Source organism: Ruminococcus sp., from assembly GCF_024684275.1.
On sequence record NZ_JAIKXF010000091.1, the window covers coordinates 1 to 57,671 of the forward strand.

The window sequence follows — 57,671 nt, forward strand, 5'->3', positions numbered from 1 at the left end:
GCCTCTTATCGGCATGCGCCTTAAACTTAAAAAGGCTTGTAGAGATACTATTTTACATCAATATTCAGTTATTATTTCAGTCCGAAAGCTATTCGGGCTGTTTTTTATTGCAAAAACATGGGTTTGTCAACAGCACCGAAACGTGACACCCTTTGCGGCAAGGGTATCGTGAAGCACTATACCCTTAATGCTCGTAAAGGGTACGGCAAATCTCCGTACCCATTTTCGTACCAAGGGAGCGGCAAACCACCGCTCCCTTCAAAATTATAATAAAGGAGAAATGTAAAATGAACAATTTAATGATCATGATCGTGTTTAGAATAATAAAGAGAGGTGTTAGCTATTGGCAGATATTGAAAAGATGTACGACAAGATGTTTACCGATTATCCCGACGTGGTGAGTGTTCCGCAGCTGATGAAAATGCTGTCGGTAGGTCGCCATGCTGCTTATGAATTAGTAAGCAACGGCGAGATACAGAGCTTCAAGGTCGGTAAGAATATAAGGATACCAAAGATAAAAGTCATTGAATATATACTCGGGACAAGGAGGTGCTGTCTTTGAAAAATGTAACAGGAAGTCTGCAAGCCAAGCGCGGCAAGTACTATGCCGTGCTGAATTTATATGACCATACAGGCAAACGAAAACAGAAGTGGATATCCACTGGATACGAAGTCCGAGGAAATAAGAAAGCTGCGAAAGCCTTCCTCGACGAGCTGCTTGTCGCCTACAACAAGAAACAGCAGGCGGCACTGAAAGTTATCTCAAAGATGAAACACCCCGAGCAGTTTATAAAGGAGCAGAGCCGCATGATGGCTCTGCCCCTGTTTTTATACATCGAAGAATGGATTGACCACGCGTCTGCGAGGCTCCAACCGACTACCATTGACGGTTACAGAAGTCTCTGCAACGGAAGAATAAAAGAGTTCTTCGAAAGCAGAGGCACTACCGTTTATGATCTCACAGGCGAGGACTTGAACGAGTTCTACGCCTATCTTACGAGGCAGGGACTGAAAGGCGTTACTCAGCAGAAGTACCATGCGCTGATACATTCGGCGTACAGCTTTCTTGTGAAGCACCAGTACATTGACAGCAATCCCTGCGACTTCGCCGACCGTCCCAAGGCTGAGAAGTACCGCGGAGCGTACTATACTCAATCAGAGCTGACGAAGCTGTTCCGTGCAGCGAAGGAGAGCGAGATATACATTCCCGTGCTTCTTGCTGCATATTACGGACTTCGCCGCAGCGAGGTCCTCGGTATCAAGTGGAGCAATATCGACTTCGAGAACGGCACTATCCGTATCGCACACAAGGTCGTGGAGCAGCTTGTGGACGGCAAGTATCAGGCGGTAGGTCACGACAAAATGAAAACGGAGTCCAGCAACAGGATACTTCCGCTGATGAAAGAGGTGGCAATGGCTCTGCGGCGGCTGAAGCTCCACCAGGACGAGCAGCGCCGTTTATGCGGAAATTCTTACGTTCACGAATACGATGACTATGTCTGTGTGAATGAGATAGGTCAGCTTCTCAGACCAAACTATGTTACGGCAAAATTCAGTGAGCTGCTGAAATAGAACGGCTTGAAGCACATACGCTATCATGACCTCCGCCACAGCTGTGCGAGCCTGCTTCTCGCCAACGGAGTGCCCATGAAAGAGATACAGGAGTGGCTTGGACACTCGAACTACCGCACAACTGCCGACGTTTATTCTCATCTTGATTTCAGCAGCAAGGAGCATTCGGCGGAGATAATTTCGCAGGTGCTGGCTGTGTGAGTTTATATTGTATCAGTTGACTTTTTCTATCAGCTTATGGTATAATGAGAAAAAGAAGTGAATTGGGTGATTGCATGAGTAAATCAATCAGTGTAGATTTTTGCAGTTCTTTCTGTAAACATCGTCATTCCGAATTAAGAGACGGTTGGCTATCTACCTGTGATGCTTACCCAAATGGCACTTATGGCAATGAGAACTATCTTTTTGAATTCAAGAGAGAATGTGCTAATGGGGTTGGCTTTGAACCAAATGAAAGAGCAAATCCAGCTTGGTTAAAACGGAGAAGAGAACGAAGCCCATGGGTTAAGTGTGTTCGAGATTATTTACAGTTTGGTACTCCAGGGAAATGTGGGCACTGTCATTCCGATACAATTCATGTTTACAGTGATGCGCCTTTAACAACAATTGTTACATTTGTATGTTATGGCTGTGGCAAGAGGATCACTTTTCAATCTGATAAAGAGCAATACTTAAATAAACGACAGTTGAGATACATTGGTAATAATCCTTTATTTCCATTAACATTTGGCAAGATTTACGAGTGTGACTGGATGGAACACGGAATGTATTGGATTACTGATGATAAAAATGAAGAATACTTATACCCCCTTTATGTTTTTGAAATTGTAAATGCAGAATCTGATTGTAATTATAACTTATGAGTATAAACCGGAAAGCTAACCACTTTCCGGTTTGTTTTTTTTACCCGCAAATGTGTCTGAAATCTTAATTCTGAGTCCGAATATTGCTTTTCGGCGGCGGTTGTGGTATACTGTGGTTGCTGAAGCGGATTTCCGAAACAGGAGGTAAAAATGAAAGAAGTAACAGGAAATCTGCAAGTAAAAAACGGCAAGTACTATGTGCTTGTGAATCTGTACGACCGCAGCGGCAAACGCTCGATAAAGTGGGTATCGCTCGGACTTGACAGCAAGGGCAGCAAGAAAGCGGCAAAGGCTCGCATGGCTGAGGTGCTTGAGGAGTACAACCGCAGTCAGCGAAAGCTCATGAGAGCCGTCAGCAAGAAGAAGGCTCCCGAGCAGTTCATTCAGCGGCGCGAAGAGATACAGTCTCAGCTGATAGCGGAGTTTCTCACGGACTGGATAGATTCAGCGTCAAACAGGCTCCAGCCGTCAACGATAGACGGCTACAGGAAAATGGTAAGCGGCAGGATAAGCGAATTCTTCGGGAACAGCGGTATTACGGTCGGCGACCTTACAGGCGAGGACCTGAACGATTTCTACGCCTGCCTTGAAGAAGCAGGACTTTCAGGAACGTCTGCTCTGCGCTATCATGGACTTATCCATGCGGCGTTCAGGTATGCGGTGAAGAAGGAGCTCCTCGACGATAATCCATGCGACCACGCAGACCGTCCGAAGCAGGAACGCTACCGCGCGACATTTTACAGCGAAGCGGAGCTGAAAGACCTGCTGACCGCGGCGAGGGAGACTCCCGTGTACATTCCGATAATGCTTGCGGCGTACTACGGACTAAGGCGGAGCGAAGCTCTCGGGGTAAAATGGAGCAACATCGACTTCCAGAACAAGACTATCTCAATTTCACATAAGGTAGTCGAAGCCAATATAGGCGGTAAGCTCCAGCCTAAAGGCTTTGACAGAATGAAGAATCAGTCAAGCAACAGAACGCTTCCGCTAATCAAAGACGTTGAAGATGAACTGCTATACCACAGACAGCAGCAGAAAATGAATGCGTCCGTTCTGTGGGGAGCATACTGCCACGACTACGATGATTATGTCTGCACCGACGCCACAGGCAAACTGATGCGTCCGAACTTCATAACAGTCCAGTTCGGCAAGCTCATCAAGGAAAACGGCTTCCGACATATACGCTATCATGATTTACGTCACACCTGTGCCAGCTTATTGCTGAAAAGCGGAGTTCCGATGAAGGCGATACAGGACTGGCTCGGGCACTCGACATTTGAGGTAACAGCCAACATTTATGCTCATCTGGACTATTCAAGCAAGGAAAATTCGGCAGCTATGATAGCCCGAGCACTTGCCGTAAATGAATAAAATAAGTCCTGCACAGAACTTTTAACAGCTCCGCGCAGGACACGAACAAATTCAAAGTGTTAGAAAAGTGTTAGAAAAAATCGGCGTTCATAAATGATAAACGCCGTAAATGGCTAATTTACGGCGTTTTTTGGCAGGGGCAGAAGGACTTGAACCCTCGGCACGCGGTTTTGGAGACCGCTGCTCTACCAACTGAGCTATACCCCTAAATATAAAGTTATGAGCTAATCACAACATAAATATTATATCAGAACAGGCAAGCGCTGTCAATAGGTTTTAGAAATTTTTATTTTTTAACTATATTTCACTTGCTATGATATATACAATACATTTTTGGAAGGTAAAACCTTTATTTGCTGTGCAGTAAAAAATTTCCATTATTTTTGATAAAGACTTGACAATCTTGTTATCAATGTGTATAATGTATATATACACTCCTGCGGTAAAACCACAGCATAAAGTTTATTTTTCAAGGAGGATATAATGGAAACACTGAAAGTACAAAACCTTGTAAAAACCTTTGCCATAAGTGAAAAACAGCGCAAATCACTTGGCATAAAGGAAAAGAAAAAAATCGCAGTAAACGGTATCAGCTTCACTGCAAAGTCTGGTGAAGTTTTCGGTCTTATAGGCCCTAACGGTGCAGGCAAAACAACTACCATGCGTATGCTGGCAACTCTGATTGCTCCTGACAGCGGTGACGCTTTCTACAACGAAGTCAGTGTTGTAAAGTCTCCTAAAGAGATACGCTCACAGCTGGCATTCCTGACTACTGATCTAAAGCCTGATATGAAGTCTACCCCCAATATCATGTTCGACTTTTTCGCAGAGCTTTATCATATACCAAAGAACGCTGCTGAAAAGCGCAAAAAGGAGCTCTTTGACGAGTTCGGGATAAACAAGTTTGCAGATACGACTATCTCAAAGCTGTCACAGGGACAGCGACAGAAAGTATCGCTGGTAATATCCGTTATTCATGATCCGAAATTCGTTATCCTTGACGAGCCTACAAACGGACTTGATATTATTGCTGCCCGCGTAGTACGCGAGTTCATACTTGATATGAAAAAAACAGGAAAATGCGTAATAATCTCCACACATCTTTTTGATCTCGTAGAAAAGGTCTGTGACAGAGCCGCCATGATAATGGACGGAAAGATCGTCGCAGACGATACGCTTGAAAACCTCATGCAGGGACGTTCTCTTGAGGACGCATTCTACGATATTTATACAAGCCTTAACGGCGGAAATGATGAGGTGTGACCATGAGAGATATTATTACAGTTGCAAAAAAAGAAATAAAGGCATTTTTCAGCGACAAAGCAATACTGCTCCAGATGTTCGTCCTGCCTTTCATTTTTGTTTTCGGATATTGTATGCTTATGACGTCCATGATGAATGCCCAGGAGGAATCCTCCGAGGAGCTTGAAAAGCCCGTTGTTGCATACAGCATAAACGCTCCTGAGGAATTCAAGGACGCACTTGAAGAGCTGAAAATAACTCCTGCTCCCGATAACGACATCAAAGGCTATCAGGACCAGATCAAGGACAAGAAGCTTGACCTTCTCATGGTATTCCCTGACGGCTTCAAAATGTCAGAGCCGGGTGCAGCTGACCTTTCAAACATCGACATATATTACAACTCACAGAAGAGTAATTCTATGGAGCTGTATTCAAAAACAACGTTTGTATTTACAACGATGCAGCCACGTACATTTACCTTTAACGAGACCGAAAGCAACACATATGATCTGTTTGACAGCGATGCAATGTTCAGAAAGCTTCTTGGCGGAATAATACCTCTTATGGTATTCATGGCAGTATATCTTGTCTGCATGAATCTTGCCGCAAACTCTATCGCAGGCGATAAGGAAAAAGGCTTCCTCAACACACTGCTTATCACACCTATCAAGCGTGGAAGTCTTGCAACCGGAAAATCCCTTTCCATACTTATCGTAGCAATAATAGCAAGCTGCTCTGCATTTATCGGTATGGCTGTTTCACTGCCTAAGCTTGCAAAAGCAATGGATATGGGTGAAGCCGTGACCTACAGTGCAGTTGAATACGTGCTTCTCTTTGGCGCAGTAATCACAGGCTCATTTATGCTTGTTGCTGTACTGCTTATCATTTCAACTATTGCAAAGGACGTAAAACAGGCAACAACGCTTTCGCCTATACTTCTGTTTGTCATTATGATACCGTCAATGCTCAACGCTACAGAAAGTTTCTCGGAAAGTGTAGAAAAGCTGGGAACTACCAATTATCTTATCCCCGTCTGGAACTCAGTAAAGCTCCTTCAGGACGTTATCAGAGTAGAATACAATCTTTCCGATGCACTGATAACCTTTGGAATAAATATAGCAGCTGCTGCACTGGGTATATTTATTGTCGGAAGACTTTTCAACAAGGAAAAGATCGTAAACGGCTGATGAAAAAAGCTCCCCTATGTAAAAGGCGGCGCTGATATAGAAGTTTTTAGCCATAGTATATCTGATGTCAGGTCAGATATACTATGGCGTTTCTATTGACAATGCAGTAACGTGGTGCTATAATAGTTACTAACATAAATCGGAATTTACAGGAGAAATGAACATGAAAGTGAAATCAAAGAAGAAAATCATATTATGCTGTTGTATTTCTTTGATACTGCTGTTGTTGCTGGCGGCTGTCTGTTTTTTACAATTTACGGATTTAGGCTATCGAATGTCAGTTCCGTACCGCAGTTCCTTTGAAAAGGTAGCAGATCATATCTATGCGAATAAAAACTATTCCGGTAATATCAAAGAAGCGATTCAGATCACGGAAGATGCATTAGCACGGGACAGAGCGTTTTTCGGAGAATTACAGTGTACCGATACAACTAAAACGATCGTAATCATCTGTGATGATGATAATCTGCTTTCAAAGCTCGACGGAGATCATGATACGAAAACCTCAATATTTGATCCGAAGAAAAACTACATTTCTGTTTCAGATGAATACCTTAATATTGACATTTTAGCACATGAACTCACTCATGCGGAGCTGCATACCCGCCTGAATACAAATGCTCTGAAAGGGATTCCTACATGGTTTGATGAGGGACTTGCCACGCAAAATGATTATCGGGAGCAATATGGGCTGGATGCATGGATTGAACAGACTGATAACGGAAAAAACGCACTTCCTCTCGAAGATATGGATACAGGTTCTGAATTTTATGCTGGAACGGTAGAAGACAGGCGTTTCCGTTACCTGAATGCGAAACATGAGGTCGGTGTTTGGATGGAGACTCATCAGCAGAAAGGGTTGTTAGAATTATTTGATAAGCTAAACAACGGCGAGGAGTTTGATACCGCTTATTTCAAATAAATTCTGATTTATCTTAGCAAGCGTATAATATACAATGCCCCTGAGTGCTTTGAAACACTCAGGGGCAAAACTTCTATATGGGTATCTTTTAAATCATAGAGGAGCTTTTTTGCTTATTCAGCATTATTTTCAAGATAATTCACAGCCCATTCCAGCTCATAATCCTCTTTATCCCGGAATATCTTCATAGCCGCATCATAGTCAAAAGGAATACGTACCTCCACAGGATCACGGCTTACCTGATCGGCACGGGTATCGATGTCAGGCTCGCCGTTTTCGTCAAGAGTAAGTCCTATAGGGTAATTGACGCTTACTATTGAATCTGAAAGGATACAGCAGCCACCTGTTATCTGACCGCTGCCGTTGGGATCGGTGATACCTGCAAGAGTAACATTGGGCAGCTTTGCCAGATCTCTCGCAGTCACATCTCCAGCACTGATACTTTCAAAATTTGTCAGCACAACTACACTAAGGTCTGCAAATTCTCCGTCTGCACATATCATGTTCTCGGTAAGGCGGATATTCTCTCCTCCCCTTCTGACACCAAGTCCCATAGAGTATCTGTCTTCATTGGTAAACAGAGAGCACAGCTCCACGCCCACAGCGCTGTTTCCGCCCATGTTGTTGCGCATATCTATTATGAGATATTCCATGCCCTGTTCTCTGAGCTTTCTGAGCTTGCTGCGGAACATTCTGCCCTTACTTCTGCTTTTCCCTGCGTAAAAGCATATATTATCGCTCACTACATTTTCAATAGTCTCAGCACTCAGTATAAGATAGCCGCATTTGTCATCAAGCATCTCTGTATGGTAATTTGAAGTTATCAGGTCACTGTAGTTCTCAGGCAGATGCGCAAATCTGTCATACGCATCATCGTAGGTATGCTCATTATCAAGAGCTGAGAGAGTAGTGGTCTGCTCGGTGTCAGCATCATCTATAAAGGATACCTCTACACTTTCTCCGCCCGAGCCTGCAAGCTCAAATAGTGCGAGCCTTTCAGCATTTGACCTCACCGGCTGTCCGCAGCCGGGTATCTTTTCCTCAGCTGCCTGCAAAACAGGCATACCATTCCATTTCGTTATGACAGTGCCGTCCTTTATCCCGAGACTGTGTACTTTTTCATTGGTGCAGACAGCGATCACCTCTCCGCTGTCAAGCTCTGTCATTGAAAGTCCGTAGTCTTTCAGCTCAGACACAGAAGCATACTTTTCCCTGTCATAATTGGTATGCACCGCCACATGACCGTCATGGAGCTCATTGCAGAACATTATCACTGCGTCGGCAAACTTAGCAGGATCACTCTCCTGCTCCGCTTCTCTCACCTGAGGCATATACTTTTCTTCAAGTGCAGAAAAATCTATCTCCTTCCACTCCTTAATAACATAGCTCCTGTCCATTTCCTTTACCAAAGCGCGGAACGACTTAGTATAGCTTTTCCGAGTATAGTTATGTGCCTTAGTTGGTGAGATGAAGAAGCTAACACAAAAAACTACACTTAACACTCCAACAGCCGAAGCAGTTACCCTATAGCCCTTTTTATGCACTGCACATAACACAGGAAGCAGCGCAATAATAGCTGTAAGATACATGGGAGAATAACGCATGAGAAAGCCATCAAATCCAGAAACAAATATGAAATAATGAACCGTAGTTATCCCCAGTGGTATCAGACAAAGCTTTTTCCACAGCTTCATCTCCCTTTCGTAATGCTGCCAGCGATGATGAAGCACCGCAAGTACCAGCATCATAAGCAGTATCGCTCCGAAGCATATTATATGCACTTTATCGGTATTTGCCAGCATAAAGCGCAAAGCGCCCCATAGTTTGTTCATACCTGCTCTCCCCTTTTATATTGTTTACTACAAAAATTATACTCCAACTGATATTTACTGTCAAGCAATACCGTAAACCCACTATCACACTCTATGACAGCGCCTTCAGCATACTTTTCCGCGCTGAGATAATTATCTCCAACTCTTTTTTGCCGCGATTGTTGATTTTTTCAAATTAATATGTTATAATAGTTTTGAAATTCAGAATTGTCTATGAAAGGATAAAAAGCTATGAATATGAACTTCAAGTGTAAGCTCCCCATACCTGCCGAGGTAAAGAGCGAATACCCCGTATCCGAGGAGCTCAGCAAGGTAATTGCTGCAAGAAACGAAGAGATCGCACAGGTCATCAGAGGTGAAAATGACAGAATACTCCTCATCATCGGACCATGCTCAGCTGACATCGAGGACAGCGTTATAGACTACATCACACGTCTCAGAGGCGTTCAGGAAAAGGTAAAAGACAAAATTCTTATCGTACCAAGAATATACACAAACAAGCCCCGCACCACAGGCAAGGGCTATAAGGGAATGCTCCATCAGCCCGATCCAAGCCAGAAGCCCGATATGTACAAGGGCATCGTTGCAATCAGAAGAATGCATCTGCGCGCAATTCAGGAAACAGGCTTTACCTGTGCAGATGAAATGCTCTACCCCGAGAATCACCGCTATATCAATGACCTCTTAGGCTATGTAGCTATAGGAGCACGTTCTGTTGAAAATCAGCAGCACAGACTCACAGCCAGCGGACTCAATGTTCCTGTCGGCATGAAAAACCCCGTAAGCGGAAGTATGCCTGTTCTTATGAATTCCATTGAAGCTGCTCAGTCAGGTCATACCTTCCTCTACAGAGGCTGGGAGGTAGTTACCGAGGGCAATCCCCTTGCTCACGCTATCCTCAGAGGCTATGAGAACCACCACAGCCAAAGTATGCCTAACTATCACTATGAGCATCTCCAGCTCCTCAACGAGTTCTACACGGAAAAAGGCTTCAGCAATCCTGCCTGCATAGTTGACACAAATCACTGCAACTCAGGCAAGCACCACTTAGAGCAGCCCCGTATAGTCAAGGAGGTACTCAGCAGCCGCAGATACAACGACAGTATCCGCAAGCTTGTAAAGGGCTTTATGATAGAGAGCTATATTGAGGACGGAAACCAGAAGGTAGATGAGCACATCTACGGAAAGTCAATTACCGATCCGTGTCTTGGCTGGGAAAAGACCGAAAAAATGATTCTTGAGATTGCTGATAAAGCATAATTTCTCCTTTACGTGCTGAAAACTCATAAACGCATAAAAGCTTCGTTTTACGCATATGCAAAACGAAGCTTTTTTATCTGTATCAGTGACTCTGAATAAGCCTTATAAACTCATTCTTCGGAAGCGGCTTTGAGAAGTAGAAGCCCTGTAAATACTCACAGTCAAGCTCCTTTAGTATCTCTATCTGCGGCTCTGTCTCAACGCCCTCCATAAGGGCTTTTTTCTGCATTTTATGCACCATATCTATAGAGGTTTTCAGCAAAGTCATGCCCAGCTCGCTCTTTTCGGCATTCCAGAGTATGCTCTTATCTATCTTGATAATATCGGCTCCAAGAGAAAACAGCGAGGACATATTTGAATAGCCTGTGCCGTAGTCGTCGATAGAGAACTGAAATCCCTCACGCTTCAGCTGCTCGATAACATCAGCAAGATGAGTGTAGTCCTTTGCGGCAACCGATTCGGTTATCTCAAAGTTTATCATCTTTTTGCGTATTCCCTCAGCCTCAACTACACCGCTGACATATTCCGCAAAGCCCTCCTTCATACATTCCAGCACCGAAAGATTGACATTTATACAGTCCATACCGTATTTCTGAGGAATACCCGTAAATATGAACTTGCATACCTCCTTCAGCACAAATTCGTCGATAACATCAATGATACCGAGCTGTTCGGCAATAGGAATGAATTCATCGGGATAGATCATTCCCATATCCTTATCGTTCATGCGCAGAAGCGCCTCTGCGCCGTGAAGCGTCTTGTCGATATTATATGTAGGCTGATAATAGACCTCAAAGCTGCCCTTGTCCAGACCGTGTGTGACAGCCTTTTCTACAGCAGCGCGCCGTATTATCCAGTCAAGAGACTTCCCCTCGATGATGCGCTCATGCATATGGTCGGGGATAGGACACTCGGCAATATAGATAACTTCCTCAACGTTTTTTGCACGTTCGGGAACATTCACCAGCATTATCCTTGCAGAAACGATTATATCAATGCCGTTTACCGACCAGGGCTTCTGAAAACGCTTATCAATAGCCTCAGCAAGCTCATGGACCTGTTTGTCGGTATGATCGTAAAGAGCAAGAGCAAATCTCCCGTGACCGACGGAATAGATAAAATAGCGAGGTATCACAGTTTCCAGATAATCCGAGACCTCTTTTATGATAAGGTCACGGTTCATTCTTCCGAAAACAACGGTATTTGCAGTCTTATCAAAGCGTATGCTGCGTATTATCAGCACCTTTACGGGAATGTTGTTTTTAAGGTTTGCCCTCAGATCAAGCGCAAACGCCGCCGAATTATAAACATCAAGCTCAACATTCTTGCGGTCGTCCTCATTCTCGATAAAGAGCAGTACCCCCGAGAAGCCTATGGATTCAATAAGTATCTCTACTCTGAGCTGCGGTATAAAGAGCTGTACACACACACCTACTGTCGCCAGCAGAAAACATATGGCAATAGAGCGCTTTCGCCCCTTTGAAAGGATATTCCATGACCTCATGCACATTATGAAAGCAGCAGCGATCCATAAACCTGATATAATATAGATAAATATATATTCGCCCCAGGCTCTGTGGAATATTCTCTCCTCTGTGTAGTACCAGCACCAGTGCATCAGCGGATTCACAGCGATAACAAGCTCAGAAACGATAACTATCGCCCAGGATACTGCAACACGGAGCTTTTCTTTCACCGCTGCGTCAGAGCTGCACCGAAAGCCCACTGTGCGTCCGATAACAAACGAAAGATAGTAGTAAAGCACAGGCGCTATAAGAGAATGTGTCAGGAAATATACATATTTTGACGACCGAGAAATCATAAAAGCCACTTCTGAGCTCATTTCATATTCTCCCATGCGGACGTTGATCATTTCGCAGACAGCGTTGATCGCAAGAAGCATGAGAAGCGACATATAAATGCGATTCTGCGGCTTTCTCGTATGACCATCAAGAATAGTAAACGACAAATTTCCCAAACAGATCAATAAAGCTGATAAAGCAGCACCAAAACAGAAATCGGTATACCTGATCATTTCTGTCCCCCCTTTGGCTATATACAGTTTTGTTTACAGAACAGGACGGGTAGAAGGACTTTTCAGCTTAAATCAAAAGTGCAGTTTTTATGACAGTTTAATATAAATAATCGTAAACAGAGCATATATTTATTATATTATAACATAAATATTGACGAATAGCAATAGTCAAAGCAAAAAATTTCCCGTTCTGCAATACTTTTACGCGAAAAAGGCTGCGGCGGCTCGCCGCTTATAACATATTTATTCCAAAAACACAACAGTTCAGCATCAATAATAATGTAAACTTTCTTCTGAGCCCGCAAGCTCCACAGACAGCAAGCTTTTTCTGTAATTTTTAGTACCAATAAGTACTAAATCCAGCACAACAGCTTCTGTATGTGTTAAAGTCAATAGTACCAAAAGGTTCTAACAGAGGTGATAATGTGCATTTTCAAAGATTAAGAGACCTGCGTGAAGACATGGACCTGTCCCAGACCAGGATAGCCCAGCTCCTGCATACAAGTCAGACCGTTTACTCACGCTATGAAAGAGGCTTCCGAACTATACCTGTTGAGCACTTGCTGATACTTGCGGACTTCTATGGCGTTTCCGTGGATTATATCCTCGGCAGAACAAACGTCAGGGAGCTCAGCAAGAATAATAAACAATGACAGCAGCTATTATCAAGGAGTAAAATATATGAACGACAAAAACTCTCACGCAGGACACAGAAGCCGCATGAGACAGCGCTTTCTTTCCTCGGGACAGGACGGTCTCTTTGAACATGAGCTCTTAGAGCTGATACTGTTCTACGCACGTCCCGTAGTGAATACCAACGGTATCGCACACGACCTGACCGACCGATTCGGCAGTCTCAGCAAAGTGCTTTCAGCCGACGAGGAAAAGCTCCGCAGCGTCAAAGGTGTAGGCGAAGGCGGCGCCGCATTCCTGAAGCTCATTAATGACTTCGGAATCAGCTATATGCGCAGCTCTCACAGCAGCGAGACTCTGTCAGACCGCAAACAGCTCTGCGACTGCATAGCCCAGCAGTTCAAGGGGATAAACGCCAGAATATGCAATATTCTCTGTCTTTCCACACGCTCTGAGCTAATGCGCACCATAACTCTGCCAATAGACGACCTTCTGACCGCAAACATTACACCTAAAGAGCTTGCGGCGATGATTCTGAAAAGCGGAGCAGCCGCAGTATGCATTGGCATAAACCATGTAAAAGACCTTGCCATACCCAAAGACGAGGACTATCGTATCGCAAGCATTTTCGGAGAGCTTCTTTCCGCAATAGGCATAGGCTTTTCTGACCTTGTCATCTTCGGCAGCGGCAGATGCTTCTCAATGCGCGGCAGCGGCGCATTTGCGTTCTGATCATGGCTGACAAAAATAAAAAGCTGCGCAGGGAGCAGCTTCTGGAAAAATATCATAAAATCGGATTTGACGGACTTACAGAGCACGAAAGGCTCGAACTTCTTCTGACCTATGCACAGGTCGATGAGCCTGCTGTGCTGACTGCTGAGCTACTCGGCGAATACGGCAGTGTGAACGCCCTTGCCGACGCCGATACTGCCCTGCTGATGAAGGATAAGCGTATCAACGAGCAGACCGCTGTACTGCTGCGGCTTATCCCATGTATCAGCCGTTCTCTGTATTCAGAGCGCTTTACCATCAAGACTCTCAGCAGCTCTAAATCAGCAATCGATTACTTTTCAAGCCATTTTATCGGAGCAGTAGGCGAAAAGCTGATAATAACAGCCGTCAGCAGCCGTTTCCGCATATGCTCAACTAAGCTGCTTGCATTTGGCACAGCCTCCCGAGTTTCGTCATCATACCGGGATATCGCAGAATTTGCCATAAAGAGCGACTGTGACATATTCTTCATTGCGCACAATCATCCGCACGGTGAAGCTAAGCCCTCTGACAGCGATATGCTGTTTACACGCAACGTAATAAAAGCTCTTTCCGCGTTGGGAGCAGTCCTTGCCGATCACATAATCATCGGCGCAGAGGAAGGCTTTTCCATACGCGGCAGCGGAATTCTTACCGAAATGAAGCCTGACGGCGTAAAGGGCTATAAGTGCGGTAAATGACAAAAGCCGCCTGTACGAGACAGGCGGCAGATGAGATTTCAGCGCTCAAATGGCTTATTGAAGGAACCTATCTCAATAAGATTCCCCTCGGGATCGGCGATATAGCAGGTACGCTGTCCCCACGGCTCGGTGGCGGGCTCCAATACCAACTCTGCCCCCATTCCGATGACTCTTTCATACTCCCTGTCGACATCCTCAAAGGTATCGACATAGAGCGCAATTTCCGAGTGACCGTTCAAACCCTTGATATATTCATACTTTCGGCTGGTCATCTTCTCAAAGTCACTGCGCCCGTAGAGCAGAAACAGAGTACCGTCCTTGATAAGGAAAACATTGGAGGTATTCTCGTCCTCTTTTATCTCAAAACCAAGAACATCTCTGTAAAACCTTATCATTTTGCCCATGTCCTCAACAAATAGTCCAAAACCGTCTAATCTCATAATAACCTCCGTTATTTCAATTTTTCGGAAATAAATTCTCCCGATACATGGGAATTATAGCACAGCAAAATATAAAAGTCAACAACAAGCAAAAAGCCCGAAGTCAGATAACCGACTTCGGGCAATATTTATATCTTATTACTTGAGAGCAGCCTTGAGAGCGTCAACTCTGTCAGTCTTTTCCCATGCAACGCCGAGCTCCTCACGTCCCATATGACCGTAAGCAGCGAGCTGTCTGTACTGTGGCTTCCTGAGGTCGAGCATTTCGATGATAGCTGTAGGACGAAGGTCGAATACCTTTGAAACAGCTTCTGAGAGCTTATCCTCGTCAACCTTGCCTGTGCCGAATGTATCAACAAGGATAGAGATCGGCTTAGCAACGCCGATAGCGTATGAGAGCTGGACCTCACACTTGTCAGCAAGACCTGCTGCAACGATGTTCTTAGCGATATAACGTGAAGCATATGCAGCGCTTCTGTCAACCTTTGTCGGGTCCTTGCCGCTGAAGGCTCCGCCGCCGTGACGTGAATATCCGCCGTATGTATCAACGATGATCTTGCGTCCTGTGAGACCGCTGTCGCCCTGAGGACCGCCTACAACGAAACGTCCTGTTGGGTTGATGAAGAACTTTGTATTCTCGTCCATAAGTTCAGCAGGGATAACAGCCTTGATAACGTATTCCTCAATGTCCTTGCGGAGCTGCTTGAGAGAAACATCAGCAGAATGCTGTGAAGATACAACAACTGCATCAACTCTTACAGGCTTTCCGTTATCGTACTCAACTGTTACCTGTGACTTTCCGTCGGGACGGAGATAACGGAGAGTGCCGTCCTTGCGGACCTCTGTAAGCTTTAGAGCAAGCTTGTGAGCCAGTGAGATTGGAAGCGGCATAAGCTCAGGAGTCTCATTGCAGGCAAAGCCGAACATGATACCCTGATCGCCTGCGCCGTTTGAAAGTCCGTCTGACTTGCCGTTCTCCTCTCTGTACTCGAAAGCCTCATTAACTCCCATAGCAATGTCGGGAGACTGCTCGTCGATAGAAGTAAGGATAGAGCAGGTATGACCGTCGAAGCCATATTTAGCTCTGTCATAGCCGATGTCGATAATGACCTGACGAGCTATCTTAGGGATATCTATATCAGCTGAGGTAGTTATCTCACCCATACAGAGCACCATACCTGTTGTAACGCAGGTCTCGCAGGCAACTCTGCCCAGCTTATCCTGTTCAAGGATCGCATCAAGAACAGCGTCAGAGATCTGATCGCAGATCTTATCGGGATGTCCCTCAGTAACTGATTCAGATGTGAAAAAGCATTTACTCATAAAAAAACCTCCTGAAATATAAAAAGACTTCTCGATCCGAAGAGAAGCCACAGTTCACCAATGTCCTCATCTTTCGGATAAAACCGCAGGAATTAGCACCTTCGACTCATTACGTTCGGGTTGCTGCGGCTTCACAGGTCCTGTACCTCCGCCGCTCTTGATAAGGTTTCGAATGTATTATACACTATTGTCGGAAATTTGTCAATAGGTTATTTCCCAAATGCAACAATTTTTTTCCGCAAAACAAATGAGCCTCCTTTTAAGGAAGCTCATCTGCCATGATATAGGGATTATTGGGGATTTAATAATTTAATGTTGGGGTAAACATTAAACTACCATGAAAATCAGCTTCGGGATATTCTCCCTCAGCAAATATATTATAGCATACTATTATGTACTTTTTGTGAAATTGGCAAATATGCCGTGAAGAAAAATATCAACAACATTTTTATAAAATTATGCATAATAAACAACGCATATTTCTTGAAGCTGCCCGATTTATACCAGACGTACAAAAACATCGCTGAATTAATCCCAGTTATTACATATTCTGTCTAAGTGAAACTCTTTACAGGCTCAAAAGAACCCTGTTCATTTCTTTATATCACTTATCTTGAACCAGAATGTAGAGCCCTTTCCGAGGGTACTGCGGACGCCGTAGTCATAGTTATGCATTTTCAGCACAGCCTTGACGATAGATAGTCCAAGACCTGTGCCCACAACCTCTCGCTTGTGATTTTCAGAGCGGTAGTACTTATCGAAGATGAGCTTTATCTTGTCCTCCTCGATACCGTCACCTGTATCCTCCACCTCGACAAGAACGCCGTCGGTCTGATTTATCTGACGGACAAATACCTGCTTGTCCTCGCCTGTATAGTTTATTGCATTGTTTATAAGATTGTATATTACCTGCTCGATCTTCACAACGTCGCAGCACACCATACGCTCTTCATCGGGAGTAAAGTGTATCTGATAGCCGGTTTTCTCAGAAAGCCCCTTGAAACGATCCATAATCTCGGTCAGCTTTGCTCTTATGCCGAATTCCGAAGGATTCAACTTCTGCTTGCCGCTTTCCAGCTTTGAAAGATCAAGCATATCGTTTACGAGCAGCGCCAGTCTGTCGGTCTCGCTGATGATGATTTCAAGGTGCTCATTACGCTTGACGGGATTATCTCCCGAGAGATCACGTATCATCTCTGCGTAGGCTTTGAGCATTGTCAGCGGAGTACGCAGGTCGTGAGATACATTTGCAATAAGGTCTCTCTGCATGGTATCCACCTTTGAGAGCTCCTTTTCCGCGTAGGTAAGGGTATCCGCCAGCTTTTTTGCTTCGAGGTATCCCCTTCCGTCGAATTTTGTATTGAAATCACCCTTAGCCAGTATCTCCGCAGACTTTGTTATCCTGTCGATAGGCGCAGATATCCTCTTTGAAAGATAGAGGGATATAACAAAAGCAAGTATTATCAATATGACAGTAATAGTCATCAGCTGACTCTTGATTATCTTTACAGTAGCTCCCACAGGTACGAGAGCCGCATTAATGAGCAGATACCCGTCAGGAGCCTTAGGATCGCCGAGGGCACACCCGTATATCAGCATATAGTTGCCGCTTCTCGGGTGCTTTTTCTTCCACCTTACGACACCGTTGCCGCTGTCTATGCTGTCCAGCACCCATTTTCCGTTGATGTCCCTGTCATGTATGAGACATTCGCCCATAACGTGCTTTTTGATTATTTCGCGTCCGTACTGATCAAGGACCTCTATGCACAGGTCCTCATCATCGCCCACATCAGAAACAACAGTATAGAGCTGTTCCTTCTCTTCATCATCTGACAGTATCTCAAGAGCTGACTCATAGCGGTTTTTTCTGTCAGCACTGTTATAGACCTCAGCTATAGCATTCATGCTTGACGCTGTTGACTGTATCCTCATCTTTTCGTAGAATTTCTCAAAGAAGAATATCTGAAATACCCAGATAAGGGCAAATACCGCAACGGTAAACAGCACAAAATACAGCCATATGGTAAAACGGAGAGGTATCCTGCTGCCAACGCGCCTGAACTGCTTAATCGGCTTCAAATTTATACCCCATTCCTCTCAGCGTAACTATATATTTACGGTACTCTCCGAGGCTGTTGCGCAGCATTTTTATATGCGTATCAACAGTTCTGTCATCACCGAAGAAATCATAGCCCCATACCTCCTCAAGGAGCCTGTCCCTTGAAAGAGCGATATTCTTGTTTTTGACAAGATAAAAGAGCAGGTCATACTCCTTAGGTGTCATGGAAGCCTTCTTGCCGTTTACATAGACCTCACGTCCTGCAATGTCCACCTCAAGTCCCTCAAATTCAAACTTATCGGGAACAACCTCTTCTTCCTTGACGGCAGTATTTCTCTTCAGAACGACCTTTACCCTTGCCATAAGCTCCTTCGGAGAGAAGGGCTTGACCACATAATCGTCAATGCCTATCTCAAAGCCAAAGAGCTTGTCGTACTCCTCGCCTCTTGCAGAAAGCATTATAACAGGGATATTCTTTGTTTTATGTATCTCCTTGCAGGCTGAATAGCCGTCAAGTCTCGGCATCATAACGTCCATAATGATAAGGTCATAGTCGTTGTCATGGCAGAGATTGACAGCCTCCATGCCGTTTTCTGCTTCTGTTACCTCATAGCCCTCGAATTCGGCATATTCACGCACGACCTTTCTTATATTTATTTCGTCATCAACAATTAATATATGTGCCATGTTTTTCCCTCCGTGTATTTGAATTTAACTATTCTGTCTAAAACATACAACGAACAGCTTTTCGCTGTCTTACGTTTATATTATAACATTATATCCGATAAAAGTGTATATAAAGTGAAATTTTAATGAGTTTTTCCGTCAATTTTATCAAATTTGTTAGAGTCTGTAAATTTACAATTGACATTTTCAGTAATTTTTGCTATAATGTATTTGGATAATTGTAAATGAAGGGAGGCGGTGCCTATGAATAACAAAGCTAAGCAGAACCCCAGAAGCAGAACGCTCACAAGAAGCTTCAATTCCCTTGCAGCCGCTCTTGTCATTGTTGCTGCAAGCGCTATCGTGATAGGCTACTGCATAAATGTTCCCGAAAATGCCAGAATGGCGCTTATCATATACGTATGCACAATGGTATGCGCTACTCTAATACTTGCAATTTCGGGTTGGATATATAAGAATAAAAAGACCTCTGTTGACGAAAAGGACATAATCAAGATAACCGAAAACCTCAATACCGAGATGATAATCTGGTCGGACGACTTTGAATATGTCTACATAAATAAAAAGCTCCGTGACCTTCTGGGCATAACTGCGGATTACTCAGACAAAAAGGAGGGCGTATGGACAGCCTTCGGCATAAATACTCCCGATCCCACTGCTCTTAACAAGATAGTGGGAAGCAATTCCTACGAATCCACATTCCGAAACCCCAGCGGTGCCTTCGTATCTATCGCATGGAGCACCTCACAGGTCAAGAAGTACAAAAAACGTGCAGTATACCTCAGCACAGGCTTCAACCTCACCGAGCTGAAGAAAATGCGTGTGAACCTTGCAAACGCCAATGATTTCTTCCACTCGGCTATGGAGCTTGCAGAGATAGGTCTTGTTATGAGCACCGACAAAAAGGTGTTCAGAGTCTCACCCGAAATGGTAAATATGCTCGGACTAAAGAGCGGAACCGTCAACATCAACGAATACCGCGCTCTGATACACCCAAATGACAGGATACAGTTTGACGGTGCAGTCAGAAGCCGCGACATCTCTGACATCAAAAATATCGAGATAAGGCTGAGAAGCGCCGATGGCAACTACCGCTGGTTCTCACACCGCTTCAAGTCCATAACGGGCACAGGCAACAGCCTGCCGCTGTTCGGCGGAGCTGTTATCGACGTCACCGAGGAGCATGAAAAGGATATCCTCATCGAGCGCCTTGCGTATATGGATGAAGTGACAGAGATAGCAAACCGGAACAAGCTCGTTGTAACAGGACAGGAAATATACGATTCCTGCAAGGTACTTGATTATTCCTTCTGGATAATCGTACTGGATATTGACCGTTTCCACATCATAAACGATACCTGCGGCTACTCAAACGGCAACTATATCCTTAAAAACTTTGCTCATATACTCTATAAATTCGTCACCCCGGGCGGTCTTGTTGCCAGAATAAGCGGCGATAACTTCGCACTTCTGCTGAGAGATTACGGCGATAACGAAATGCCCTACAGAACCGTAAAATCCATACAGGAAGAGTTCGCAAAGCTTGCTGTTGACGAGTTTGCTTCCATAAGCCTTACCTGCTCGGCAGGCTTCTCCAAAATGCCCGAGGACGGCAGATCCTTCCTTGAGGTCATGGAACACGCCGAATTCGCTCTTAAATCCAACGACGGTACACAGAGCAGCATCTGCGGCTATGTGCCAAGTATGCACGACTCTATTATCGGCGATACAGAGCTTGAAAAGGCTCTTGCACTTGCTATCGAGAACAATGAGCTCCAGCTCTACTACCAGCCTAAGGTAGACCTCAATACAGGCAGGATAATGGGCGTAGAGGCTCTTATCCGCTGGATAAAGCCCGACGGCACTATAATCCCTCCGGACGCCTTCGTGCCTATTGCCGAGAGCTCTCACCTTATCGGAAAGATAAGCGAATTTGTGCTTAACGAGGGCTGCCGCCAGAACAAGCTGTGGCAGAAAATGGGCTATCCGCCTATCGTTATGTCCATAAACTTCACATCATCAGACTTCTATCAGACCGACCTCAAAGACAAGGTCTACGAAGCTCTTGCCCGCTCGGCTCTGCCGCCTCAGTGGCTTGAGGTAGAGCTCACCGAGTCTCTTGCACTCAAGGATATCGACTTTGCCATAGATCAGATGAACCGTCTCCGCGAGCTCGGCGTAAAGCTTGCAATGGACGACTTCGGCACAGGCTATTCTTCACTGAGGTATCTCCAGATACTGCCCATCACTCTGCTGAAGCTCGACCGCTCGTTCATAATCGACATCGAACACGACAATATCTCATTTGAAATAGTCGCAGCGGTAATACGTATCGCAAAATCCAAGAAGATAGAGACTATAGCAGAGGGAATCGAAAACAACGGTCAGCAGAGCATCCTGCGCTCGGCAGGCTGTGACTACGGACAGGGCTACCTATACGGAAAGCCTATGCCCCCTGAAAAGATACAGGAGCTGTTTGAACAGAACGTAAGGCGCGAAATCGACACAAAAAGATAGCGCTTTAGAATTATCACGTTATCACGGAGGTCATAATTATGAAAAGACGTATCGGAATCCTCACAAGCGGCGGTGACTGCCCCGGACTCAATGCAACTATCCGCGGCGTAGCAAAGGCTTGCTACGAGCGCTTCGGTGAGGAAAATGTTGAGATAGTCGGCATTTCCAACGGCTATTACGGACTTATCAACAATCTCTGCAAGGAGATGTCCCCTTCTTCCTTCTCGGGAATACTCACACAGGGCGGAACTATCTTCGGTACAAAGCGTCAGCCCTTCAAGATGATGCAGGTCATCGGCGAGGACAACATTGACAAGGTCAAGAATATGAAGGAGACCTATAAGAAGCAGAAGCTTGACTGCCTGCTCACACTGGGCGGCAACGGCACTCATAAGACCTCCAAGCTCCTTTCGGATGAGGGGCTCAACGTTATCGGTCTGCCAAAGACTATTGACAATGACATCTACGGCACAGATGTTACCTTCGGCTTCCATACCGCAGTTGACATCGCTACAGATGTTCTTGACAGGCTCCATACAACAGCTGCGAGCCACTCCCGTGTACTTCTCTGTGAGATAATGGGAAATAAGGCTGGCTGGCTCACACTTAATGCAGGTATCGCAGGAGGTGCCGACGTCATCATAATCCCTGAGATACCATACGATATCGACAAGATATGCGACGCTGTAATGGCAAGAAGTGCCAGCGGCAAGACCTTCTCTATCGTCGCTGTTGCAGAGGGTGCTTTCGATATCAACGAGGCTCAGATGAAAAAGAAGGAACGTGCAAAAAAACGTGCAGAGGCAGGAATACTCACAGCCACAAACCGTATTGCAGCCCAGATACAGCATAATACAGGTCTTGAGGCGCGTGTATGCGTTCCGGGCCATATGCTCAGAGGCGGAGCGCCAAGCGCCTATGACCGCGTACTATCCACACAGTTCGGAGTTCACGCAGCATATCTCATAGCTAAGGAGCGCTATGGCAGAACAGTTGCTAAAATAGGCAACAAGATAACCTCAAATAAACTTGATGACATTGCAGGAAAGACAAAATTCGTCGATACAGAGAATCATCTGGTCATCGCAGCCCGCGATATCGGCGTATCTTTCGGTGATTAAGACACTTTGGCAGCTCATTCGGGCTGCCATTTTCGCGTATACAAGTAGTATTATATACAATTAAAAATACTAATATTTAAATTTGATATAATACTGCAAAACCTTGATTTTTAGCCATACAACCGAGTTTATGAACTGATTAAATCAAAAAAATATGGTATTTTTTGAAAAAAGCTATTCCCAAAGCTGTTATTATGTGCTATAATAATCATATATCTGTTCAGGAGGTATTATAATGTCAGAAATGGAACTTTATAGCCTTTGGTGTGAAAACGCAAAGGAAGATCCCGACTTAAAGGCTGAGCTCGAGGGGATAAAGGGCGACAGCGAGGCAATCAACGACAGATTCTACCGTGATCTCGAATTCGGCACGGGCGGTCTGAGAGGCGTTATCGGCGCAGGAACCAATCGAATGAATATATATACTGTAAGACGCGCTACACAGGGCTTTGCAGACTATCTCAACCAGGAGTACAAAAACCCAAGTGTCGCTATCTCCTATGACAGCCGTATCAAGAGCGACGTGTTCTCAAAGGCTGCCGCAGAGGTCCTTGCAGCAAACGGCATAAAGGTACATATCTATAAGCAGCTGATGCCTACACCTTGCCTTTCATGGGCAGTACGCGCACTTAAATGCCAGGGCGGTATCATGGTAACTGCCAGCCACAACCCTGCCAAGTACAACGGATATAAGGTATACGGCGAGGACGGCTGTCAGATCACTCTCAGAGGCGCTGAGATAATCCTTGAAAAGATCAATTCTCTTGATATGTTCAGCGGCGTTAAGCACTCAGATTTTGATAAAGAGTTAGCCGCAGGCAACATTTCTTATATAGACGACAGCATTATCGAGGAATTCTACCAGAGAGTCCTTGCAGAGGGCATAAACACCGAACTCTGCGCTTCAAGCGGACTCAAGGTCGTATACACTCCTCTCAACGGCACAGGAAACAAGCCTGTCCGCGAGATATTAAAACGTATCGGCATCACTGACGTTACAGTAGTTAAGGAACAGGAGGAGCCCGACGGCAACTTCACTACCTGCCCGTATCCAAACCCTGAGATACGCGAGGCATTACAGGTAGGTCTCAGCTACTGCGACAAGGTCAAGCCCGATCTTCTCCTTGCTACCGATCCTGACTGTGACCGTGTTGGTATCGCAGTTCCCGACGGCAAGGGCGGATACGCTCTCTTCTCGGGCAACGAGGTCGGAGCTATGCTTCTGGAGTATATCTGCTCACAGCGCATAAAGAAGGGCACAATGCCTGAGAATCCGGTAACAGTAAAAACTATCGTTACTACAGATATCGTAAACCTCATCGCTAAAGAGTACGGTGTAGAGGTAATAGACGTCCTCACAGGCTTCAAGTTCATCGGCGAACAGATAGGCTTCCTTGAAGCTAAGGGTGAGGAGAACCGCTATGTATTCGGTTTTGAGGAGAGCTACGGCTATCTCTCCGGCGGCTATGTAAGAGACAAGGACGCAGTCGACGCTTCGATGCTTATCTGCGAAATGGCTGCATACTACCGCACACAGGGCATTACTCTTATGCAGGCAAGAGATAATATGTACAAGAAGTACGGTATGTTCCTCCAGACTCTCTACAGCTTCGAGTTTGAGGGTGAGAGCGGCATGAAGCACATGGAAGAAATAATGACAGGTCTCCGCAATAACCATCCCACAGCTATCGGCGGTTTAAAGGTAGAGCGCTTTGAGGACTACAAGGCAAGCGTCTCCAAGAATATCGCTACTGGCGAGGTCAAGGAGCTCACACTTCCTAAGTCAAACGTTCTTGCATTCTATCTTGAGAACGGCTGCAAGGCTATAGTTCGTCCTTCAGGCACAGAGCCAAAGATAAAAACATATATCACAGCAAAGGCACCTACAAAGGCAGAAGCCGAGGCTATCGAGAAGAAGATATATGCTGATTTCACACAGAGCATGAAATAATACAATGGCGGACGAAAGTCCGCCTTTTGCTGTACAGCAGACTTATAAGTTAAATTATAAAAAAATATCTCCATACCCTTGACACACACGGCACAGTGTGATATAATTTATTACTGTAATGTATATTCGGCACTACTGTCTAAGGGAAATGATGGGCTGCACGATCTACAAATTAATGTAAAGAGGTGAAAATCGTGAAAGAGGGAATCCATCCTGAGTTTAAGAAGACCACAATTACCTGCCACTGCGGCAATGTGATCGAGACTATGTCTACAAAGGAAAACATCAAGGTTGAAATCTGCTCAAAGTGCCATCCTTTCTATACTGGTAAGCAGAAGCTTGTTGATACAGGCGGACGTGTTGACAGATTCAAGAAGCGTTTCAATATGGACAAGTAATCCCACAAGCCCCGTCACTGACGGGGCTTTTCGTACATAGGTAAGTATTATGAACTATCTGACAATTTCCGAAAATGCCACGGCTTCGTTCATAGAAAAGCGCTCGGAGTTCATCGGCTATATCTCCCCTGTTAAGACCAACGACGAGGCGGTAGCCTTTATTAATTCCATAAAAGCCGAGCACCGCAAGGCTAAGCACAACGTTTACGCCTATATTCTCCGTGAGGACAATATTTCCCGTTATTCCGATGACGGAGAGCCTCAGGGCACCGCTGGAGTCCCTGTACTTGACGTACTGAAAAAGCGAGGTCTCACCGATGTCTGCGTGGTAATCACCCGTTACTTCGGCGGAATACTTCTTGGCGGCGGCGGTCTTGTAAGAGCTTATTCCCATGCTGCTTCACTTGCCTGCGACTCGGCTCATATCATGGATATGTGCCTTTGTCACCGCCTGAAAATAACCGCAGACTACGGTATGTACGGCAAAATTTCCTATCTTCTGCCTGATTACGAAACTATCACCGTGAATTCAGATTTCGCGAGCGACGTTTCTCTTGAGATACTTGTGCTCTCCGAAAGACTCGATGCTCTGAAAAAAGAGCTCACCGAGGTGACGAACGGAACTGCTGAAATAGAAGATATGGGCGAGCTTTTTGAAGATTTTTCCTCTGTGAAAAAATTTTCCTTATAAAAATAAAGGGTTTTTTGTCCCGTTTTAGTATAAGTATATGTAGGCACTTTTTCGGCGGAATCTTATCCGCTTCAATTTTTCTGCAGTCAGGGGGAATTTGTATGACAGTACGCGAACAGATTGAGATAAGCGAAGCAGGTATGCTCAGCAAATACGCCTGCGCAAGCATTGACGAGGTCGGCACAAAGCGCGAGCGCTATGAGGACAAGTGCCCCTACCGCACAGAGTTCCAGCGTGACCGCGACCGCATACTCCACTGCAACTCATTCCGCAGACTAAAGCGTAAAACTCAGGTTTTCCTGTCCCCTGTGGGAGACCACTACAGAACACGCCTTACCCATACACTTGAGGTATCCCAGATAGCAAGGACTATTTCCCGCGGTATGCGTCTCAACGAAGACCTTACAGAGGCTATTGCCCTCGGTCACGATTTAGGGCACTCCCCTTTCGGACACTGCGGTGAGCGTACTCTCAACGAAATATGTCCTCACGGCTTCAAGCATTATGAACAGAGCGTCCGTGTAGTTGAGGCACTTGAGAAAAAAGGCAAAGGACTCAACCTAACTCATGCCGTAAGAAACGGCATACTCTGCCATACAAACATGGTGGCGGATACAAAAGAGGGCAATATAGTCCGTCTTGCAGACACTATAGCCTACATAAACCACGATATTGAGGACTCTATCCGCGCCGGCATACTCTCACCGAATGACCTGCCAAGAAGCTGTGTTATAGCCCTCGGAAATACAAAAACCAAGAGAATAACTACTCTCATAGCCTCCGTTATCGGACACGGAGCTGTGGATATAGATTTTGCGCCCGATATACGAAAGGCTCACGACGAGCTCAAAAAGTTCATGTTCGATAAGGTCTACACAAATCCTTCCGCAAAGCAGGAGGAGGGCAAGGCTGAACAGCTTGTGCGCAAACTCTATGCTTATTTTATCGAGCACACGGACAAGCTCCCCGAGGAATACCGCAATATAATCAAAATTTCCGATCCCGACAGGGCTGTCTGCGACTACATATCGGGAATGAGCGACGAGTACGCCGTTGACCTTTATACCGAGCTTTTCGTACCGAAATTCTGGAAGTGAGGGAGAATATGCCTCAGAACGATGAATTTCTCTATAATCTGCGAAACGCAAACCCTATCGAGACAGTTATGGGCGGATACGTCAATGTCATAAGGCGAGGACGTAATTACGTCTGCTCCTGTCCTTTTCATTCCGAAAAAACTCCCTCCTGCACCATTTTCACCGACACCCAGAACTTCTACTGCTTCGGCTGCGGCGCAGGCGGCGATGTCATCACCTTCATTATGAAGATAGAGAACCTGACCTTTCCCGAGGCTGTAAAGCTTCTTGCACAGAGGGCAGGTATGGAAGTCCCTGCATACGGCAGCAAGGACAGCGGCTATGCAAAGCGCAAGACACGTATTTACGAGATGAACCGCATTGCCGCCAATTTCTACTACACAAACCTTTTCAAGGGCAAGGACAAAACAGGGCTGCAATATTTCGCAAACCGAAAGCTTACTCCCCAGACTATAAAGAAATACGGTCTCGGCTACGCCTCAGATTCATGGAACGAGCTGACCGATGTACTGCACTCAAAAGGCTATTCCGACGACGAAATGGCTGACGCATGGCTGGTGGGCATGAAAAACGGTCGAACCTTTGATATGTTCCGAAAGCGCGTGATGTTCCCCATAGTTGACCTGAGAGGCAATATAATAGGCTTTGGCGGACGAGTCCTTGACGACTCGCAGCCCAAGTACCTTAACACGGGAAAAACACCAGTGTTCGACAAGGGCTCAAACCTTTTCTCCATGAACTTTGCAAAGAATTCAAACGCCAAGAGACTGATACTCTGCGAGGGGTATATGGACGTCATAGCTGTAAATCAGGCAGGCTTTGAGAACGTTGTGGCTACACTGGGAACTGCTATCACACCCGATCAGGCGCGGCTCATAAGTCATTACGCCGAGGAGGTCGTGATCGCCTATGACAGCGACGGCGCAGGACAAAAGGCTACACAAAAAGCCATAAACCACTTCGCGGACGTTGGTCTGCGCACCAAGATACTCCACATGGAGGATGCTAAGGACCCCGACGAGTACATAAAAAAATTCGGGCGCGACCGCTTCCGAATGCTCATCGACAGCTCAAATGACGCAAACGATTTCATGCTGGATAAATGCGAGAACGGTCTTGACCTTACCACAGAGATAGGACGAGTGGAGCTTCTCAAACGGACATCAAAGGTGCTTGCAGGCATAGAATCGCCCCTTGAACGTGAGGTCTATATCTCACGTACCTCCAAGAAGTGCGATATTCCGGTACAGGTGCTAAAGACACACATCGACGCTATGCTGCAAAAGAACAGCAGAAGCGCCAAAAACAACGAGTGGCGGGCAATAAAGGCTCAGACCTCGTACATTCGCGATGATATCAACCCCGACGCGGTCTCAAACAAAAAGGAAGCCCGTGCCGAGGAGACTATAATCAGCTACCTGCTGAAGCGTCCGCAGGAATATGAGGACGTGGAAAAGCTTGTGCCCCCAGAGTGCTTCGTGACCGCATTCAATAAAAAGGTCTACAAGGCACTTCTGGAGCGAATGAAAAATTCCGATAAATTCTCAATGTCACTTCTCTCTGATGAATTTTCTACAGAGGAAATGGGAAGAATAAGCGGAATAGCAGCTAAAAAACGCGAAGTCGCAGTAACGCGTGACGTTGTTGCGGACTGCGCACAGGTACTGAAAAGCAGTATTCCAAAAGCGGACGGAGACCTCAGCAACGATGAGCTGCTGAAGCTTTTCCGCTCTAAAAACAAGTAGGAGGATATAAAATATGGAAAAGAAAAACACCATCGAAGCCCTTATGGAACAGGGCAAAACTAACGGTAAGCTCACCACAAAGGAAATAACCGACGCACTGGAGGAGCTTGACTTTGACGTTGACCAGATAAATACCTTCTATGACAACTGTGAAAACCTCAATATCGAGATAGTAGAGGATATGAACCTTGACGCTGACCTGAAGATAGGTCTGGATTCAACACTGACAGACGACCTCGAAATGGCTCTCTCAACTGAGGGTATCGCTATCGACGATCCTGTAAAGATATACCTCAAGGAGATAGGAAGAGTTCCCCTTCTCACTACCGAGGAGGAGATCGAGCTTGCCCAGAGAATGGCTAAGGGCGATCCCTATGCTAAGAAGAGACTTTCCGAGGCTAACCTGAGACTCGTTGTTTCTATCGCAAAGAAGTATGTCGGCAGAGGTATGCAGTTCCTCGACCTTATCCAGGAAGGCAACCTCGGTCTTATCAAGGCTGTTGAAAAGTTCGACTACACTAAGGGCTTCAAGTTCTCAACATACGCTACATGGTGGATAAGGCAGGCTATCACCCGTGCTATAGCCGATCAGGCAAGAACTATCCGTATCCCCGTTCATATGGTGGAGACTATCACAAAAGTAAAGAAGGTATCCAGCCAGCTTCTCCACGAGAACGGTCACGATCCAAGCCCCGAAGAGATTGCGGACAAGCTCAATATGCCGGTGGACAAGGTACGCGAGATAATGCGTGTGGCTCAGGATCCTGTATCCCTTGAAACCCCTATAGGCGAGGAGGAGGACAGCCACCTCGGTGACTTTATCCCTGATGACGACGCTCCTGCACCTGCTGAGGCAGCTTCACATACTCTCCTTAAAGAGCAGCTCAATGAGGTCCTTAATACACTTACTGACCGTGAGGCTAAGGTGCTCAAGCTCCGCTTCGGTCTTGAGGACGGCAAATCACGCACCCTTGAGGAGGTAGGACAGCGCTTTGACGTTACCCGTGAACGTATCCGCCAGATAGAGGCAAAGGCGCTGAGAAAGCTCCGTCACCCAAGCAGAAGCAAAAAGGTCAAGGACTTCCTTGACTGATACATATGTCAGTATTTCCCGAGCCGCCAGAAATGGCGGCTTTTTCAGTTTAGAGCTGAGAGTTTAGAGTTGAGATTTAATGTGCTCACTTTGCTCACACTATTTAGATTTTTGTCGCCAACAGGCGACACCGCAACTTTCAACTCTCAACTCTCAATTCTCAACTTTCTTAGTTCTTAGCTCTTAGCTCTAAGTTCTGACAATGGCTTCTGACCGCAAAAAATTTACATTATAGTTTTGGGTACGAGTATTGCTATTTCCAAATAAATGTGGTATAATGAAAATGTATAAAATGTACGTTATCACGGTCGCCTGTTCACCGTCAGAAGTCAGGCACGCAGCGGAAAAACTATATCCGCAAGCAAAAAGGAGTGAGTATGAGTATATTTGATTTTAGCCAGACTCCGCCCGTGTTAAGCCATGATTGGCAGGTATTCCAGCAGTTTGTCGGCAATATTGGTGCATTTACATATATTGCAAAGGACAAGGCTGCTTATCTGGATTCATCAGCCTGTCATATGCTCGGCTGCCCGAGTGAAAAGATCAACGAATTTGAATTCTTCAACCTTCTCGAAAAGATCTCAAAATGTCCTGTAGAGGGACAAAAGCATATTTATAAGTTTGCTGACGGAAATACCACACGTTTCATAAAAATGAATATCTATGAGAGCAGCGACGAATGGCTGGGCTTCATTCAGGACTTTACGCGCCAGATGACAGAGCTGAGCGACAAAAAGGCTTTCGTGGAATACGATCCTATCACAAGACTGCCCTCTTTCCCTTCGTTCTCACAGAAGATAAAACAGATACTCCCCGATGTTCAGCACGGCTGCCTTGCCACTATCTATATAAACGGCATAGACAAACTGGGCTCATACCTCACTGTTGACAATACCAACAGCTGCATAACATCTGTGGCAGAGGCGCTCAAGGGCTTTGCCAGCGATACTCTCATAATAGGCTCAAAGTCAAACTATGAGATATGCGTTTTCTTCCGCGACAGCGACAAGATGAGCATTTACAATATCCTCAACAGCATGGACGAGGCTGTTCAGAATTGTATTCTCACAGACGATTTCGGCGAGATAATCGATATATCCGACAAGAGCAGGATAAGCCTGTCTATCGGCTGTGCTTCATACCCTGAGGAAGCTTCTGACTTCAATATGCTGGTGAATTACTCAGAGTTTGCACTTTTTGAAGCTAAGACTGCAAAACGTGCGGTTATCAACTGGTTCTCTGAGGAAAATTACGTCCACGAAAAGGACTCATACCGCAATGCACAGACCTTCTCGCGCATAGTGCAGGAGAATCTACTGACCTATCATCTCCAGCCTATCGTCGAAACTCAGAAGGGCGAGATCGTGGGCTATGAGGCTCTTATGCGTACTGTCGGAGATATAAAGATGACTCCGAACCAGATACTAAAAATAGCTGCGGCACAGAATGACCTCTATGCTATCGAAAAACTGACCTTCTTCAATGTTATGAAGCTTCTCAGTGATAATCAGCAGGTATTCGAAAACCGCAAGCTCTTTATAAACTGCCTTTCAAACAATCTCCTTACTGATGAGGACTTCAACGAGCTGTACCTGACCTATGGCGAGCTCCTTGAAAAGACGGTTATTGAAATCGTCGAGGAATCTGCGGCTACGGCAGAGAGCATCGAGACATTAAAGAAGCGCTGCGGCTTTGCGCACACTACCCTTGCTATCGACGACTACGGAACAGGCTATTCCAATTCATCGAATCTGCTGCACTATTCCCCTGATTACATAAAGATAGACCGTTCACTTATAAGCGATATCCAGAACGACCTGAAAAAGCAGCAGCTGGTAACATCTGTTATCGAGTTCTGCCATGAAAATCAGCTCAAATCACTTGCCGAGGGCGTTGAGACCGTTCAGGAGCTCAAAACCGTTATCCGCCTCGGAGTTGACCTTGTACAGGGCTATTATACTTCAAAGCCTAAGCCCCTGCTCCTCAACAGTATCTCAGCAGATATCAAGGACGAGATAATCAAGACCAATCTTGAAACACGTCCTGACGGCGCAAAGAAGATATACGCAGCACAGAATGATACTGAGCTTGACCTCTTAAAGCTTGCACTTGAAAAATATACCGATATCCACGTCTATCAGAGCAAACTCACTATCGTCGGCGATCCTGACAAGCCCGTGAAGATGAATATTTCCATTATGGACAATCACAGCTGTGAGCTGACACTGAAAAACGTAAATATGATAAGCGGCAACAGCAAACCTACTATCTCTGTAGGCGAGTACGCCCGCCTTGAGCTCAATGTTGTAAGGAGCAATAAGCTGAGCTACTCTGGTATCTACGTGCCTATGGGTTCGCAGTTCGTTCTCGGCGGCAAGGGCGACCTCACTATCGACTGCTACGCCTCTGAGGGCATCGGCATCGGCAACGATTACGACCACGGCTACGGCGATATTACCGTTGATTTCAGCGGTAACTTAGAGATAATCTCAAACAGCGTCGAATCAATGTGCATAGGCGGAGGTCATAACGATGACGACTCAGACATCGACCTGCGCTCAGGAAATATAAAAATATTCATGTACTCCCATAACGGACTTGCCATAGGCAGCTTCAACGGCGACGCAAATATCAGTATCGGCGAGAACTGTAAGCTTGACATTACTATATCGGGTATCAAGGTAACAGGTATCGGAAGCTGCAAGGGTATCTCTACCATAAGCTCGGGCGCTGATATAACCATGTCATGCACCGGTGCTCAGGCAGTAGGTATCGGCGTTCTCGAAGAGGGCGAGGGCAGTATATACATAAAACAGGGTACTATCAATATGAAAATGCGCTCAGGCAAGCACTCCTGTATCGGTGCTATGAAGGGCAGCGTTAATACTAAGATAAAGAATGCGGAGATCACGATCGACTCAGAGGGCGACGAGGTAACAGGCATCGGCGACGCTTTAGGCGCAGGAAACCTCACTATTATCGACTCTAAGGTTTCCATGACGGTCAACGCAGGAAATCCTAAGGACATCGGCACAAGCAGCGGCGATGTACAGATACAGAACTCTACTGTAAGCGCCCTTGTGAACAACAAGAGGATAACTTACGCAAGCACTTAATGTTTAATCTTCCCCGCCTTTAGCTATGATGCTAATACAGGAACTTATAATCACTTATCGGGGGAACCCTTTCTGAAGAAAGGTTCTCCCCCGAACCCCTTTCCAAAGACTTTTATCTGGTTTTTTCTCAGATAGGGCGCTTTATAAATGGAAAAACCCTGCAAAATGCAGGTGCGCCCTATCCGAGAAAAAACAAAACGAAAGTTTTAGGGAGAGAGTTTGAGAGAAGCCCCTTTTTCAAAAGGGGTTCTCTCAATGAGCAGATATAAAATCCTGTATAAACATCATAGTCAAAGCGGGGAAACATATGATAAGAAAGGTAAGAATCAAATATGAAACTTGGTATGGTCGGTTTGCCTAATGTAGGCAAAAGCACACTTTTTAACGCACTCACCAACGCAGGCGCTGAATCTGCGAACTACCCATTCTGTACTATCGAGAAGAACGTAGGTATTGTATCAGTTCCCGATGAGAGACTGGACAAGCTTGCAGAGATGTATGAGCCTGATAAGTTCACTCCTGCAACACTGGAATTCGTTGACATCGCAGGTCTTGTAAAGGGTGCATCAAAGGGCGAAGGTCTTGGAAACAAATTCCTTGCTGATATACGCGAGGTGGACGCTATCGTTCACGTTGTACGCTGCTTTGAGGATCCAAATATCATTCACGTTGACGGAAGCATAAATCCTCTCCGCGACATCGAAACTATCAATCTTGAGCTCATCTTCTCCGACATCGAAATGGTGGAAAGACGTATCGACAGAGCTAAGAAGGCTGCAAAGGGCGATAAGAAGTACCTTGCAGAGGCTGAGTTCCTTGAAAGATTAAAGGCTCACCTTGAAAACGGAAAGTCCGCAAGAGGCTTCGATTTCACTGACGAGGAGAGAGAGCTTATCAAGTCAACTCCCCTGCTCTCTGCTAAGCCTGTTATCTATACGGCCAACCTCAGTGAGGACGACTTCACAAACAATATCGAAAACAACGAAAACTATAAGGCTGTATGCGCTCTTGCAGCTGAGGAGCACTCTGCTGTACTTCCTATCTGTGCACAGATAGAGGCTGAGATATCCGACATGGGCGACGAGGACAAGGCTATGTTCCTCAGTGAGCTTGGTCTTGAGGTATCAGGTCTCAACCGTATCATCAAGGAGGGCTATTCTCTCCTCGGTCTTATCTCATATCTCACCGCAGGCAAGCAGGAGGTACGTGCATGGACTATTACTAAGGGCACTAAGGCTCCGCAGGCAGCCGGTAAGATACACACTGACTTCGAGAAAGGCTTTATCCGCGCAGAGGTCATCTCCTACGAAGACCTTATGGCTTGCGGAAGCATGGCTGCCGCTAAGGAAAAGGGACTTGTGCGTCTTGAGGGCAAAGAGTACGTTATGCAGGACGGAGATATAGTTCTGTTCCGCTTCAATGTGTGATCTGAGTTATTAGTTTTAGTGCGGATAGTATCCGCACTATATATCATATCGAATGGAGAAAAAAATGCTTACTCATAACGGTACAGATACTATTACAACAGACAGGCTCATTCTCAGGAGATTTGAATACTCAGACGATGATTCAATGCTGAGGAACTGGATAGCCGACGAGAAAATACAGTCCATGTATTCAGAGCCTGTATATTCTACAAAAGAGGAAGTTAAAGAACTGCTGGACAAATACATCGGCTCATACGAAAGACCTGACTATTATCGCTGGGCTGTAATTGAAAAAGCTTCTGGCGAGTGCATCGGGCAGATAGCGTATTTCCTTGTGGACAGCAAGAACCATTTCGCCGAGATAGAATACTGTATCGGCGCTGAGTTCCAGTGCAGAGGATATGCTACCGAAGCTACAAAGGCTGTTATCGCTTTCGGCTTTGACAGGATAAATCTGCACAAGGTCCAGATATGCACAAAGACTATCAACAAGCCTTCAAGGCGTGTTATAGAGAAATGCGGCTTTACATATGAGGGTACTCTGCGCGACTATTTCTTTATGAACGGCGAATACGTGGGCAGACACTACTTCTCCATACTCAGAGAAGAATATGAGGATAAAAAATAAAGCCTTTCATATATACCTCGGAAAGTTTTTTGCGGTATTACAATTATTTTTTTTAAATCGGGCGGATAATACCGCCCCTACATAGTCTTAGCTCTTAGTTCTTAATTCTAACAGCTAAATAATAAACTGGAGGTCTTTCAATGAGCTTTTCTCCTAAAGAGATACTGAAATTCGTTGAAGAGAATGACGTTAAATTTATAAGACTTACTTTCTGCGATATGTTCGGCAATCTCAAAAATGTGGCTATAATGCCGAATGAGCTGCCGAGAGCATTTGAATACGGCATACCCTTTGACGCTTCATGTATAGCCGAGGGCTGCTCCGACCTGCTTCTCGTGCCCGATATATCAACTCTCTCCGTTCTCCCGTGGAGACCTAAGTCGGGACGGGTCGTCCGTTTCTTCTGCGCTCTGAAAAATACCGATGGAAGCGACTACGTGGGCGATATGCGTACAGCGCTCACAAACTACATCAATCAGCTCAGACTGGACGGATATTCCTGCGAAATGGGTACAAAGTGCGAATTCTATCTCTTTGAGCTTGACGAGCGCGGCGAGCCTACTAAGATACCTCATGACAAGGGCGGCTACCTTGACGTTGCTCCCCTTGACAAGTGCGAGAATGCAAGGCGTGAGATATGCCTCTCTCTGGAGGAAATGGGAATGAGCCCAAAAAGCTCATGTCACAAGCACGGTCCTGCTCAGAATGAGATAGAGTTCCGTGAAAGCGAGCCTATTACCGCTGCCGACAATATGGTACACTATAAGACAGTGGTCAAATCAATTGCGGCGCAGAACGGTCTTTTCGCTTCGTTCATGCCAAAGCCCCTCCCGGAAGAACATGGCAGCGCTATCAGCATTTCCATAAGCATCAAAAAAGGCGGAGAGAATATCATCGGCAACGACATCGACGCTATGCCCTTTGAGGGCAGATGCTTCATATCGGGCATACTTGGCAGAATGCGCGAGATAACCGCTTTTCTCAACAGCACTACCAATTCGTATAAGCGCTTTGGCATCGGATATGCACCTAAGTATATCAACTGGTCATCGGAAAACTGCGCGCAGCTTATAAGAGTTCCAAAGCCTGTGGGCATTACTCCGCGGATAGAGCTTCGTTCCGCAGACGCCTGCTGTAACCCGTACATCACCTTCAAGCTCATTCTTGCCGCCGGTATCGAGGGTATACGCTCGGGGAACTGCGACCTCTTTGAAAGCGCTATGCACAGCGGTGAGAAAAGCGATATTTTCCAGAAGCTCCCCTCATCTCTTGAGGAAGCCGCCGCTATCGCAAAGGACAGTGATTTCGTTAAGCATACTCTCTCAGCGGAAATCAGAAGCAGCATTTTCGCACAGCTTGACAGACAGATCAGTGATTACGCTGCTGCTTCCGATAAGGATAAATTTGAAGAAGAATCCTACTTCAAATTCGTATGAGGTGACCTATGAACAGAGCGCTTATAGTATCAGCAAGGCAGGAGATCTCAGAGCTTTCCGAGCAGCTGCTGCGTATAGAGGGCTGCGGCAGAATAGCTGTAGCAGTCAGCGGAAGTGAAGCGCGGAGACTTGTGAAAAACGAGAGCGAGCCAGAGCTGGTCATAATAAATACGCCCCTGCCTGATGAATTCGGACAGGAGCTTGCGGAAATGATCGCTGATACCACATCGGCAGGTATTATCCTGATATGCGGCGGAGACATTGCCGACGAAATAGCCGACAGAGCCTCTGACAGCGGAGTAAACGTCATTGCCAGACCTTATACCCGTGAGATATTGCAGCGCACCATAAGACTCGTGCTTTCCGCTCGTGCCCGAATGGCAGGAGTCAAAAAGGAAAGCGCAGATATTCTAAGCCGTATTGAGGAAATGAGAACTATCAACCGCGCTAAAACTACTCTTATGAAGTACCTTAAATTCACCGAACCACAGGCTCACAAATACATCGAAAAACAGGCAATGAACAACCGCCAGACTCGTCTTGAGGTGGCTCAGCGTATTCTTGCCCAATATGAATGATATTATGAAGATAGAACACATTGCAATGTACGTCAGCGACCTTGAAGCCGCAAGGGACTTCTTTGTGAAGTACCTCGGTGCGTCATCAAACAGCGGCTATCATAATAAAACTACGGATTTCCGCTCGTATTTCCTCAGCTTCGATGACGGTGCGAGACTTGAGATAATGACTCGTCCAGCCCTTGAAAGCTGCGAAAATGCTGTGGCAAGGACGGGATATATCCACATCGCATTCAGTCTCGGCAGCAAGGAAAAAGTCGATGAGCTGACAGCGCGTCTGAAAGCCGACGGATATAAAGTCCTCAGCGGTCCGCGTACCACAGGCGACGGCTATTATGAAAGCTGCATCATCGGCATTGAAGGAAATCAGATAGAACTTACTATATAAAAAGCGCGAGAGATTTGAACTCCCGCGCTTTTATTTATTTCATTTCTCCGAATATCAGGCGCATGAGCCAATAATCCGTCGAGCCTATGCCCTTTACTTCCTGCCAAACAAGAACGGCAAATAAAGCTCCCGAAGCTATGATAGCTATGATACATATAGCCACAGGTATCTTTATAAGATATTTCTCACGCAGCTTTATGGAAGCTATAATAACTCCCACAGCAAGGAGTATACTTTCCGCAGCAAACCCGAAAAAGCCTATACCAAAGGATACTACAGCAAGCAGTATCAGCGGCAAATTAAATCTTCTCTCAGTCATTTTTATCACGCTCCCATATAATATGCTTCTCATTGTCGCCTCTGTCAAAGTAGAATACATTATCGTATTCGGGATGCTCATTTAAATTAAAAAGCAGCTCTCTTCCCTCCGGATTTCTTTTGTAAATTAATGGACTTGTAAATATATTGATCCTGCGCTGCTTGAATGTTACACCATAACTGTTTTTATTCTCTTTATCAAAACTTGCTTCACCAAATACTTTTCCATTTTTATCTGCAACCGAAACAAAAACTCTGTCAACTGATATTCCACTGTAATAAAGCCAAAGATTTTTATTGTCATCAGTTTCCAAAGCAATATGGCTTTCAAGTTTAGCTCTATCATAATCAATGTCAGCTAACGTATTTGCTAAAAACATTATAACTGAAAAAGCAGTTCCAAGCACCGTCAAAAACACTATAAGTCCAACTACAGCATTTTCGATACGCAGACGCTTCTTGATACGCTTTAGCACATCTGCGTCCTTTTGCGGACTTACAGTCACGTTCTTACAGAGCTTTTCGAGCTCCGCTTTACACTCGGGACAATTTTTTATATGCTCCTCGACTGCTTTTCTGCTCTCCTCGCTGCACACATCGTCGGCATACAGGGGCAGCAGGTCCTTTATCATATCACAATTCTTGCTCATTTCTGTACCTCCAGTTCTTCTATTATCTTCAGCTTTGCACGGTGGAAGGACACTCGTGCCCAGCTTTCGGTCTTGCCGAATATCTCGCCTATCTGACGGAAGCTCAGCTCTCCGAACACTCTCAGGGTAAAGACTTCCTTATATGGCTCGCTCAGGGTATGCAGAACACGATGTATGTCCATAGTCTGCTGAGTATCGGCAAGCCTGTCCTCTACGGATACTGCGCTGTCAGGAACGGTCTCGGGAATATCCTCTCCCGTGAACCGCTTGCTCTTTTTGCTGTGTGTAAACAGCAGATTTTTCGCTATCTGACACAGCCATACCCTTATATCACAGTCTCCGCGGAAGCTGTCAACGGACTTCATCGCCTTGAAAAAAGTCTCCTGCGTAATGTCCTCGGCAAGATGTTCGTCCGCGGACAGTGAACGTATATACAGGTATACATCATGGAAATAATCGTTATAGAGCTCTTCGACTTTGTCCAAACTTCTCACCGCCTTCAACTATAAGACTACGTTCGTACAGAAACGTTACAGAAATTTCTAAAAAAATTTTTCTGCGAAAAAAATACCATAGGCTTGCAGCATTGTCAAACCTATGGCAAGAAAACGCCCCGCCCATTATTACGGGCGGGGGGCTGAAATTAAACCGCTATTGATTTGTTTTCGTGGTACAGCGAATGTCTTATCTGCTGCCACTTGTTGTTGTCAAGCTCACCATTTATCACGAATTCATATAATCTGTCATCGTGAATCACCTTTACCGATGAAAGATCGCTGCACCCTGCAAAGGCGTGCTGACCTATCTCCTGCAAAGATGAGGGAATGGTGAGATCAGTAAGATGATGACAGCCACGGAATGCATACCAACCAAGCCTGATAGTGCTTTCAGGAAGGTTGATAGATCTGAGGTTTTCACAGCCGCTGAACGCTGTATCCGAAATGACCTGTACAGTCTCGGGTACAAGTATCCTTACAAGGTTAGTACAGCCGCTGAATGCGCCCTCATCGATAATTCCGACATTATCGGGAATAAAGATCTCGGTAACGCCTTTTTCGTCTTTGTACCTTTTGAGTACGCCTCTTCTGATCTTGTAATTCATTCAGTTTTCTCCTTATCGATCACATCGATACAATCCCCAGAGCCTACTATTGGCTCAACCATATTATACCACAAATATACCAAAATGTCAATTAGAGCTATGATTTATCACGCATATTCATGACCTTGCACAAAAAATCACACCCCATTTTGAATGAGGTGTGAATTTCAATATTGGATTTAAGCTACTCAATGGATTTAAGTGATTCAGCCATATTGATACGCTCCAGCTTTATCACCATGAACAGGTCAACGATGAAGTTGAAAAGGAACGTGAGCAGAGTGCTGAAAAGGAAGCTTTTCGGCAATATACGGACGCTGAAGTCCACTAAGTCAACTCGTATCTGAGCCATTACAAAGGCGTGAAGCAGTATCCCTACGCCAAGTCCGACTACCGTTCCGAATGCAGTAAGAGCCAGATTTTCACGGAGCACATAAGACGAGGTCTCATGTCTGAAAAAGCCCAGCACTTTGATCGTAGCTATTTCGCGGGCACGTTCGGTTATATTTATATTGGTCAGGCTGTAAAGCACGATAAAGGCAAGTCCTGCGGCACAGATGATAACAATGAGCACGATGTAATCAAGGCTGCTCATCATTTTGCTCAGACGCTCCTTCAGGTCATCAAAGACCATAACAGCTGTAATATTACTGTTTTTTGACAATGCAGCCGTAGTTTTGTAGGTGTCAGCTCCCTCCTTGAAGTTGAGGAAGGCATAATTTACTGGAACAGACTCGCCAAGCTGTTTTTCCATAGTCTCTCTGCCAAGAAATACCACGTTGTAGACGTGATTCTCAAAAACTCCAGTGACCTTGACATTGAGCTCACGCATATTCTCGTCGCGGAGCTTCATCATGCTGCCCTTTTTTATGCCATAGCGCTCTGCAATGCTGTGGCTGACTATGGCTTCTCCCTCAGCAGGTGGAGCTATTTTACTGCCCTTGACACTGTGGAGGTCGAAATACTTCTCCATATCGTCAAACGAATCAGCAGCGTTGACGGTCACGCTCTTTACCTTTTTTCCGTAGAGCAGGTCCCATGCTCCCGTGTAAAGCAGAGTGTAGTCATCGGTATTTTCGGTGAGGACCTCAGAAAGCCCGTCAGGAAGCTCATCTCCCACATTTCTCAGGTTAGCAGAGGCATCAGCCACCTGTATCTCGCTGTACTGCGTGTCTGCAAAGCCTGCAATAGAGTCTTTAAGACCAAAACCCGTCACCAGCAGGGCTGTACAGCCGCCTATGCCTAATATCATCATAAACAGACGCTTTTTGTAGCGGAAAATGTTTCGTATCGAGACTTTTTGCAGGAATTTCAATCTTTTCCACACGGGAGTTACATATTCAAGAAGTACTCTCTTTCCTGCCTTTGGTGCTTTTGGACGCATCAGGCTTGCTGCGGTCTCTGATAGCTCCACCCTACAGCTGAACCATGTCACACCTACCGAGCAGATAAGAGATACTGCCAGTGCAATAAGCGCCAGCTCTCTGTCAAAGAGGTAATCCATAGGCAGCTCTATGTACATAAGGGTATAGGTCTTCCAGATTATCTTTGGGAAGATATAGGTTCCAAGACTATATCCAAGCACACAGCCTATGATAGCCGCAAGTCCCGAATAGAATATGAACTTGCCCATAACGGTGCCCTCTGAGTAGCCAAGCGCCTTGAAAACGCCTATCTGGGTGCGCTGCTCCTCAACCATGCGGCTCATGATAGTCATACACACAAGAGCTGCCACAAGAATAAAGAATACGGGGAAAACACGGGCAACCTGTGCAACTATCTCAGAGTCGCTCTCAAAGCAGGCGTAACCAATGTTAGTATTTCTGTCAAGGACGTATATATCGGGCTTTTTCAGCGAGCTCAGGTCGTTCTCGCCCTTCTTCAGCTCCGCCTCGGCATCAGATATCTGCTTGTCAAAGTCAGCCTTTGAGCTCTCGTAGTCTGCAAGCCCCTTTTCATAATCAGCATAGGCGGCATTGTACTGCTCCATGCCTGCGGAATACTGCTGAGGAGCTATATCCTTTATCTGCTCCAGCTGCGCAAGCTGCTCATCAAGCTGAGCCTTTCCGCTGTCAAGGTCTGATTTAGCCTTATCCAGCTTCTCCTGACCGTCTGCGCGGTTCTTTTCAAGCTCCTGTCTGCCTTCGCTGAGCTTGTCCTCGGCTTCACTGTATAGCTCATTATAGCGCATATCGGCACGTTCACGGCAAAAGCTCTCCCACTGCTTGTCTCTGCCGTCCATAAAGCTCTCATACTCGTCGGAGTATATCTCCATATCCTGCTGAAAACGCACATATACCTCAGTATAGACGTCAAGATCAAAGGCTTCCTTAGGAAGATATACAAATGCGGATATTTCACCGTTTCCGACTGATGTAGTTCCGCGCTCGAAATTAATGTACAAAGAAGAATCCGCCGAGCCTACTATAGTAAATGTGTGACTTTTCAGAGCGTTTTTAACGCTGTCAGAGTTATCCTCGGAAAGAGTGATAGTGCCGCCGAGCTTAAATTTTCCGTCCTCAATGATACACTCGCTCTCATTCTGAGGAAGTCTGCCCTCAGTAAGGCGGATACCATTGAGATTATCGGTAAGTGAATGAGCTCTCAGAACGTACTCCCGTGAGCCAGCCGTGAGTATATCAAGAGTATATGAGCCCTCAGCATAGCGAACCTCGGGGCGGCTACTGAAGTCCTCAACGTCCTCTTCCTCCCAGCCCATAGACGAGAGAAGCCTGTAGTCGTATAACTGATTCTCTTCAAGGAACTTATCCACAGTATTCACCATAGCAGGGGTAACTATCCTTACGCCCGAAAAAAAGCCGACTCCAAGTGCAATGATAGCCATAATTGCAAAAAATCTGCCAAATGTGCCCCGAATTTCACGGAGCGTGTTTTTTCTTACTGCCGAACCCATAGCTTCACCACTCAATATCGGCAATATCCACGATATTGTCATTCATTTTAACACTTGATACAGTTCCGCTGCTGACTGTAATTATACGGTCAGCCATTGGGGTAAGAGCCTGATTATGAGTTATAACAACTACTGTCATGCCATTTTTTCGGCAGGTATCCTGCAAAAGCTGCAATACCTGCTTTCCTGTAGCGTAGTCCAGAGCACCTGTAGGCTCGTCGCAGAGAAGAAGCTTGGGATTCTTTGCAAGGGCACGGGCTATAGCAACTCGCTGCTGCTCGCCGCCGGAAAGCTGAGCAGGAAAATTCCTTGTACGCTCAGCAAGTCCAACCTGCTCAAGGACCTTTGCAGCATCAAGAGGCTCACGGCATATCTGTGCCGCAAGCTCAACGTTTTCCAGAGCAGTAAGATTCTGAACAAGATTATAGAACTGAAATACAAATCCCACATCATAGCGCCTGTAGGCAGTCAGCTTCTTCTTGCTGAGAGCAGATATCTCAGTACCGTCAAGAAACACGCTGCCCGAGGTAAGGGTGTCCATACCGCCAAGTATATTGAGGATAGTGGTCTTTCCTGCACCGGATGCTCCCACTATAACGCAGAATTCCCCTTTGTTTATCTCAAAGTTTACTTCGTTAAGAGCGTGTACCTCTACTTCGCCCGACTTGTATGTCTTTTTTACATTCTTAAACTCAACGTAAGCACTCATATTTTTCCTTTCATGCAGTAGTATTATGTTCACGAAGCAGTTAAGCCGTGCAGGGACGCCTGCGTCCGACGGTTTCGCTGCCGAATTTATGCTGTCGAATTATATATTGATGTGCGAAACCGTCAGGCGGAGCTCTGCTCCGCCTCTGCACGGCGCCGACACTGCAATTCTGATTATAACATATAAGCTTCGGAATAGCAAGCTGCGCGGCGTAAAATTACCTGTTATGCAATACTTTTACGCGAAAAAGGCTGCGGCGGCTTGCTGCTTATAACATATTATTGCGAAAAAAATAACATTCGCTGCTAAAAGCTATATCTGCTATTTATCTCAGCGCGAACGGGCAGCCGTCGCTCATCGCTTATAACATATTGTGTATAATATATATTATTTATGCTGTATTAGAAAAATCATATCATATAATTCTCAATTATTGCGGTTTTTTATTTACTTTTTCCAAATGTTGCGGTATAATATAATTAGAATTTGTATCCGCGGACGGAAATATATTATAAAGGAGATTAGGGAAATGAAAATTATACGCAAGATATGTTCAGCTGCCGCTGCAATGGCAGTCCTGACATCTATGACCTCGGCACTGCCTGCATTTGAAGCGAATGCTGCAACTAACATCAGCCTTTCACCTTACGACGTTTACGACATAAACGGCGGTAAATTCGAGGGCTGGGGCACCTCTCTGTGCTGGTGGGCAAACCGTGTAGGCTATTCTGACAGCCTCGCACAAAAAGCCGCCGACACATTCTACGGCGACAACGGTCTGCGGCTTAATATCGCCCGCTTCAACATCGGCGGCGGCGATGATCCGTCACATGACCATATCACCCGTACCGACTCTAATATGCCGGGTTACACAAAATACAACAACGGCGTTGTCACATACGACTGGAACGCAGATGCTAACCAGCGAAATGTGCTCCGCAAGTGTATCGAAGCCGCCGGGGACGACATGATAGTTGAAATGTTCTCCAACTCGCCCCCGTATTATATGACACAGAGCGGCTGCAGCTCGGGAAACAAGGATTCCGGAAAAAACAACCTCCGCGACGATAAGTACACAGATTTTGCTGAGTACCTTGCTGAAGTAACTGCACACTACGAAAATGACTGGGGTATCCACGTTCAGAGTATCACTCCAATGAACGAGCCATATACCAACTACTGGGGCGCATACAGCGCAAAGCAGGAGGGCTGTCACTTCGACCAGGGCGCTTCAATGGACAAGATATATCAGGAGCTTGCAAAGTCACTGAAAAAACGCAATCTCAACGATATTATCATAAGCGCAAACGACGAATCAATCATTGATACGCAGATAACCTCATGGAACAAAATGTCCAGTACAACAAAGGCTCTTATCGGGCGTATCGACACTCATACCTACGGCGGAAGCCAGCGCACACAGCTGAAAAATACTGCCATCAACGCAGGCAGGAACCTCTGGATGAGCGAGGTAGACGGCAACGGCACATCAGGTCAGAACGCTGGTGCTATGGCTCCGGGACTCTGGCTGTCAGAGCGTATCACAGCAGACTGCAACGGACTCAATTCCTCAGCGTGGATACTCTGGCAGGTAATTGACAAGCACGTAAGCTCTAAGGGCTACAACGGCAAAAAGGACTCCGGCATGGTGGACATGACAAAGGGCTTCTGGGGTACTGCTGTAGCAGACCACGACAAAAACGAGATAGTTCTCTCAAAGAAGTACTACTGCTTCGGTCAATATACACGCTATATCCGTCCGGGTATGACAATGCTGAAGTCATCCGGCAACACTATGGCTGCCTTTGATGAGAAAAACGGACAGCTGGTCATCGTTTCATACAACACCTCTGCAAACAAGTCCGATATGGTATATGATCTCTCGCAGTTCAGCCAGTGCGGAACAAGCGCAAAGGTGATCCGTACAAGCAATTCTGAGAACTGGGGCGACGCAGGTACTGTAAATATAAGCGGCGGCGCACTCAAAGCTTCTCTTGCTGCTAATTCAGTAACTACATTCATCATTGAGGGTGTCAAGGGCGGCGAGACACTCACAGACAAGATCGACATTACTTCGGGTATGATAAGCGGCTCAGACTCATGGAAGAGCGATGCTTCAACAAGCTATGCCAAGGCATTTGACGGCAGCACTGCTACTTACTTCGACGGCGTTTCAGACGGCTGGGTACAGGTGGACTTAGGCGAGCTCTATGACATCACAGCCATCGGCTATGCTCCAAGAGGCGGCTATGAATACCGCATGACAGACGGAATGTTCAAGGCTTCTGCTGACGGCTCTAACTGGACTACACTTTATACCGTAAAAAGCAAACCATCTTCGGGTATGCATTATGCGACTGCACTTTCAGGGGATACGCAGGCTCGTTACATACGGTATGAGGTGCCCTCAGGAGCTCCGAATAGCAGTGACAATCCTGACAGCTCATACTGTGCTAATATCGCAGAAATAGCTCTCTATGGAACTAAGGCATCACAGAGCACACGTCCAAAGTACGACAAGCTCACACCTGTTGCCGCTGCGGGCAGCAATTCATGGAAGGACACAGCCTCTGTAAGCTACGAAAAGGCTTACGACGGCGAACTCGACACTTATTTCGACGGTCTTGAGGGCGGATACGTACAGCTCGACTTCGGAAGTGTATGCAAGATCAGCAACATCGGCTTCTGTCCGCGAAACGGCTACGAAGCAAGAATGATCGGCGGTTTCATAAGCGTATCAAACGACGGCGAAAACTGGACAAAGGTATACACAGTTGACAGCAAGCCTGCTTACAGAATGAACTATACCGAGGAATTCGAGAATATCAATGCTCGTTATGTTCGCTATGAGGTGCCAACAGGCGCTCCCACAAGTCCTCTCAGCACTGATGATGTTTATCTCTGCAATATAGCTGAGATAGCAGTATACGGTGAAAAAGGCAAGGAAGTCATTGGCGACGTAAACGGCGACGGCGAAGTAAAGGTTGCAGACCTTGTAATGCTCCAGAAGTATATGATCGGCGCCGGAAAGCTTACAACACCTGATATGGGCGATGTAAACGGCGACGGAAATATTGACATTTTCGACCTCGTTGCACTAAGAAAGCTGCTTGTAAAAGGCGCTTAAAGTAATATAGGGACGCCCTCTCTTGCAAGGCGTCCCTCTTAAAAAAACAGTCCACCGGACTGTTTTTTTATTCACCCTTGCGGAGCGCTTCGTAACTGCGGGGCTTTGCCCCAGGCTAACCGCCTCAGCCCCTCTGTCGCTTTGCGACATCTCCCCACACTGTGGGGAGTCACCCCACCAGAGGCGCTGCCTCTGGACTCCGCCAAAGGAACACAGTCCCTTTGGAATCCCGTTCATGGATTCAGCATACAAACAAAAACTCCCGAAAGCGTATTGCTCTCGGGAGCTTTTTTATCATGTTGCAGTCAGCTTTCCGTTTGCATCAAGGTCAATGTCGATAACGTCCCCTGCTGAGAGATTACCGCCGATGATACGCTTTGCCGCTAAGGTCTCCACATTTCGCTGTATAAACCTTCTCAGCGGTCTTGCACCGAAGTTGGGATCATAGCCGCAGTCAACGATGTAATTCTTTGCTTCCTCGCTGACATTTATGCGGATATGCTTATCTTCAAGACGCTTCTGCAGATCAGCCAGCATAAGGTCAACTATCTTGATTATCTCGGTCTTGGCAAGCGGCTTATAGAAGATTATCTCGTCGAGACGATTGAGGAACTCAGGTCTGAACTGCGTTTTCAGCAGTCCCTCCACCTGTGCTCTTGCCTCGTCGGTTATCTCGCCGTTTTCGCCGATACCGTCAAGGATATACGGTGAACCCAGATTAGAAGTCAGTATAATGATAGTGTTCTTGAAGTCCACTGTTCTGCCCTGTGAATCGGTGATACGGCCGTCGTCAAGGACTTGCAGCAGTATATTGAACACATCGGGGTGTGCCTTTTCTATCTCGTCAAAGAGAACTACAGAATATGGCTTTCTGCGGACTGCTTCTGTGAGCTGACCGCCCTCGTCATAGCCAACATAACCGGGAGGCGCTCCGATAAGACGGCTTACGCTGAATTTCTCCATATACTCGCTCATATCGATACGGATAATATTTCTCTCATCATCGAAAAGTATCTCCGACAGAGCCTTTGCAAGCTCGGTCTTGCCGACACCTGTAGGTCCGAGGAAAAGGAACGAACCGATTGGTCTGTCGGGAGCCTGTATGCCTGCACGTGAACGCAGGATAGCCTCGCTGACCTTTGTTACAGCCTCGTCCTGACCGATAACTCTCTTATGAAGCAAGCCTTCGAGACCGAGTATCTTCTCCTTTTCGCCCTCCATGAGCTTTGATACAGGGATACCTGTCCAGCGGCATACTATCTTTGCTATCTCGTCCTCAGTTACCTTGTCACGGAGCAGTCTGCCGTTTTCAACATCGTGTTCAGCCTGTTTTTCCAGCTCCTCCAGCTCTTTCTGGAGCTGTGGCAGCTTGCCGTATTTAAGCTCTGCTGCCTTGTTAAGGTCGTACTCTCGTTCAGCCTTGTCTATCTCACCGCCTGTGCGCTCTATCTCCTCACGGAGCTTCTGAACAGCGGAAATGTCGTTCTTTTCGTTCTCCCATTTAGCTTTCATGCCCTTGAACTTTTCACGGAGCTCAGCAAGCTCCTTCTGTATCTCCTCAAGATGCTCCTGTGAGATATTGTCGCTTTCCTTTTTGAGGGCGGCTTCTTCAATTTCAAGCTGAACTATCTTACGTGAGATAACATCAAGCTCAGTAGGCATGGAGTCCATTTCGGTACGTATAGTAGCGCAGGCTTCGTCTATAAGGTCGATAGCCTTATCAGGAAGGAATCTGTCGGTGATATATCTGTTAGAGAGCACTGCCGCAGAAATAAGGGCATTATCGCTTATCTTTACGCCGTGGAATACCTCATAGCGTTCTTTCAGACCACGGAGGATAGAAATAGTATCCTCAACGCTTGGTTCATCGACCATAACAGGCTGGAAACGTCTTTCGAGAGCAGGGTCCTTTTCGATGTACTGGCGGTACTCGTTAAGGGTAGTTGCGCCGATACAGTGGAGCTCTCCCCTTGCAAGCATAGGCTTCAGGAGATTTCCTGCGTCCATAGCGCCGTCGGTCTTTCCTGCACCCACAATTGTGTGGAGCTCATCTATAAACAGGAGGATCTGTCCGTTGCTGTTCTTTATCTCATTGAGGACAGCTTTCAGACGCTCCTCGAACTCGCCGCGGTACTTTGCGCCTGCGACGAGAGCTCCCATATCAAGTGAGAAGACCTTGCGTTCTTTAAGGCTGTCGGGAACGTCCCCTGCCACGATACGAAGGGCAAGTCCCTCTGCAATGGCAGTTTTTCCGACGCCCGGCTCACCAATGAGCACAGGGTTGTTTTTCGTCTTTCTTGAGAGTATACGGATAACATTTCGTATCTCGCTGTCACGTCCGATAACGGGATCGAGCTTGTTTCTGCGGGCAAGTCCGACAAGCTCCTGTCCGTATTTGGTGAGGACGTCATATGTGTCCTCGGGATTCTCATTGGTAACTCTGGTATTTCCTCTGACAGACATAAGTGCGCCGAGAAAGGAATCCTTAGTTATATTAAATGTTGCGAAGAGCTGTGAAACGTCCCTGTCCTTGCTGTCAATAAGAGAGAGCATAAGGTGCTCGACGGAAACGTACTCGTCCTTCATATTTGAAGCGATACTCTCGGCGGCTGTGAGTACACGGTCACATTCCGCAGAGATACCGATATTGCTGCTTCTGCCGCTGCCTGTTACCTTTGGAAGGCCGCTTATCTTCTTCTCGATCTCACTGTCGAAAATATCCTCATCTATATTCATTTTTTTCAAAAGCTGAGGTATAAGGCCGTTCTCCTGCCGAACAAGTCCCGCAAGAAGATGAATAGGCTCAATGACGGAATTTGACATCATCACAGCTATACTCTGTGCCTTCCTGACAGCGTCTACAGATTTCTGAGTTAATTTCTCTGCATTCATAATTATTCTCCTTTCGATCTTAACATCTGAATAAAAACAAGTTCAGGACTAAATAATATATTTCTCCAGCATAGCGCGGTAACTCTTTTCAAGGACAGACGCACTGTCTCTGAACTCATTAGGTGAAGCAAAATAAGTTTTTACAGCTCGGTCAAGGTCCTTTATATACTCGCCTATAGCTGCTCCTGCCTGCTCGGGATCAAGGGTATGGGTATTAATAAGCTTTCTTGCAAAGCTCCCTTCGCCTATCTCGCAGCTGTAGCCGTCAATGCCCATACGGGACAGGTAAGCGTTCTCGAGCTTTGCCCTGTAGGCAAAAAAGCTATGGAACATATCAATAAGCGCCGCACTCTGAGTACGGATACTCACTCTGAGAGTACCGAGATACTCCGCAGGAGCACGTTCAAGCTCTACCTTATAATTAATAGTAGGTCGGTATTTGTATTCCAGAGCCGTCCTCACTGTCATAAGCGACGGTGAGCGCTGTTCCTGCACACGGAAGCTGCTGCTGACCAGCTCAGCCACCTGTCCGAATATCTCTCTCATACGCATTTCGGGAGTTACACAGGACAAATGCTCTGCAAGTATCTGATTAATAAGGTTAGACCGGCTTGTTCCCATTCGGTAAGCCTGCTGATCCACGGCTTTTATCACATCGTCCATAAGGACGAGGCTGTAAACGCTTTTTTTCACTGGCACATCACTTCCCTTCAATTCTTATATAGATAATAACACGGATTATAGAATTTGTCAAGCGGATTATATAATTTTTCACGCAAATTTCACAGAGTAAAAAAAGTCCGCTCACAAGGAGCGGAGAATTCGACCCAAACGATTTTCATCGCTTAGCACTGTAGGTCGAGCCATAGATTAATAAGTTAAAAAAAGTTATTGAGAATAGAAAACATGAAAAAATTACAAATGAAAGGGGTTAGTTTTATTACTTGACAAAACTATTTCTATGGCGTGCAAGTGAACTAATACACAATATCAAGCACATGAGAGGGGAGGGTACTTGATATTGAATACCAATAATCTTCATTTGCTGATATTATTATATTGCAAATCAGCGTTATTTACAATATAGAAAAGTACACTAAAATATACTTTAGTGTACTTTTGCTTGAATTTTCGTGTTTTTTATAGTTAATTTTTTATGAATATGTTTTGAAATATTACATATTTACATTTAATTTGCATTTTATCTTTTCTGCTTCTGTACCGACGTCCATTGAGCTGTCTTTACAAAGCCAATGTTACAGCCTTATTTATTGTAATGAGAATTGATTTCCGCCGTCTGAAACAGTGAAATCCTGACTTCTGTTTCCGTTCACTGAAACGGCAAAGCTGCTGCCGCCGCTTACCTCCGGAGCAAGCATCATCACACATCGGAAATCGTTGTGTGGATTCATGGTTATCATACTATTTCCATTCAGGAAAAGCTCCACTGAGCTGCCTGCGCCAACTGTTTCACCAAGATCAGCAACTATGTAAGGGAAATCGCTGTGTGTAGGCACAGAGACCTTGCTGCCTGCTGCATATACGCAGCCGCCTTTGAAGCTGAAGCTGCTTGCGGCATATATCGAGCTCTTTTCTTCTTTGGTTCCGCCCGAAAGCACCGTAAATCCGCCGTTGATATTCAGAGTTCCCTTAGACTTGATGCCGTTTGTTCCGCCGTTTACAATGATATTTCCGTCGTTTATTGTAATATCGTCATTGGCAATGATGCCCGACTTTCTAGACTCGATATTGTATGTTCCGCTTTCGATGATAACGTCGTCATCACTGTTGATGCCATGTGAGGCATTAGCCGTTATATTGAGTCCGCCGTTGCCCTTTAGTCTTATAGTATCATTGGAGAATATAGCTCCTGTTTCTGTGTTGCCCTTCTTTTCAACTCCGCTGGTGATATAGTTCACAGAACCTTCCTTAGGCTTTATGGTACAGCGCTTTGCTTCCTCTATAAAAATTGCAGGAGCTGACGAATTGGTAATATCCACGCCGTTGAGTACCACAGTTACCTTGTCCTCGGAAGCACCTGTATTCACACGTATCTGTCCTTCGGTCAGCCCGCCTGTGAATATATAGTCACCGCCTGCTGTTATTGTAATAACCGAGCCGTCTACCGTGACATTGCTTCCATTGACCTTTGGAGCACCTCCGCTGCCCAGATCAATTTCTGCGGCATACTCCTTCACAGCCTCGGCTGGAGCGCCTCCTTCGCTTGCAGAGCCGCCCTGTGAGGTATTATTGTTATTTGAAGAACCGCCCCCTGATGAGCTCTCACTCTTTGGCGCACCGTCCTTCTTAGCAGTGGTTGTCGTATCCGACTTCTTCTCACCTGCCTTAGTGGTGGTCGTCTTTTTGTCGGATTTTTCTTCCTTTTTGGCAGTAGTAGTTGTTGTAGTGTCCTTGTTGTCGGTTTCCGAAGATACCTGTTTCTTTTTGTCATTCTTTGTTGTAGTCTCAGTGCTGTCGGAAACAGTGCTGTCTGTGACTGATGAAGCTTTCATGTTGTCTTTTCCGCAAGAATAACCGCTGAAGATCATTGTGATTGCAGCCGCTGCTGCCCAAAGTCTTGAATACTTCATAATTATTTCTCCTTTTCCCCTTTAGAAACACCCTGATATAAAATTTGCCAGACTCAATAAAGCTTATTAAGTCTGGCAAACGTTGGAGAGGGTTTTCTATAGTATTTAGTCTATTGATCAGTTTTCATATATCTTGTCGTCGTACTTGAAGAAAACAAGATTTATAGTCATATTGCCGTTGAGTGCGCGAAGCTCATCAACGAATTTCTTCTGGTCGATGTTATCGAGAACATCAACGCTGTAGATAAGCTCAAAGAGAGTACCGAAGTTTGTTGTCTTAACTCTTCTGAGCTTGTGGAAAGTAGTATATCTTGCGAGTACAGGCTCAAAAACGCCCTGATAATCGAGGTTCTCAGGTATAGCTATCTTGAGAGTCATATGTCTCTTCTTGCAGCCGCCGAAGTCTGTCTCGCTGAGTATGAACATTACAATGCCGAGGATAATAAAGAATACGATAGCAAATCCGATATATCCGATACCGCAGGCAACACCGGCTGCCATTGCAAAGAATATGTAGGCTATGTCCTTCGGATCACCTGCAACGCTTCGGAACCTTACCAGTGTAAAGGCACCTGCAAGGCTGAGAGCACCTGCTGTGGTATTGATAAGAAGAAGGATAAGCGATACTATAGTCGGGAGCATGATCATTGTCAGAACATAGCTCTGAGAATAGCCTTCCTTTCTATGAGTAACGATATAGATAAGACTGATAAGGAATCCTATCAAAAGTGCCGCACCAACGCAAAGGAAGAATTCTCCGGGCTTGATAGTGCCAAGAGCCGAATCGCTGCTGTTGATTATCGAATCAGACTCATAGTACTTTGAAAGTACATTTCCAAAAAAACCGTGTTCAAACATAAAAATCATACGCTCCTGTTCATCAAAACATTATTTTTTATCATAGAAATACCTGAAATGTAAATATGTCTGCGACCGTCGGTCTGCTGAGCGTCCTCAAGCTGACTCTTTACAAAATTCTGGTATGCCCTGCCGTACTTTGAGAAACTTGTCTTGTATATCTGAAGCTCCGAAAGCTTCTTTACAAGCCAATCAGGAATCGCATTTGAGACCTTTACTTCCATAAGTCTCTGGTCAGCGCCTATTATGTAATTGCCGTAGCTTTCGTAGTTAAGGCCGAGGTCATAGCGGCGCTCGGTTATCTTTCTGTCAAATGTAAGTCGGAAATCGTGATCGTCCTTACCGAAGAATGCTTCTCTCTGATAGCTGATGTACTGCTTTGGAGCTATAGGATAGCTGTCAAGGAAGACATCGAGCTCTCTGAATACCTGCTCAGTAATATATTTAGTAAATTCAGGCTTTGAGCGGTCACGGAAATACGCATCGGATTCCTCAAGTGTCATTGAGACTCTTCTCTTGGTAACGATGCCGCCTATCTTCTTTTTGATCTCAAGAAAGACCGTATCATCAGGCGCAGCAGGTGAATAATAACTGCGCAGCCTTATTTTTTCCTTATAATAAGGCTTGGAGAGTGATTCTCTGATGAGGTAATCGTCTGGTGTATCGTAGTAAATATTATAGATTCCGTATTCCTTGCCGCCGACACAGAACTTGTCAGGATTCATATATTGTGAGATGACTTCCATAAGTCCGTGATACTGATCCATATTAAGGAGAAACTTTATCTCTTTGCGAGCGAATGTATTAATAGCCATAATCGCCTCCGCAGCAGTACCTAACTGCTCGGAGCTCACACTCCTTTCGTATCTTTTGATTATATTATAGGACCCTTTTCTTAAAATAGTCTTAATTTTTCCAAAAAATAACCATTTTTTGATTTATTACTAAATTAAATATTATAACTTCTATATTCGGCTATATTGCGCCGTTTTCCAGAAACAAGAGCAAAACAGCTCTAAAAAGTTGCACAAAATCATATGTGGAAAATATCTGAAAAACCGTTCACTTGTCTATCACATCTTAAACTTTATGAATTTAGTATTAATAAACAACCTTAAAAAAGCGCAAATCGAGCAATAATTGAACAGTGTAAGCAATAAATGAAAAATATTATCCGATTATGCCTGTTTTCTGTACTTAGTAGGAGTTATTCCTACTACCTTTTTGAATTGCCGCATAAAATGCTCCTCGTTGTCATAGCCGCACATGGCAGCTACCTGAGAAACAGTACAGCCTGTCTCGCTGAGTATTTCCTTAGCTTTTTCTATCTTGCCGCTTATCACATCGGCGATACATGAAACGCCGAAGGTCTCGCGGTAAAGGTGCTGGAAATATGAACGTGACATATTCACATATGCCGCCATTGCGTCCACATTCCATTTCATCTGTGGATTGCGGTATATCTTCTCACGCAGCTCAACCAGAAGCCCATAATGGGGTTCGGCAGTCTGTACAGGTGCCTCTCTGCGCACCGTGGTCTCTCCCACCTTTACAAGAAGTATCCTCATGAGGCTGTCCAGCATTTTGAGTCTGCGCGACTCAAGTGAATAGAACTCATTGGCTACATTTCTTATAAGCTGAGAAACAAACTCTGTGTCCACAGCGTTAAGAGGGCGGTTGTACATAAGCTCCAGCGAATCCATGAATTCCTGCTCGTCATCAGCGTCGAAGCATACCCAATCGCAAACGAGCGGGCTTTCATCGGCGGAGTACACCACAGGATATCTACCGTCCAGTACAATAAGGGTGTCTGCGGGCGTTCTCATAGTAAGCCCGTTTATGTCAAACCTACAGCGGCTGTGCATAAGCATGAGCATATACTCATTAGCCGCGGCTCTGCGAAATACAGAGCTGCTGTCATAAATCGAATTACAGCCTATACAGCGTATATTCACAGTATCAACTCCCCGTCGTCTATAAACCGCCACTCTATATCTTTCCAGTACTCTCCTGCGTAATCTATGCCTACACGCGGAGCAGTCCTGATCTTCGGGCGGTATCCGTCGTCCTCAAACCATATCTTCTCATTATTCTTGAGGGAAATTCCGTTGAGGCTTCCGTCGACCTTCATATTTTTTGTTAGCTTGGCAGGTCCGTTATATCTTTTGCCTGCCCGAATAAGTAATCCCTGAGGCTGGTCAATTTCGCCTGTAATGACATTCATCAGCCAGTGCATACCATAGCACAGGTATACATAAATAACGCCGCTCTCTCCGTAGAGGAGCTCTGTGCGCTTTGTTCTGCCCTTTGCAGCGTGGCAGCCCTTGTCCTCCTCGCCTCTGTAGGCTTCTGTCTCTGCGATGCGTTCGCGGAGCTCAGTACCGTCGGGAAGCTTATGGACAAGTATCTTTCCCACAAGGTCAGGTGCCGCCTCCAGCACGTCCCTGTGAAAAAATTCCGCGTCGAGCCTTGTGTTCATATCACACTCTCAGCCTCTGTTCAAGCTCGGTATCGGGCTTTACAAATATGGTCTTATAGTTTGTGAATATGACCTTTCCCGGCTTTGCGCCAACGGGCTTCTTTACGTATCTTGCAAGGCAGTGGTCAACGGGTACGAGTCCCGAATCCCTTCCCTTGCTGTTCACAGCTGCAATGACAGCCGCCTCTTCTATAGTTCTTTCGGGCGGTGTCTCGCCGTCTGTGAGTATCAGAACGTGAGAGCCTGTTATTAGCTGAGTATGGAGCCATATATCTGTTTTTTCGGCAAATTTCAGACTCAGCTGGTCGTTTTGCTTGTTGTTTCTGCCAACCAGTATGGAAAAACCGTCGCTTGACTTGTATTCCATAGGAGGCAGCGCCTTCGGAGGCTTAGCCTTTCCGCCTGCATAGCGGATATAGCCCTGCTCCTTCAGCTCCAGTCGGAGCTGTATTATGTCGTTCTCTGAGGAAGCTCTTGTCAGTGCATCAAATACGCTTTCAAGATATTGCAGCTCTTCCTCGCCTTTCTGTATCTGTTCTGAAAGCTTTTCCTCTGCGGTAACAGATTTCTTGTACTCGCTGTAGTAATGCTGGGCATTCTGTGCAGGTGTTTTTCTCACGTCCAGAGAAATAGTTACCTGCGGACAGTCGTCCTCGTAGAAGTTCTCTACAGTGACAGAGCTGTCGCCCTTCTGAATACGGTACATATTAGCCGAGATAAGGTCTCCGCACAGCTTCGCGTGTTCCTTGTCAGCGCAGGCTGTCAGCTCGTCACGCTGTGCAGCAATACGTCTTGAAGTACGGTCTGTGAGGTTCATAAGCAGCTTGAACAGGTCATTGGCGCGCTGTTTTGTACGGGCTGCGCGGTCACGCTCGGAATAGAAATAATCCAGAAGCTCCGAGGCGCTGCTAAGCTCCTTAGTGTACATGAGTGTGCCGAACTGCGAAAGCCGAATGAATGAAAAGTCCTTTAGCTGTCCTTCCTTGTCGCTGACCGCTGAGAAACAGCACTCGCCGCTCATTAGCTGTTCACGTGTGCGTTTTACAGCAAAGAGTAGCCTGTCCAGCTGGTCATCGGTTATGGTGTCAGTTTCGATGTGCGCTCCCCTGCCTGCAAAAAACGCCCATTCTCTTGCAAGTATGGGGGAGATTCCCTCGAAAATGCGTATCAGAGCCTTTGAAAGCTCCTTTGGCTCAGTGTTTTTAAGTCTTAAAACAATATCCTCGGGCTCAGCAGTGAGGAAATTCAGTCTGTCATCTCTCGGTGGAAGTGTATACTTCATACCCGGGAGCACCAGTCGCTCACGGGACATATCCTCGTCAACGCGCTTTATGCTGTCGATGACCTTTCCCTCGCTGCTTATGATAATGAGGTTTGAACAGCGTCCCATTATCTCACAGGCAAGGGTTATGATAACGATGTCGCCAAGCTCATTTACGCACTCAAAGTCAAGAAAGAGTATTCGCTCCAAGCCGTCCTGCCTGATGTCGATGAGCTTGCCGCTGCCAAGTCTTTTTCGCAGCAGCATACAGAACATAGGCGGCGTCTGGGGATTATCCACATTATTCTCTGTTATGTGGACTCTTGCACTGCCTGCATTTGCCGAGATATAAAGCTTTTTGCTGCCGCCTCGGGTACGTATGGAGATGATGACCTCCTCCCGTGAGGGCTGATGTATCTTCTCCACCCTGCCGCCGATGAGGGGCATGAGCTCGCTTTTTACAGCATATAAGAAAGCTCCGTCCAGAGCCATAGAATCATTCCTTTACATAAAAATGAACGCAGAGGCCTGAGCATCGCTGCGTTCTTATTGCTCCGCACTAAAGCTGTTCATATATATTATAGCTTTTCGTGCGAAAATTTGCTAATCAAAATTTGCGGTAAACAAGCAGCTCAAAATCAGCCGATGCAGTGAGTTTGTCAAGCTGTGCAAGCCGCGCCTGCTGTTCCCTGCCCGTTCTGTAATAGTAGGGAGTCATCGAGAACAGTGCGTTTATATCCTCCTGTGAATCAAGCTCTATATCATATTTGATGTGCTGCCTGTCAATGAGCTCAAAACCATCCAGCTCATAGGGCTTCACCTCGTTTTTGTAGGGAGTATCATATATCGCCTTTTTAAACTCCCACAGGTGATCTGCGGAGGGTATAACCATTATCATTATACCGTCTTTTTGCAGTACTCGAAGGAACTCCTCACCGCAGTAGGGTGCAAAAAGAGTTATAAGCATATCGCAGGAGCCTTCAGCCACAGGTATGTGAAATACGCTTGCAACAGCAAGCTCAGCAGACCTGCATCGCTTCGCAGAATACTCAACAGCAGCCTTTGAAATATCAATCCCACAGACCTGAACTGCCTTTTTTTCGGTCTCAAGCTTGCCAATTATTGCGGAGGTATAATACCCCTCGCCACAGCCTGCGTCAAGAATCGTCTTTCCATTAATGTTGGAAATGACTGCTTCGCACAGTGCATCACACAAAGGCGCATAGTAGCCCTTGTCAAGGAAGCGTCTTCTCGCCTGCACCATAAGCTTGTTGTCACCGTGAACAGTCTTGCCCATATGCTTTGAAAGAAGCAGGTTCACATAGCCGCTCTTAGCTCTGTCAAAGCTGTGTCCCTTAGGGCACAGGTATGTATTTCCCGTTATTTCAAGCCTTTCGCCGCACACGGGACATATGAATATACTCATTCCTTCACCTCAGACATACTCACAGGGATCGACAGAGCTCTCAGCTATCTCAATATCAAGCCTCGGGAATCTCTCCTCCAGTACACGGCGGAGCTCCCGGAGCACAAGGTTCTCTGTGTGGAAGTGACCGCAGTCAAGAACTGCTATACCCAGATTATTCGCATCTATCCATACATCATGCTTTACGTCGCCTGTTATCAGGGCATCGCAGCACTTTTCAGACGCCAGTCCCAGCATTGAGCCGCCGGAGCCTGAGCAGAAGGCTATCCTTGATATGCTCT

Annotated in this window: 47 protein-coding genes, 1 tRNA gene, 1 pseudogene and 1 riboswitch (1 of these 50 running past the window's edge); of the genes and pseudogenes, 26 read left to right on the forward strand and 23 right to left on the reverse strand. The window is 45.9% G+C overall.

What is annotated here, in order from left to right:
• Window positions 1-343: 343 nt before the first annotated feature.
• From K5677_RS09920 to K5677_RS09935, 4 genes and pseudogenes are all read left to right on the forward strand, one after another.
• Window positions 344-562 carry a helix-turn-helix domain-containing protein gene (locus K5677_RS09920; protein ID WP_296727465.1) on the forward strand — a complete coding sequence of 73 codons (219 nt, stop codon included), beginning with the start codon at window positions 344-346 and terminating at the stop codon, window positions 560-562.
• A gap of 248 nt (window positions 563-810) precedes the next feature.
• Window positions 811-1,773 (forward strand): annotated as a pseudogene (locus K5677_RS09925) (tyrosine-type recombinase/integrase).
• 74 nt (window positions 1,774-1,847) lie between these two features.
• Window positions 1,848-2,435, forward strand: coding sequence for a hypothetical protein (locus K5677_RS09930; RefSeq protein ID WP_296727468.1), 588 nt, complete (start codon window positions 1,848-1,850; stop codon window positions 2,433-2,435).
• A 150-nt stretch (window positions 2,436-2,585) separates the two neighbouring features.
• The gene (locus tag K5677_RS09935; RefSeq protein ID WP_296727470.1) at window positions 2,586-3,806 is read left to right on the forward strand and encodes a tyrosine-type recombinase/integrase; all 1,221 of its coding nucleotides are present in this window, start codon (window positions 2,586-2,588) and stop codon (window positions 3,804-3,806) included.
• A gap of 131 nt (window positions 3,807-3,937) precedes the next feature.
• Here K5677_RS09935 and K5677_RS09940 read toward each other — a convergent pair.
• A tRNA-Trp gene (locus tag K5677_RS09940) sits at window positions 3,938-4,013 on the reverse strand.
• 276 nt (window positions 4,014-4,289) lie between these two features.
• On the opposite strand from K5677_RS09940, the gene K5677_RS09945 reads away from it, so the two are divergent.
• From K5677_RS09945 to K5677_RS09955, 3 genes are all read left to right on the forward strand, one after another.
• Window positions 4,290-5,069, forward strand: a complete 780-nt coding sequence (locus K5677_RS09945) for an ABC transporter ATP-binding protein (RefSeq protein WP_296727472.1) — start codon at window positions 4,290-4,292, stop codon at window positions 5,067-5,069.
• Window positions 5,070-5,071: 2 nt separating this feature from the next.
• Window positions 5,072-6,235 carry an ABC transporter permease gene (locus K5677_RS09950; RefSeq protein ID WP_296727473.1) on the forward strand — a complete coding sequence of 388 codons (1,164 nt, stop codon included), beginning with the start codon at window positions 5,072-5,074 and terminating at the stop codon, window positions 6,233-6,235.
• Between the two features lie 163 nt (window positions 6,236-6,398).
• Window positions 6,399-7,157, forward strand: a complete 759-nt coding sequence (locus K5677_RS09955; protein ID WP_296727477.1) for a hypothetical protein — start codon at window positions 6,399-6,401, stop codon at window positions 7,155-7,157.
• Window positions 7,158-7,270: 113 nt separating this feature from the next.
• On the opposite strand, the gene K5677_RS09960 is transcribed toward K5677_RS09955, so the two are convergent.
• Window positions 7,271-8,989, reverse strand: coding sequence for a S41 family peptidase (locus K5677_RS09960; RefSeq protein WP_296727478.1), 1,719 nt, complete (start codon window positions 8,987-8,989; stop codon window positions 7,271-7,273).
• A gap of 231 nt (window positions 8,990-9,220) precedes the next feature.
• On the opposite strand from K5677_RS09960, the gene K5677_RS09965 reads away from it, so the two are divergent.
• Complete coding sequence (locus K5677_RS09965) at window positions 9,221-10,249, forward strand: 3-deoxy-7-phosphoheptulonate synthase (protein WP_296727480.1); 1,029 nt, start codon at window positions 9,221-9,223, stop codon at window positions 10,247-10,249.
• An 82-nt stretch (window positions 10,250-10,331) separates the two neighbouring features.
• On the opposite strand, the gene K5677_RS09970 is transcribed toward K5677_RS09965, so the two are convergent.
• The gene (locus tag K5677_RS09970) at window positions 10,332-12,284 is read right to left on the reverse strand and encodes a GGDEF domain-containing phosphodiesterase (RefSeq protein WP_296727482.1); all 1,953 of its coding nucleotides are present in this window, start codon (window positions 12,282-12,284) and stop codon (window positions 10,332-10,334) included.
• Between the two features lie 425 nt (window positions 12,285-12,709).
• Here K5677_RS09970 and K5677_RS09975 point away from each other — a divergent pair, with 425 nt between their 5' ends.
• From K5677_RS09975 to K5677_RS09985, 3 genes are read left to right on the forward strand one after another with little or no spacing between them, the layout of a single operon-like run.
• On the forward strand, window positions 12,710-12,937 hold the full coding sequence (locus K5677_RS09975) for a helix-turn-helix transcriptional regulator (protein ID WP_296727485.1): 228 nt from the start codon (window positions 12,710-12,712) through the stop codon (window positions 12,935-12,937).
• Window positions 12,938-12,965: 28 nt separating this feature from the next.
• Complete coding sequence (locus K5677_RS09980; RefSeq protein ID WP_296727488.1) at window positions 12,966-13,649, forward strand: JAB domain-containing protein; 684 nt, start codon at window positions 12,966-12,968, stop codon at window positions 13,647-13,649.
• A gap of 2 nt (window positions 13,650-13,651) precedes the next feature.
• Window positions 13,652-14,368, forward strand: coding sequence for a JAB domain-containing protein (locus K5677_RS09985; RefSeq protein WP_296727489.1), 717 nt, complete (start codon window positions 13,652-13,654; stop codon window positions 14,366-14,368).
• A 38-nt stretch (window positions 14,369-14,406) separates the two neighbouring features.
• Here the strand turns inward: K5677_RS09985 and K5677_RS09990 are convergent, their stop codons facing one another.
• From K5677_RS09990 to K5677_RS10005, 4 genes are all read right to left on the reverse strand, one after another.
• Entirely contained in the window at window positions 14,407-14,808 is a 402-nt protein-coding gene (locus K5677_RS09990; RefSeq protein ID WP_296727492.1) for a VOC family protein, read from the reverse strand.
• A 138-nt stretch (window positions 14,809-14,946) separates the two neighbouring features.
• Complete coding sequence (gene metK, locus K5677_RS09995) at window positions 14,947-16,131, reverse strand: methionine adenosyltransferase (RefSeq protein WP_296727496.1); 1,185 nt, start codon at window positions 16,129-16,131, stop codon at window positions 14,947-14,949.
• A 63-nt stretch (window positions 16,132-16,194) separates the two neighbouring features.
• Window positions 16,195-16,298, reverse strand: a riboswitch (SAM riboswitch).
• A gap of 424 nt (window positions 16,299-16,722) precedes the next feature.
• Window positions 16,723-18,210 carry a HAMP domain-containing sensor histidine kinase gene (locus K5677_RS10000; RefSeq protein WP_296727498.1) on the reverse strand — a complete coding sequence of 496 codons (1,488 nt, stop codon included), beginning with the start codon at window positions 18,208-18,210 and terminating at the stop codon, window positions 16,723-16,725.
• Window positions 18,197-18,877 (reverse strand): response regulator transcription factor, encoded by a 681-nt coding sequence (locus K5677_RS10005; protein WP_296727500.1) that lies wholly within the window; start codon window positions 18,875-18,877, stop codon window positions 18,197-18,199. The genes K5677_RS10000 and K5677_RS10005 overlap by 14 nt, the downstream gene beginning before the upstream one ends.
• A 243-nt stretch (window positions 18,878-19,120) precedes the next feature.
• Between K5677_RS10005 and K5677_RS10010 the strand changes: the two genes are divergently transcribed.
• The 14 genes from K5677_RS10010 (at window position 19,121) to K5677_RS10075 (ending at window position 37,063) form a co-directional block, all read left to right on the forward strand.
• Complete coding sequence (locus tag K5677_RS10010) at window positions 19,121-21,394, forward strand: EAL domain-containing protein (protein ID WP_296727502.1); 2,274 nt, start codon at window positions 19,121-19,123, stop codon at window positions 21,392-21,394.
• 38 nt (window positions 21,395-21,432) lie between these two features.
• Window positions 21,433-22,515 (forward strand): ATP-dependent 6-phosphofructokinase, encoded by a 1,083-nt coding sequence (locus tag K5677_RS10015; RefSeq protein WP_296727505.1) that lies wholly within the window; start codon window positions 21,433-21,435, stop codon window positions 22,513-22,515.
• Window positions 22,516-22,750: 235 nt separating this feature from the next.
• On the forward strand, window positions 22,751-24,466 hold the full coding sequence (locus K5677_RS10020) for a phospho-sugar mutase (RefSeq protein ID WP_296727506.1): 1,716 nt from the start codon (window positions 22,751-22,753) through the stop codon (window positions 24,464-24,466).
• Between the two features lie 194 nt (window positions 24,467-24,660).
• Window positions 24,661-24,864, forward strand: a complete 204-nt coding sequence (gene rpmE / locus K5677_RS10025; protein WP_019678077.1) for a 50S ribosomal protein L31 — start codon at window positions 24,661-24,663, stop codon at window positions 24,862-24,864.
• Window positions 24,865-24,913: 49 nt separating this feature from the next.
• Window positions 24,914-25,555, forward strand: a complete 642-nt coding sequence (locus K5677_RS10030; RefSeq protein ID WP_296727509.1) for a YigZ family protein — start codon at window positions 24,914-24,916, stop codon at window positions 25,553-25,555.
• Window positions 25,556-25,656: 101 nt separating this feature from the next.
• Window positions 25,657-26,652: a deoxyguanosinetriphosphate triphosphohydrolase gene (locus K5677_RS10035; RefSeq protein ID WP_296727512.1), complete on the forward strand. Its 996-nt coding sequence runs from the start codon at window positions 25,657-25,659 to the stop codon at window positions 26,650-26,652.
• Window positions 26,653-26,660: 8 nt separating this feature from the next.
• Window positions 26,661-28,397: a DNA primase gene (gene dnaG / locus K5677_RS10040; protein ID WP_296727515.1), complete on the forward strand. Its 1,737-nt coding sequence runs from the start codon at window positions 26,661-26,663 to the stop codon at window positions 28,395-28,397.
• Window positions 28,398-28,410: 13 nt separating this feature from the next.
• Window positions 28,411-29,490, forward strand: coding sequence for an RNA polymerase sigma factor RpoD (gene rpoD, locus K5677_RS10045; protein WP_296727517.1), 1,080 nt, complete (start codon window positions 28,411-28,413; stop codon window positions 29,488-29,490).
• Between the two features lie 377 nt (window positions 29,491-29,867).
• Window positions 29,868-32,606, forward strand: coding sequence for a GGDEF domain-containing phosphodiesterase (locus K5677_RS10050; protein WP_296727518.1), 2,739 nt, complete (start codon window positions 29,868-29,870; stop codon window positions 32,604-32,606).
• Between the two features lie 332 nt (window positions 32,607-32,938).
• The gene (gene ychF, locus K5677_RS10055; RefSeq protein WP_296727521.1) at window positions 32,939-34,033 is read left to right on the forward strand and encodes a redox-regulated ATPase YchF; all 1,095 of its coding nucleotides are present in this window, start codon (window positions 32,939-32,941) and stop codon (window positions 34,031-34,033) included.
• Between the two features lie 64 nt (window positions 34,034-34,097).
• Window positions 34,098-34,661, forward strand: coding sequence for a GNAT family protein (locus K5677_RS10060; RefSeq protein ID WP_294411399.1), 564 nt, complete (start codon window positions 34,098-34,100; stop codon window positions 34,659-34,661).
• Between the two features lie 140 nt (window positions 34,662-34,801).
• Window positions 34,802-36,097: a glutamine synthetase family protein gene (locus K5677_RS10065; RefSeq protein WP_296727525.1), complete on the forward strand. Its 1,296-nt coding sequence runs from the start codon at window positions 34,802-34,804 to the stop codon at window positions 36,095-36,097.
• Between the two features lie 8 nt (window positions 36,098-36,105).
• Window positions 36,106-36,675: an ANTAR domain-containing protein gene (locus K5677_RS10070; protein ID WP_296727527.1), complete on the forward strand. Its 570-nt coding sequence runs from the start codon at window positions 36,106-36,108 to the stop codon at window positions 36,673-36,675.
• Window positions 36,676-36,679: 4 nt separating this feature from the next.
• Entirely contained in the window at window positions 36,680-37,063 is a 384-nt protein-coding gene (locus K5677_RS10075) for a VOC family protein (protein ID WP_296727530.1), read from the forward strand.
• A gap of 34 nt (window positions 37,064-37,097) precedes the next feature.
• Here the strand turns inward: K5677_RS10075 and K5677_RS10080 are convergent, their stop codons facing one another.
• The 6 genes from K5677_RS10080 to K5677_RS10105 form a co-directional block, all read right to left on the reverse strand.
• On the reverse strand, window positions 37,098-37,382 hold the full coding sequence (locus K5677_RS10080; RefSeq protein WP_296727532.1) for a hypothetical protein: 285 nt from the start codon (window positions 37,380-37,382) through the stop codon (window positions 37,098-37,100).
• Window positions 37,375-38,031 carry a zf-HC2 domain-containing protein gene (locus K5677_RS10085; RefSeq protein WP_296727535.1) on the reverse strand — a complete coding sequence of 219 codons (657 nt, stop codon included), beginning with the start codon at window positions 38,029-38,031 and terminating at the stop codon, window positions 37,375-37,377. The genes K5677_RS10080 and K5677_RS10085 overlap by 8 nt, the downstream gene beginning before the upstream one ends.
• Window positions 38,028-38,516, reverse strand: coding sequence for a sigma-70 family RNA polymerase sigma factor (locus tag K5677_RS10090; RefSeq protein ID WP_296727537.1), 489 nt, complete (start codon window positions 38,514-38,516; stop codon window positions 38,028-38,030). The genes K5677_RS10085 and K5677_RS10090 overlap by 4 nt, the downstream gene beginning before the upstream one ends.
• A 158-nt stretch (window positions 38,517-38,674) precedes the next feature.
• Complete coding sequence (locus K5677_RS10095; protein ID WP_296727539.1) at window positions 38,675-39,133, reverse strand: leucine-rich repeat domain-containing protein; 459 nt, start codon at window positions 39,131-39,133, stop codon at window positions 38,675-38,677.
• A gap of 184 nt (window positions 39,134-39,317) precedes the next feature.
• Window positions 39,318-42,047, reverse strand: coding sequence for an FtsX-like permease family protein (locus K5677_RS10100; protein ID WP_296727542.1), 2,730 nt, complete (start codon window positions 42,045-42,047; stop codon window positions 39,318-39,320).
• Window positions 42,048-42,051: 4 nt separating this feature from the next.
• Window positions 42,052-42,756: an ABC transporter ATP-binding protein gene (locus tag K5677_RS10105; RefSeq protein ID WP_296727545.1), complete on the reverse strand. Its 705-nt coding sequence runs from the start codon at window positions 42,754-42,756 to the stop codon at window positions 42,052-42,054.
• Window positions 42,757-43,285: 529 nt separating this feature from the next.
• Between K5677_RS10105 and K5677_RS10110 the strand changes: the two genes are divergently transcribed.
• Window positions 43,286-45,883, forward strand: a complete 2,598-nt coding sequence (locus K5677_RS10110) for a discoidin domain-containing protein (protein WP_296727547.1) — start codon at window positions 43,286-43,288, stop codon at window positions 45,881-45,883.
• Between the two features lie 294 nt (window positions 45,884-46,177).
• Here K5677_RS10110 and clpB read toward each other — a convergent pair whose 3' ends face one another.
• The 10 genes from clpB to K5677_RS10160 form a co-directional block, all read right to left on the reverse strand.
• Window positions 46,178-48,775: an ATP-dependent chaperone ClpB gene (clpB, locus tag K5677_RS10115; RefSeq protein WP_296727549.1), complete on the reverse strand. Its 2,598-nt coding sequence runs from the start codon at window positions 48,773-48,775 to the stop codon at window positions 46,178-46,180.
• 48 nt (window positions 48,776-48,823) lie between these two features.
• The gene (locus tag K5677_RS10120) at window positions 48,824-49,474 is read right to left on the reverse strand and encodes a hypothetical protein (RefSeq protein WP_296727550.1); all 651 of its coding nucleotides are present in this window, start codon (window positions 49,472-49,474) and stop codon (window positions 48,824-48,826) included.
• 569 nt (window positions 49,475-50,043) lie between these two features.
• Window positions 50,044-51,366 carry a carbohydrate-binding domain-containing protein gene (locus K5677_RS10125; RefSeq protein WP_296727552.1) on the reverse strand — a complete coding sequence of 441 codons (1,323 nt, stop codon included), beginning with the start codon at window positions 51,364-51,366 and terminating at the stop codon, window positions 50,044-50,046.
• Between the two features lie 117 nt (window positions 51,367-51,483).
• Window positions 51,484-52,224, reverse strand: coding sequence for a DUF4956 domain-containing protein (locus K5677_RS10130; RefSeq protein ID WP_296727555.1), 741 nt, complete (start codon window positions 52,222-52,224; stop codon window positions 51,484-51,486).
• Between the two features lie 5 nt (window positions 52,225-52,229).
• On the reverse strand, window positions 52,230-53,039 hold the full coding sequence (locus K5677_RS10135) for a polyphosphate polymerase domain-containing protein (protein ID WP_296727557.1): 810 nt from the start codon (window positions 53,037-53,039) through the stop codon (window positions 52,230-52,232).
• 363 nt (window positions 53,040-53,402) lie between these two features.
• Window positions 53,403-54,179, reverse strand: coding sequence for an AraC family transcriptional regulator (locus tag K5677_RS10140; protein ID WP_296727559.1), 777 nt, complete (start codon window positions 54,177-54,179; stop codon window positions 53,403-53,405).
• A complete protein-coding gene (locus tag K5677_RS10145; RefSeq protein WP_296727562.1) occupies window positions 54,176-54,703 on the reverse strand; it encodes a DNA-3-methyladenine glycosylase in 528 nt (175 codons plus the stop codon). Before K5677_RS10145 ends, K5677_RS10140 begins: the two co-directional genes overlap by 4 nt.
• Window position 54,704: 1 nt before the next feature.
• Window positions 54,705-56,456: an NFACT RNA binding domain-containing protein gene (locus K5677_RS10150; protein WP_296727564.1), complete on the reverse strand. Its 1,752-nt coding sequence runs from the start codon at window positions 56,454-56,456 to the stop codon at window positions 54,705-54,707.
• Window positions 56,457-56,571: 115 nt separating this feature from the next.
• Complete coding sequence (locus K5677_RS10155; RefSeq protein WP_296727567.1) at window positions 56,572-57,390, reverse strand: putative RNA methyltransferase; 819 nt, start codon at window positions 57,388-57,390, stop codon at window positions 56,572-56,574.
• 9 nt (window positions 57,391-57,399) lie between these two features.
• Window positions 57,400-57,671 carry the final stretch of a Nif3-like dinuclear metal center hexameric protein gene (locus tag K5677_RS10160; protein WP_296727569.1) on the reverse strand. It continues 1,186 nt past the right edge of the window, so 272 of the gene's 1,458 nt are visible here — the last part of the coding sequence; its start codon lies beyond the right edge, outside the window; it ends in the stop codon at window positions 57,400-57,402.

Excerpts from the sequence above, each read along its gene's own strand:
- K5677_RS09930 (WP_296727468.1), top strand. The coding sequence starts at position 1,848 with ATGAGTAAATCAATCAGTGTAGATTTTTGCAGTTCTTTCTGTAAACAT.
- K5677_RS09935 (WP_296727470.1), top strand. The coding sequence starts at position 2,586 with ATGAAAGAAGTAACAGGAAATCTGCAAGTAAAAAACGGCAAGTACTAT.
- K5677_RS09945 (WP_296727472.1), top strand. The coding sequence starts at position 4,290 with ATGGAAACACTGAAAGTACAAAACCTTGTAAAAACCTTTGCCATAAGT.
- K5677_RS09950 (WP_296727473.1), top strand. The coding sequence starts at position 5,072 with ATGAGAGATATTATTACAGTTGCAAAAAAAGAAATAAAGGCATTTTTC.
- K5677_RS09955 (WP_296727477.1), top strand. The coding sequence starts at position 6,399 with ATGAAAGTGAAATCAAAGAAGAAAATCATATTATGCTGTTGTATTTCT.
- K5677_RS09960 (WP_296727478.1), bottom strand. The coding sequence starts at position 8,989 with ATGAACAAACTATGGGGCGCTTTGCGCTTTATGCTGGCAAATACCGAT.
- K5677_RS09965 (WP_296727480.1), top strand. The coding sequence starts at position 9,221 with ATGAATATGAACTTCAAGTGTAAGCTCCCCATACCTGCCGAGGTAAAG.
- K5677_RS09970 (WP_296727482.1), bottom strand. The coding sequence starts at position 12,284 with ATGATCAGGTATACCGATTTCTGTTTTGGTGCTGCTTTATCAGCTTTA.
- K5677_RS09980 (WP_296727488.1), top strand. The coding sequence starts at position 12,966 with ATGAACGACAAAAACTCTCACGCAGGACACAGAAGCCGCATGAGACAG.
- K5677_RS09985 (WP_296727489.1), top strand. The coding sequence starts at position 13,652 with ATGGCTGACAAAAATAAAAAGCTGCGCAGGGAGCAGCTTCTGGAAAAA.
- K5677_RS09990 (WP_296727492.1), bottom strand. The coding sequence starts at position 14,808 with ATGAGATTAGACGGTTTTGGACTATTTGTTGAGGACATGGGCAAAATG.
- metK (WP_296727496.1), bottom strand. The coding sequence starts at position 16,131 with ATGAGTAAATGCTTTTTCACATCTGAATCAGTTACTGAGGGACATCCC.
- K5677_RS10005 (WP_296727500.1), bottom strand. The coding sequence starts at position 18,877 with ATGGCACATATATTAATTGTTGATGACGAAATAAATATAAGAAAGGTC.
- K5677_RS10010 (WP_296727502.1), top strand. The coding sequence starts at position 19,121 with ATGAATAACAAAGCTAAGCAGAACCCCAGAAGCAGAACGCTCACAAGA.
- K5677_RS10015 (WP_296727505.1), top strand. The coding sequence starts at position 21,433 with ATGAAAAGACGTATCGGAATCCTCACAAGCGGCGGTGACTGCCCCGGA.
- K5677_RS10020 (WP_296727506.1), top strand. The coding sequence starts at position 22,751 with ATGTCAGAAATGGAACTTTATAGCCTTTGGTGTGAAAACGCAAAGGAA.
- K5677_RS10030 (WP_296727509.1), top strand. The coding sequence starts at position 24,914 with ATGAACTATCTGACAATTTCCGAAAATGCCACGGCTTCGTTCATAGAA.
- K5677_RS10035 (WP_296727512.1), top strand. The coding sequence starts at position 25,657 with ATGACAGTACGCGAACAGATTGAGATAAGCGAAGCAGGTATGCTCAGC.
- dnaG (WP_296727515.1), top strand. The coding sequence starts at position 26,661 with ATGCCTCAGAACGATGAATTTCTCTATAATCTGCGAAACGCAAACCCT.
- rpoD (WP_296727517.1), top strand. The coding sequence starts at position 28,411 with ATGGAAAAGAAAAACACCATCGAAGCCCTTATGGAACAGGGCAAAACT.
- K5677_RS10050 (WP_296727518.1), top strand. The coding sequence starts at position 29,868 with ATGAGTATATTTGATTTTAGCCAGACTCCGCCCGTGTTAAGCCATGAT.
- ychF (WP_296727521.1), top strand. The coding sequence starts at position 32,939 with ATGAAACTTGGTATGGTCGGTTTGCCTAATGTAGGCAAAAGCACACTT.
- K5677_RS10060 (WP_294411399.1), top strand. The coding sequence starts at position 34,098 with ATGCTTACTCATAACGGTACAGATACTATTACAACAGACAGGCTCATT.
- K5677_RS10065 (WP_296727525.1), top strand. The coding sequence starts at position 34,802 with ATGAGCTTTTCTCCTAAAGAGATACTGAAATTCGTTGAAGAGAATGAC.
- K5677_RS10070 (WP_296727527.1), top strand. The coding sequence starts at position 36,106 with ATGAACAGAGCGCTTATAGTATCAGCAAGGCAGGAGATCTCAGAGCTT.
- K5677_RS10075 (WP_296727530.1), top strand. The coding sequence starts at position 36,680 with ATGAAGATAGAACACATTGCAATGTACGTCAGCGACCTTGAAGCCGCA.
- K5677_RS10080 (WP_296727532.1), bottom strand. The coding sequence starts at position 37,382 with ATGACTGAGAGAAGATTTAATTTGCCGCTGATACTGCTTGCTGTAGTA.
- K5677_RS10085 (WP_296727535.1), bottom strand. The coding sequence starts at position 38,031 with ATGAGCAAGAATTGTGATATGATAAAGGACCTGCTGCCCCTGTATGCC.
- K5677_RS10095 (WP_296727539.1), bottom strand. The coding sequence starts at position 39,133 with ATGAATTACAAGATCAGAAGAGGCGTACTCAAAAGGTACAAAGACGAA.
- K5677_RS10100 (WP_296727542.1), bottom strand. The coding sequence starts at position 42,047 with ATGGGTTCGGCAGTAAGAAAAAACACGCTCCGTGAAATTCGGGGCACA.
- K5677_RS10105 (WP_296727545.1), bottom strand. The coding sequence starts at position 42,756 with ATGAGTGCTTACGTTGAGTTTAAGAATGTAAAAAAGACATACAAGTCG.
- K5677_RS10110 (WP_296727547.1), top strand. The coding sequence starts at position 43,286 with ATGAAAATTATACGCAAGATATGTTCAGCTGCCGCTGCAATGGCAGTC.
- clpB (WP_296727549.1), bottom strand. The coding sequence starts at position 48,775 with ATGAATGCAGAGAAATTAACTCAGAAATCTGTAGACGCTGTCAGGAAG.
- K5677_RS10125 (WP_296727552.1), bottom strand. The coding sequence starts at position 51,366 with ATGAAGTATTCAAGACTTTGGGCAGCAGCGGCTGCAATCACAATGATC.
- K5677_RS10130 (WP_296727555.1), bottom strand. The coding sequence starts at position 52,224 with ATGTTTGAACACGGTTTTTTTGGAAATGTACTTTCAAAGTACTATGAG.
- K5677_RS10135 (WP_296727557.1), bottom strand. The coding sequence starts at position 53,039 with ATGGCTATTAATACATTCGCTCGCAAAGAGATAAAGTTTCTCCTTAAT.
- K5677_RS10145 (WP_296727562.1), bottom strand. The coding sequence starts at position 54,703 with ATGAACACAAGGCTCGACGCGGAATTTTTTCACAGGGACGTGCTGGAG.
- K5677_RS10150 (WP_296727564.1), bottom strand. The coding sequence starts at position 56,456 with ATGGCTCTGGACGGAGCTTTCTTATATGCTGTAAAAAGCGAGCTCATG.
- K5677_RS10155 (WP_296727567.1), bottom strand. The coding sequence starts at position 57,390 with ATGAGTATATTCATATGTCCCGTGTGCGGCGAAAGGCTTGAAATAACG.